This is a genomic window from Mycobacterium sp. (assembly GCF_035603715.1).
Taxonomy (GTDB): Bacteria; Actinomycetota; Actinomycetes; order Mycobacteriales; family Mycobacteriaceae; genus Mycobacterium.
Genome location: NZ_DATNJW010000263.1, coordinates 1 through 50498 on the forward strand (window position 1 = coordinate 1; position 50498 = coordinate 50498).

Annotated in this window: 26 protein-coding genes and 2 pseudogenes; 15 read left to right on the plus strand and 13 right to left on the minus strand. The window is 64.3% G+C overall.

Features of this window, described 5'->3' with window-relative positions; genetic code table 11:
- Positions 1-515 (plus strand): annotated as a pseudogene (locus tag VN856_RS11130) (aldehyde dehydrogenase); the annotation flags it as partial.
- Positions 516-558: 43 nt separating this feature from the next.
- On the opposite strand, the gene VN856_RS11135 reads toward VN856_RS11130, so the two are convergent.
- On the minus strand, positions 559-2292 hold the full coding sequence (locus VN856_RS11135) for an MFS transporter (RefSeq protein WP_325688918.1): 1734 nt from the start codon (positions 2290-2292) through the stop codon (positions 559-561).
- A 343-nt stretch (positions 2293-2635) separates the two neighbouring features.
- On the opposite strand from VN856_RS11135, the gene VN856_RS11140 reads away from it, so the two are divergent.
- Complete coding sequence (locus tag VN856_RS11140) at positions 2636-5473, plus strand: ATP-binding cassette domain-containing protein (protein WP_325688964.1); 2838 nt, start codon at positions 2636-2638, stop codon at positions 5471-5473.
- 13 nt (positions 5474-5486) lie between these two features.
- On the opposite strand, the gene eno is transcribed toward VN856_RS11140, so the two are convergent.
- Together eno and trhA are read right to left on the minus strand one after the other, a co-directional pair.
- Positions 5487-6770, minus strand: coding sequence for a phosphopyruvate hydratase (gene eno / locus VN856_RS11145; RefSeq protein WP_325688919.1), 1284 nt, complete (start codon positions 6768-6770; stop codon positions 5487-5489).
- 27 nt (positions 6771-6797) lie between these two features.
- Positions 6798-7538, minus strand: coding sequence for a PAQR family membrane homeostasis protein TrhA (gene trhA, locus VN856_RS11150; protein ID WP_414686927.1), 741 nt, complete (start codon positions 7536-7538; stop codon positions 6798-6800).
- Positions 7539-7738: 200 nt separating this feature from the next.
- Here trhA and VN856_RS11155 point away from each other — a divergent pair, with 200 nt between their 5' ends.
- Complete coding sequence (locus VN856_RS11155; protein ID WP_325688966.1) at positions 7739-9100, plus strand: sensor histidine kinase; 1362 nt, start codon at positions 7739-7741, stop codon at positions 9098-9100.
- Here the strand turns inward: VN856_RS11155 and VN856_RS11160 are convergent.
- The 3 genes from VN856_RS11160 to VN856_RS11170 all read right to left on the minus strand — a co-directional run bounded on the left by VN856_RS11160 (position 9082) and on the right by VN856_RS11170 (position 11532).
- Positions 9082-9750, minus strand: a complete 669-nt coding sequence (locus tag VN856_RS11160) for a response regulator transcription factor (protein ID WP_325688923.1) — start codon at positions 9748-9750, stop codon at positions 9082-9084. The two genes, VN856_RS11155 and VN856_RS11160, sit on opposite strands and share 19 nt — an antisense overlap.
- Positions 9747-10574: a hypothetical protein gene (locus VN856_RS11165; RefSeq protein ID WP_325688925.1), complete on the minus strand. Its 828-nt coding sequence runs from the start codon at positions 10572-10574 to the stop codon at positions 9747-9749. Before VN856_RS11165 ends, VN856_RS11160 begins: the two co-directional genes overlap by 4 nt.
- 145 nt (positions 10575-10719) lie before the next feature.
- Positions 10720-11532, minus strand: coding sequence for a GTP cyclohydrolase, FolE2/MptA family (locus VN856_RS11170; RefSeq protein ID WP_325688927.1), 813 nt, complete (start codon positions 11530-11532; stop codon positions 10720-10722).
- A 330-nt stretch (positions 11533-11862) separates the two neighbouring features.
- Between VN856_RS11170 and VN856_RS11175 the strand changes: the two genes are divergently transcribed.
- The 3 genes from VN856_RS11175 (at position 11863) to VN856_RS11185 (ending at position 16929) form a co-directional block, all read left to right on the plus strand.
- The gene (locus VN856_RS11175; RefSeq protein ID WP_325688929.1) at positions 11863-12981 is read left to right on the plus strand and encodes a ferredoxin reductase; all 1119 of its coding nucleotides are present in this window, start codon (positions 11863-11865) and stop codon (positions 12979-12981) included.
- 9 nt (positions 12982-12990) lie between these two features.
- Positions 12991-14229, plus strand: a complete 1239-nt coding sequence (locus tag VN856_RS11180) for a fatty acid desaturase (protein WP_325688931.1) — start codon at positions 12991-12993, stop codon at positions 14227-14229.
- Between the two features lie 78 nt (positions 14230-14307).
- The gene (locus VN856_RS11185) at positions 14308-16929 is read left to right on the plus strand and encodes a helix-turn-helix transcriptional regulator (RefSeq protein ID WP_325688933.1); all 2622 of its coding nucleotides are present in this window, start codon (positions 14308-14310) and stop codon (positions 16927-16929) included.
- 51 nt (positions 16930-16980) lie between these two features.
- On the opposite strand, the gene VN856_RS11190 is transcribed toward VN856_RS11185, so the two are convergent.
- Positions 16981-17691, minus strand: a complete 711-nt coding sequence (locus tag VN856_RS11190) for a hypothetical protein (protein ID WP_325688935.1) — start codon at positions 17689-17691, stop codon at positions 16981-16983.
- A gap of 335 nt (positions 17692-18026) precedes the next feature.
- On the opposite strand from VN856_RS11190, the gene VN856_RS11195 reads away from it, so the two are divergent.
- The 7 genes from VN856_RS11195 to VN856_RS11225 all read left to right on the plus strand — a co-directional run bounded on the left by VN856_RS11195 (position 18027) and on the right by VN856_RS11225 (position 38378).
- On the plus strand, positions 18027-19046 hold the full coding sequence (locus VN856_RS11195) for a class I SAM-dependent methyltransferase (protein WP_325688937.1): 1020 nt from the start codon (positions 18027-18029) through the stop codon (positions 19044-19046).
- A 19-nt stretch (positions 19047-19065) separates the two neighbouring features.
- Entirely contained in the window at positions 19066-26556 is a 7491-nt protein-coding gene (locus tag VN856_RS11200) for an SDR family NAD(P)-dependent oxidoreductase (RefSeq protein ID WP_325688939.1), read from the plus strand.
- Positions 26556-33944, plus strand: coding sequence for a non-ribosomal peptide synthetase (locus tag VN856_RS11205; protein WP_325688942.1), 7389 nt, complete (start codon positions 26556-26558; stop codon positions 33942-33944). Before VN856_RS11200 ends, VN856_RS11205 begins: the two co-directional genes overlap by 1 nt.
- Entirely contained in the window at positions 33941-35104 is a 1164-nt protein-coding gene (locus VN856_RS11210) for an FAD-dependent monooxygenase (RefSeq protein ID WP_325688944.1), read from the plus strand. The genes VN856_RS11205 and VN856_RS11210 overlap by 4 nt, the downstream gene beginning before the upstream one ends.
- Entirely contained in the window at positions 35104-36036 is a 933-nt protein-coding gene (locus VN856_RS11215; RefSeq protein WP_325688946.1) for an SDR family NAD(P)-dependent oxidoreductase, read from the plus strand. Before VN856_RS11210 ends, VN856_RS11215 begins: the two co-directional genes overlap by 1 nt.
- A gap of 98 nt (positions 36037-36134) precedes the next feature.
- Entirely contained in the window at positions 36135-37505 is a 1371-nt protein-coding gene (locus VN856_RS11220) for a cytochrome P450 (protein WP_325688948.1), read from the plus strand.
- 15 nt (positions 37506-37520) lie between these two features.
- Positions 37521-38378 carry a phthiotriol/phenolphthiotriol dimycocerosates methyltransferase gene (locus VN856_RS11225; protein WP_325688950.1) on the plus strand — a complete coding sequence of 286 codons (858 nt, stop codon included), beginning with the start codon at positions 37521-37523 and terminating at the stop codon, positions 38376-38378.
- Here VN856_RS11225 and VN856_RS28885 read toward each other — a convergent pair.
- A complete protein-coding gene (locus tag VN856_RS28885) occupies positions 38375-38902 on the minus strand; it encodes a pyridoxamine 5'-phosphate oxidase family protein (RefSeq protein WP_414686928.1) in 528 nt (175 codons plus the stop codon). The genes VN856_RS11225 and VN856_RS28885 overlap by 4 nt on opposite strands.
- Positions 38889-39266, minus strand: coding sequence for a hypothetical protein (locus VN856_RS11230; protein WP_325688952.1), 378 nt, complete (start codon positions 39264-39266; stop codon positions 38889-38891). Before VN856_RS11230 ends, VN856_RS28885 begins: the two co-directional genes overlap by 14 nt.
- Before the next feature lie 338 nt (positions 39267-39604).
- On the opposite strand from VN856_RS11230, the gene VN856_RS11235 reads away from it, so the two are divergent.
- Positions 39605-40309, plus strand: coding sequence for an ABC transporter ATP-binding protein (locus VN856_RS11235; protein ID WP_325688954.1), 705 nt, complete (start codon positions 39605-39607; stop codon positions 40307-40309).
- Positions 40309-42870 carry an ABC transporter permease gene (locus VN856_RS11240; protein WP_325688956.1) on the plus strand — a complete coding sequence of 854 codons (2562 nt, stop codon included), beginning with the start codon at positions 40309-40311 and terminating at the stop codon, positions 42868-42870. Before VN856_RS11235 ends, VN856_RS11240 begins: the two co-directional genes overlap by 1 nt.
- Here the strand turns inward: VN856_RS11240 and VN856_RS11245 are convergent.
- The 4 genes and pseudogenes from VN856_RS11245 to VN856_RS11260 form a co-directional block, all read right to left on the minus strand.
- Positions 42838-44190, minus strand: coding sequence for an acyltransferase (locus VN856_RS11245; RefSeq protein WP_325688958.1), 1353 nt, complete (start codon positions 44188-44190; stop codon positions 42838-42840). The two genes, VN856_RS11240 and VN856_RS11245, sit on opposite strands and share 33 nt — an antisense overlap.
- Positions 44191-44197: 7 nt before the next feature.
- Entirely contained in the window at positions 44198-45538 is a 1341-nt protein-coding gene (locus VN856_RS11250; protein WP_325688960.1) for a cytochrome P450, read from the minus strand.
- Between the two features lie 152 nt (positions 45539-45690).
- Positions 45691-48864 (minus strand): AAA family ATPase, encoded by a 3174-nt coding sequence (locus tag VN856_RS11255; RefSeq protein WP_325688962.1) that lies wholly within the window; start codon positions 48862-48864, stop codon positions 45691-45693.
- Between the two features lie 5 nt (positions 48865-48869).
- Positions 48870-50498: pseudogene (locus VN856_RS11260) on the minus strand (cyclase); the annotation flags it as partial.

Below are 50498 nucleotides of genomic sequence, written 5' to 3' on the forward strand. Positions count from 1 at the left end.
TCGTCGGTGTCCTCGGCGTCGTGCGACTTCCCGGCAAGACAGTCGAGCAGTTCCTGCACAACGCCGTCGAGTTCGCCAACGACGTGCTGCCCGGCAACCTTGGCGCAGTTATCACTATCGATCCAAAGACCCGCAAGCAGAACGCGCAGGCTTTCGATGACGCGATCGCGCGTCTCCGCTACGGGGCCATCGGCATCAACGCATGGACGGGGATGGCGTTTGCATTGGCGACCTGGGGGGCGTTTCCCGGTAATACCGCGCAAGACATCGGCAGCGGCACCGGAATGGTGCACAACACCTTTATGCTCCCGAGACCTCAGAAAGCCGTCGTCGAGATCCCGTTTCGTCCCGCGCCGCGCTCGTTGTTCAACGGAGAACTGACCCTCTCGCCCAAGCCAGTTTTCTTCACCACCAACAAGACAGCCGAAACCACCGTCAAGCGGCTCGTAAGATTCCTCGTCCACCGCAACCCCATCGCACTACCGCGGATTTTCCTGTCTGCATTGCGCGGATGAACTACACGGCTCCCGAATCGGCGTTTATTTCGCTTAGAAGCGACTAGACCCGTCCGTCTGCCCACGGCGCGGGAAGAATCCCATCCACGCTAACGACGCGGCTCTTGGCGCGCGGTGATGCGTTCGTCCTCGATGATCCGCCGAGCACACCTGCTGGGCCCGCCAGCGCGAAGTACCAGTGCTCCTCCGCGCAGCCGTCTACGGTGCACTGCAATGCTCTGGCCAGGGCGTGATGGTCGGAGGCCAGCCAGCGAGTGCTGTGTTGGCGGTCGAATTCGGCCCATGAGGGCACGGTGAACTCCTCGATCACAAGTTGGGGATCCTCGCCGCTGCGGTACAACCGCCAGCGATAGCCGCCGGTACGCGAGCGCGACCTGCCGACTTTGAGCATCGCCGCGGCGAACTGGTGGATTCGGTCGTCGCTGACATGGTAGGAGGTCGAAATCAGGACCGGCCCGTCGCTGGGATCGGGCTGAAACACCAACGTCGGCGTGGGCCAAGCGGTCGAAGTCGTCAGGTCGAGCGTTCCGGTTTCGGGACGCAGCGGAAGCACGGCCACGCTGGCCGCCGTCAGCAGAAGCAGGGCGGCTGCCGCCAAGAGCGAGTGCGCAAGCCCGAAGTGGGCGGCAATCAGACCCCACAGATAAGACCCGAGCGCTTGGGAACCGCTGAAGACCAGCAAATACACCGCCATGCCACGGGCCCGCACCCATTGTGGCAGCGACAGCTGGATGGAGGCGTTGAGTGTAGTCAGGGTGGCGATCCACGCCATGCCGCACACCAGCAGCAGCGGGATCGCCGGGCCGAACGGGCCGATCGCTACCACGATTAGACCCAATGCATAGGCACCGGCCGAACCTGCCAACACGGCATTGGTTGCGAATAATCTGCGGAGGTGCGCGATGAGGGCCACCCCGATGACGGCGCCGACGCCAAGGGCGGCGAGCACCAGGCCGTAACCGCAGGAGTTCATCTGCCAGTGCTGCGCGGCCGTGACGGGCAGCAGCGCCCACAACGCCGAGGCGGGAAACGCGAACAGCGCCGAGCGCAGGAGGATCCGGCGGGTGACGGGCCCGTGGCGGACCCATCGCAGTGCGGCCAGGATCGAGAGCCCGATGCTTTCGCGCTCGGCCAGCGGCGCGCAGCCGGGTCGCTTCCAGGACCGCAACGCGACGATGATCGCGGCGAACGACACCGCGTTCAGCGCGAACACCGCGGCCGGCCCGGCCTGCAGCACCACCATCCCGGCCAGGGCGGGTCCGATTGCGCGGGCCACGTTGACTGTGACGCTGCCCAGCGACGCCGCGGCGGGTATCTGTTCACGCGGAACGAGTTCGGGCTGGATCGCCTGCCACGCTGGGGCGGTCAGCGCTGAGCCACACCCGATGGCCACGGTGAACAGCAGTAACAAGGTCGGGGTCAGAACCCCGGTGAATGCCAGTGCGGCAAGTACCGCGGCGACGAGCACCGCATAGGTTTGAATGACGATGAGCAGCCGTCGCCGATCGAACAGATCGGCAAACACGCCGCCGAAGAGCCCCAAGACTAATGTCGGTGTGAGCGAAGCGGTTTGGACCAGTGCGATGATGGTTGCACTGCTGTGGTGCTCAACCAGAAACCATTGGGCGCCGACGGTCTGCATCCACGTGCCGATGTTGGATACCAGCTGCGCGATGAATAAGTTGCGGTAAATCGCAATCTTCAGCGGTGCCCATGCCGAGGTCTCCTCGGGTGTTGCTGATTTCACAACGTCGGTGCTCACGGTCACAGCCGTCATGCGCCGTTACTCCCTCAAATCTCTGATCATCGACGTGTACTAATAGCTCACCGGGTTACAACAAGGTCGGTTCACGAATACTTCCTATTCGTTCAGGTATGACGTGCACGGGCTGTAGAAGGTTCCGGCGCTGTCGGGAGGCTTCTTTCATCGCGTCTACGCGAGCAAATGACCTTCTCAGCGACTCCTCAGTGACCGATTTCTACGCTGGCGCTCCCATGTGTAGGAGCGTGCGCCTCGCATGTCGAGGAAGCGGGTTGATAGCCCGGTTAGGGGTCACCACATGACGATTGGGTTGGGTCATCAGGCTGATGTCGACGCCTGTCACACGCCGTCGGTCGGGATGTCTAGTCAGGCTCGATCGCTACGGCCGCACGAATTGGCTCACGCATCGGTGATGGGCGCCCTGTGCGCGGCGGTTGCGATCGTTGCGGTCGTGCTCCCGCACGCCGGGTGGCTCGGGTTGCTCGGCAGCGTGCCGATGGGGCTGTTGGCCTATCGGTACCGGGTCGGCGTTGTGATCGCCGCGACGGTGGCGGCCGGTGTGATCGGGTTCTTGGTAGTCGGTTTGAGCGGCTTCAGCGCTGTCGCGCTCTGCGCCTTCGTCGGCGGCCTGGCTGGAATCGTGAAACGGCATCGTCGTGGCCTGTCCACCGTGATCTGCGCATCGACCAGTGTCGGTGCCGTCATCGGTGCCGTGATGGTCGTCGCACTTACTGTTCTGACGCAGCTTCGGCAGCTGATGTTCCACGCGATCACCGCCGCCGTGTACGGAGTCGCGACAATCTTGGTGAGGGTGCCACACCTGCAGGGCGTCGCCCGTTGGTTCGCGAGTTTCGTTGCCGGAGCGCTGAACTACTGGCAGTGGTTCGTGCTCGGGTTCGCCGTCGTCGCGATGATGGGCGCCTCGATGATCGGTTGGTGGGTGCTTTCCCGCGTACTGGAACGGCTGGGCGGCATTCCCGATGTGCACAAGCTGGACGCGTCGCCCGATACCGGGCCGATCCAGCCGGTCCCGGTGCGGCTTGACGAGGTGCGTCTGCGTTATCCGCGCACCGACCATGACGCACTGCGCGCGGTCAGCCTGAGTGTGCTGCCAGCCGAACACGTTGCGGTCACTGGTGCCAACGGCGCCGGCAAGACCACGCTGATGCTGATTTTGGCCGGCCGCGAACCGACCTCGGGCACGGTCGAGCGTCTTGGTGCGGTGGGTCTCGGTCAACTCGGTGGCACCGCCGTCGTCATGCAACACCCGGAAAGCCAGGTGCTGGGCACGCGGGTCGCCGACGACGTGGTGTGGGGACTGCCTCCCGGCAAGACCATCGACGTCGACCGATTACTCAATGAAGTCGGGCTGGTCGGCCTCGCCGAACGCGACACCGGCAGCCTGTCGGGTGGGGAGTTGCAGCGCCTCGCCGTGGCCGCAGCGCTGGCGCGGGAGCCGGCGCTGCTCATTGCCGACGAGGTCACCAGCATGGTCGACCAGCAGGGCCGGGACGCACTGCTGGCCGTGCTGTCCGGTCTCTCCGACCATCACCAAACCGCGCTGGTACACATCACTCACTACAACAACGAGGCTCAATACGCCGACCGCACAATCAATCTCAGCGATTCGCTGGATAACACCGCTATGGTCGAGACCGTGCCCGCGCCGACGGTGACGGTGGGCTACGATTCTCCCGCGCCGGTGCTCAAACTCGCAGGGATAGGCCACGAGTACGCAAGTGGCACCCCTTGGGCACGAACCGCGCTCCGCGACGTCAACTTCGTCGTGCATGAGGGCGACGGGCTTCTGATCCACGGCGGCAACGGCTCCGGTAAGTCGACCCTGGCGTGGATCATGGCCGGGTTGACGGTACCCACCGCCGGCACCTGTCTGCTTGACAAGCGGCTCGCCTCGGAGCAGGTGGGTGCAGTAGCGCTCCAGTTCCAGGCGGCCCGGTTGCAGTTGATGCGCAGCCGTGTCGACCTGGAAGTGGCTTCGGCAGGCGGCTTTTCGCCTGACGACCACGCCCGAGTGATCGCAGCGCTGGCCGATGTCGGGCTGGATGCCGCGCTGGCGACGCGGCCCATTGACCAACTCAGCGGTGGCCAGATGCGGCGCGTGGTGCTGGCCGGATTGCTGTCGCGGTCGCCGCGGGTATTGATACTCGACGAGCCGTTGGCGGGGCTGGATGCCGCCAGCCAGCGCGGGCTTGTGCGGCTGCTCGCGGACCGGCGCCGTGACACCGGTCTGACCGTGGTGGTGATTTCGCACGACTTCGCCGGGCTGGAGGAGCTGTGCCCGCGCACGCTGCACCTGCGCGACGGCGTACTGGAGGCGACGCCCGTCGCGGCCGAGGTTAGTGAGCTGCCGGCGCAGCGCCCGAGCCGCCGCCCACGTCGACCCGTTGTGTTGCTGCGGCCTGTGCCTGGACGCTCCGTCATCCACGACCTGTGGGCCGGCACCAAACTGCTTGTCGCTTTCGGTGTTTCAGTGTTGTTGACGCTCTCCCCGGGGTGGGTGACGATCGGGCTCGTTGCCGCGTTGGTCGCGGCGGGAGTGCGGCTGGCGCGTATTCCCCGCGGTGCGCTCCCATCGTTGCCGCGCTGGCTTCCGGCCGTGCTGCTAATCGTCGGTATCACTGCGACATTGGCCGGTGGTAGTCCGCGGCTCCAGGTGGGCACAGTCACGCTCGGTCTCGGCGGCCTATTGGAATTCCTGCGATTCACCGCGCTGTCGGCGGTGTTGCTCGGGATGGGCGCGCTGGTGTCGTGGACGACGAACGTCGCCGAAATCGCCCCTGCGGTTGCCACTTTGGGGCGCAGACTGCGACGGCTGCACATCCCGGTCGACGACTGGTCTGTCGCACTGGCGCTCGGTTTGCGTACCTTCCCGATGCTGATCGACGAGTTCCGGGTGCTGTATGCCGCTCGCCGGTTGCGACTCCAATCGACACCGCGGACTCGCGGGCCCCGTCTCAGGCAATTGGTAACGGACGCGGTCGACTTGATCGTCGCGGTGATCACGGTGACGCTGCGACGTGCGGACGAGATGGGCGATGCGATCACCGCCCGGGGTGGATCGGGTCAGATCTCAGCAGCCCCGTCGCGGCCGAAAAAGGCTGACTGGCTGGCACTTTCGATCGCTGCCGCGGTATGCGGTGCCGCCGTGGCGTTGCCGCTGCTGTGGGGCGCCTAGCGGCCGACAGTTCTCAGAACCGCACCAGTGCCGGCACGTCGGCGAGCGCGCAGTCCGGGATGCGTTCGGCCGCGCGCAGCAGGAAGTTGAGCTTCTCGATGCGCTCGCCCGACCGCGGCGCGCCGTTCTTCTGGAACGGCGCGCCTAGTCCCACCGCCAGGTCCATCACGACGTCGTCGATGACACCGCCGGACCGGCCCGACGGGATCGCCAGAATGGCGTTCTGTGAGGCGTATTCGAAGCAGTCCAGTGCCTCGGCGATGGTCCCGACTTGGTTGGGCTTCAGAACGAATCCGTCAACGGCCGAGGTCGTTACGGCCCGTTCCAGACGCTGGGGGTTGGTGACGATCAGGTCGTCGCCGAGGATGATCGAGCGGTCGATGGTCTGCACCGCCTTGGTGAAGCCATCCCAGTCATCCCCGTCAAACAGGTCCTCGATGAACACGATCGGAAAGTCCTCCGACAGCGCCCGGGCGTAATCGATCAGGGCTTCGGCGACCACCCGCTCGCCGTTCAATGCGTATGTCTGCGTGCACTCGTCGTAGACCGCGCTGGACGCACAGTCCAAGGCAAACGCCATGACGTCGGTGCAGCCGGCGCGCTCGACGGCCTTGGCCAGTACCTCCATGACGACCCGCGGGTCACTGGACGGAGCGACATACCCGTAAGACGACGCCATCAACGGTGCGTGGCCAAGCCGCTCGCCAAGCAGCTCGCCCAGCACGCCGAACAGACTCACTCCCTTTTCGACCGCCGACTCGATGGAGTCGGCGCGATACGGCACCACAAGGAACTCGTTGAACGGCTGGAAGATATCTCCGTAACGGCCACCGTTGATCATGTTGAAACTGGGTGCCGGCACCGTACTTGGTGGTTTGAGCCCCAGCAATGCAGCGACGTAGGTATAGGTGGGTATGGCCGCAGCCGCGGACGCCGCGCGCAACAGCGCGATCGAAGTGGAGTAGATGGCATTTCCGCCAAGGCGGTGCTTGTCCGGCGTGCCGTCGAGCTCGATCAGGACCCGGTCTAAAGACCGCGGGTCGTCGAGTTCGGCGCCAACGAGTACAGGAGCGATTTCGTCGGTCACTGCCGAGACGGCGCGGTGCACACTCAGCCCGTCGTATTCGGCCCGGTTTCCGTCACGTATTACAACGGCTTCATGCGCTCCGACCGAAATGCCGGTCGGCGACGCGCCGCGGCCGACATGGCCTGTGTCGGTGGTGATTTCGACCTCAACCAACGGACGTGCCTTGCAGTCCAGCACTTGGCGGGCCACGACGGACGCGATCCGCATCAAGGACCTCCTAGCGCCAGACGACTTGTCTCAAAACACCACGAGGCAGACTGCCACGAAGTGGCAAATCGCAGCGACTGCTGTTAATCCGTGAAATAGCTCGTGATAGCCGAAGGTCGAAGGCCACGGGTCGGGCCAGCGTAGTGCGTAAAACACCGCGCCAATGCTGTAAAGCGCACCCCCGACTGCGAGCAGGACGGCCGCTGCCACGCCGGCGTTATGCAGGATCGTCGCTGCGTACCAAATCGCTACCCAACCCAACAGCAGGTAGAGCGCAACGCCCAGCCAGCGCGGGGCGTCGGGCCAGAACAGCGTCAGCGCAACTCCGGCCACCGCGCCGCCCCATACGATCGCTAACACCTGACGCCCAGTCGACGGTGGCATGTCCAGCAAGGCGAACGGCGTATACGTGCCGGCGATGAACACAAAGATCATCGAATGGTCCAGCCGCCTCATCCATTTCCTGGCGGCCGTCGAACCCCACCTGACGCGGTGATACGTGGCGCTTACGGCAAACATCGCCACGATCGCCAGCGTGTAGGCCAACGTCGCGTACGCGGCTCGCGTCGATGTCACTGCCCATGACACCGCGACCAGCGCCGAACCGGCTACCAGCGCCGCGTAGGCGCAGCAAAGATGGATCCATCCGCGCATCCGTGGCTTGCACAGCACACTGGTCTCGGACTCGACGAAACGTCCGGCGCGGCGGAGATCAGAGCTCGGTCGGGACGCCGTGGCCGGGACGGGCGCGTCGATGGGGTGGCTCATCATCCCTCCCTTGCAGTCGCTGTCGACCTGGCAGCGCCACGGTAGGAGCGAGTCGCTGAGAAGTCGCTGAGGAAGGCCATCGGGGCGGCTGGCGTGCGGACGGGATGGTTGATTTCGCTGTTCTCAGCCGGCTTTGAGCACTGGAGAATCAGACTGTGGGGGTGTCTTCCTGGCCGCTGCGGCGAAGTGAGCTCGCGCGGGTGATGCGCCTGCCCAATTTGGGTATCTCGGCTCGCTCAGCCGCCACCTCAGCGGTGGTCGTCCTGGTCGCTTTCGCGTTCGCGGGCGCGGCCTTTGACCTGATCTTGTATCGGACGTTGTTGGCGGGTGTCGACGATGCCACCGCGGGCAGAGCTCGCACCATAGTTGACGCACTGCATTCGGGTTCGCCCGACGCGCTCGACAGTGCGCTTCTTGCCACCACTCAGCGTGTGGTCGCAATCCAGTTGATCGCCCCTGACGGCACGGTGGTGAAGCGGGCCGGGTCCGCACCTGCGACACCTCTGATACCCATCAACGAGTTCGACTTCAACTTGCGACGCGGCATGCCCGACGATGCGGTGGCCGATGACGACATGCGCGTGAGCGGTCAAAAGGTCAACGCCAGGTCCGGTCAGTACACAGTGCTTGTCGGCGGAGGTAGCGAAGCGGTCGAAGCGATTGTGCGGACCGTCGCGCTGCTGGTGGCTGGCACCGCCCCAATCATCGCCGGAGTAGCGGCAACCGCCACCTACCGGCTCGTTCGCCGTTCACTGCAATCGGTAGATGCCATCCGCAGCAGGGTGGCTGAAATCTCAACCTCCGATTTGGCCGAGCGAGTACCCGTGCCAACGAGTCGTGACGAAATCTCAGCCCTCGCAGTCACTATGAACGAAATGCTGGCACGGCTCGAGGCCGGCCACCAAGCGCAACAGCGATTCCTCAGCGACGCCTCGCACGAACTGCGCAGCCCACTGGCCACCATCATCTCCGGATTGGAGGTCGCCGAGGCGCATCCGGAATTGCTTGATGCGGAATTGGCCGTCGACACCCTGCTTCCCGAGGCGCACCGCATGCGGGTGCTGATCGAGGATCTGCTCTTGCTGGCCCGTGCCGATGAACAAAGCGTGGTGATGCGCAAGGAAGAGGTGGCCCTCGACGAACTCGCTGAGGTCGAAGCCGCTCGTGTTCGACGCGAAGCGGGATGCACGGTCCACGCCGATATCTGCCCATCGCGTCTCACCGCCGACCCGGCCGGGATGTCGCGGATGATCCGCAATCTGGTGGACAATGCGGTGCGCCATGCGAATTCGCTTATCGTTATCGAAGTCAGCAGCCGGGACAGAACAGCTATTCTCAGCATTGGTGACGACGGTCCTGGCATTGCCCCGGCCGAACGAACGCGGGTATTCGAACGCTTCGTGCGTCTGGATTCGGATCGCTCCCGCAGCAGCGGGGGAGCCGGCTTGGGCTTAGCGATCGTTGCCGAGGTAGTAGCCGCCCATGGCGGCACAGTCAGCATCGACGATCGACCTGGTGGCGGGACCAAGGTGACCGTGGCATTGCCTCAACACAGCAACCGATAACCGACACCGCGGATTGTCTCGATGGTGTTGGTATCGAACGGAACGTCAATCTTCCGCCGCAGATATCCGACATAGACCTCGACAACATTGTCGGGACCCTGATAGTGCGCATCCCACACGTTCCGCAATATCTCGGCTTTTGTCACCACCATGTCCTTGTTGCGCATCAGGAATTCGAGCAGCCCAAACTCGCGCGGAGTCAGTGTGATTGGGATCGAACCACGTTCAACCTTGTGTCGTGCAGGATCGAGAGACAGTGATCCGGCGGTCAACACCACCGGTCGCTCCGGCGCACCACGACGGACCAAGGCATGGATCCGTGCCACGAGCACGCGGAACGAAAACGGTTTAGTCAGATAGTCATCCGCTCCGAGATCGAACGCATCGGTCTCGTCGTACTCACCGTCCTTGGCAGTCAGCATGAGCACCGGTGTCCATACGTCCTGTGCGCGCATTCGTCGCAGGACCTCATATCCACTATGGCCGGGCAGCATGATGTCGAGGACCACCACGTCGAAGTTGTTCTCGATCGCCTCGTATAAGCCGTCGACGCCATTACCGACGGACACGACGACGAAGCCTTCGGCCTTCAGGCCCCTGGTGAGAGTCGTCGATAACCGCGGCTCATCCTCGACGAGCAGAACTCTCATGCCGGTGCCTCCGCCGGATGACGTCCCGGGCGCTGTGGCAGCACGACGATCAGCACGACAATGACGGCCGCGATGACTGCCGAGGCCAGCGGCCGGCTCAGGGCGAGGCCGCCGTCGGCGACGGGCTTGTCGACGAAGTCGCCCACGGTTGCGCCCAACGGCCGCGTCAGGATGAAAGCGACCCAAAACAAGGTGACGCGCGACATCTCGGTCCAGTAATACAGGGCTATGACGATCGCGAGCGCCGCGGCGAACACCAGCGCGCCCCGCTCGTATCCAATTCCGCGTGTGTCAGCGAGCCAGTCGCCGAGCGCGGTGCCCAACGTCTGCGAAAACGTGATGGTTGCCCAGTAGAACGCCTCGACTTTCGGCGTAGAAACAGTGCTGACAGCCACTGTTCCCTCGGACCAACGCCAGAGTCCCAGCGTCGCCAGCAGGCAACCTAGAAGCAGAAGCGATCCGCCGGTGTAGCCGATTCCCAACGATCGGTCGGCGAAATCCGCCAGAGTCGTGCCGAAGGTCGTCGAAGCCACGATCGTCGCCCAATACAGCGTCGCGTGGAAACGCTTGGCGAGGATCTGCCCGGCGACCAGCACCACTAACGCGATGCCGAAAAGTGCGACTCCAGCCACGTAACCCCAGTTCAGGGTCATCGTGACGGTGTCGCCGCCCGTCTCGCCCAAGGTTGTGGCCAAAATCTTGATGACCCAGAAGCCCAAGGTCACCGCCGGCACCTTGGTCAACGCCTGTTTCGGGCCTTCATCGGCTAACAAGTTTGCGGCCTCACGTGAAATCGGTGGGAATCGAGAGCTGTGCTCGACCATCGTGCGCGTGCTTACGGCATTGCTTACGCTAGCCGCGCTTAGGAAACGCTGAGAATTACGCCTAGTTGGATTTACGGCGGATCAACACGAGAAAGCGGATCAAGACGAAAAACCTTGGCTGACTTTCATTTCCGCCAACGTTTCGTCAGGCGATGACGATGCAGCGAAGAGGGTATTCGAAGATGCTCTCGTAGTTCACGATCTGACACGTGACCCTCGTAGCACTCGGGAACTGGGCCCTGGTCTTATCGGCGATTATCCGGAGCGCATCCTCTGCGAACACCGCGTGGTGGTGGATGGCGGTGACCGTGTCGGCTTCGCTGCGTCGCTTATGCAGTTCCCGCACCGGCCCGCTGGCCGCGCACTCTCCCACGGTGAGCAGGTCGGTCACGGAACGACCGGCCACGGTCGTCAAATCCCCGGTCACGGTGATTTCCAGGTCGCACACCTGATTGTGCGACGGATGCTCGCCGACGTTGTCCATGTCGTCACGGTCGAAGGCGATCGCGCTCTGCGCTTGGGGACAGGCCAGACAAACCTTGAAGGCCGCGCCCCAGGTCACCTCGGTCTGCTCTGCCGCTTCGATCCGGCAGATCTCCTCGATCGGCTTGAAGCCGCCGTCGTGCGACAACACGAGCGTGGCCCGCGCGTCCACCGACCAGGACGCGGCGGCGGGTACAGCGCCGCGCAGCCGTTCGAGGATGCCCTGTGCGTAGTCGAGCACGGTCGGCTGTGGACCCGGCCGATCGATGCATTCGATCAGCCTGGACATGTGCGCGCCACGTTGGTGGGCATATAACCCGACCGAGATGTCCATGACGACCATCGCCGCACCGTCATGCTCGTCGATCGTCAAGATCCGCTTGACCCCGACGTGTCCAACCGAATGCACTGGAATAGAGATGTTCGGCGCTTCCGAATGCAGGTCCGGCAGCACACCAATATCCCTGTGGGCCATGCTCTTCCACCCTCTCCGGCTCGTAAACGTCAACAAAACTGTGAGTAACCAGACGTAGTACCGAGTTCGAGACGCACCCCCGGCGCTGAGGGTGCGTCGACTGAACATGTCACGAGCGTGATGGGGGATCGGTTCACCGTCAGACGGAGCGGTTGCCCTTTCGGACCGTCAGGCACGCAGCGCGGGCCTTGCCGAGGCCACCTTTGCTGTAGCCGGCAGAACGGATGTTTGCAGATCTATGGACGGGGTAATCGGTGCACAGATGTTCACCCAAATCGAATATCCCGTGTACCTAAACCGAGGCAATGGAGCCGCAGTATGGATTTGAAGATGCGAAGCCTGACGCGATGGAGTGCTGCTCCCGCGAAGGACGTCGAAACCGCAGTATCACCGAAGGTCAACGTGTTGCGCGGGCTGGTGGCTCGCGCGACGACACCGCTACTGCCCGATGACTACCTCAAGTTGCTCAACCCGTTGTGGTCCGCGCGGGAACTGCGCGGGGTCGTGGTCGATGTCCATAAAGAGACTGAAGACTCGGCGACGGTGACGATCAAGCCGGGATGGGGATTTTCCGGGGACTATCAGCCCGGCCAGTATCTGGGGATCGGACTTCGGGTCGACGGCCGCTGGCACTGGCGGTCGTACTCGCTCACGTCGATTCCGCGGCGCGACAAAAAACTGATCTCGATCACCGTGAAAGCAACTCCCGAGGGGTTCCTGTCGTCGCATCTGGTCAACGGCGTCGAGGCCGGCACCGTGGTTCGGCTGGCAACTCCGAAGGGTGATTTCGCACTTCCCGACCCGGCGCCGGCCAAGTTGTTGTTCGTGACAGCAGGCAGCGGCATCACCCCCGTCATCGCGATGCTGCGCTCGCTCAAGCAGCGTGGTGAGAGTCCCGACATCATCCACATCCATTCGGCGCCCGCCGCCGACGAGGTGATATTTCATGACGAGTTGCGTGCGCTGGAGCGCGCCGAATCCGGCTACCGGTTGCATCTGCAGCTGACCGCGGACATGGGCCACATCGACTTCGCCGAAATTGACGGAGTCGTTCCGGATTGGAGGGAGCGCTCCGCGTGGGCGTGCGGGCCGGCGGCCATGCTCGATACGGTCGAAAAGGTGTGGACGGACGCGGGCATCGCGGACGGCCTGCACATGGAGCGGTTCACCATCGCCCGCACCGACAAAGGCGGCGAAGGCGGCACGGTCACCTTCGCCATCTCCGATAAGTCCATCGAACTCGACGGCGCCACGTCACTTTTGGAAGGTGGCGAGAAGCTCGGCATCCAGATGCCGTTCGGCTGCCGAATGGGCATCTGTCAATCCTGTGTACTGCCGCTGGAATCCGGCAATGTGCGGGACTTCCGGTCCGGCACCGAGCACGGCGCGGGCGACCGAATCCAGACCTGCATTTCCGCCGCTTCCGGCGACTGCACCATCAACATCTAGGAGGGCCGCATGGCAATCACAGACATCAAACAGTACGCACACCTCACCGAGGCCGACGTCGATGAATTGGCCCGCGAACTGGACGCGATCAGAACCGACATCGAAGAGTCCAGGGGTGAACGGGACGCCCGCTACGTGCGCAGGACCATCCAGTTGCAGCGCGCGTTGGCGGCGGGGGGCCGAGTCGCCTTGATGGCGAGCAGAAACAAGGTCGCCTGGGTCGCCGGTACCGCAATGCTCGCCGCGGCGAAGATTATCGAGAACATGGAACTCGGACATAACATCACCCACGGCCAGTGGGACTGGATGAATGATCCGGAGATTCACTCGACCGAATGGGAGTGGGACACCACCTCTCCGAGCGTGCAGTGGAAGAAATCGCACAACTTTGTGCATCACAAATACACCAACATCGTCGGGATGGACGACGACGTGGGCTACGGACTGCTTCGCGTCACCCGAGACCAACGCTGGGACAAGTGGAATATCGGCAACCCGGTCTACAACCTGCTGCTCGGAACACTTTTCGAGTGGGGAGTTGCGTTGCACGGGGTGGAATTGTCGAAGGTCCGCAGGGGAGAGAAATCCAAGGACGAGGTCCGCAGGGACCTGCGCGTGATCGGCAAGAAGGTCGGCAAACAGGTCGGCAAAGACTACCTGGTCTTCCCGGCCCTGTCGGGCCGGAACTGGAAGCACACCTTGGGTGCCAACGTGACGGCTAACCTCATCCGCAACTACTGGTCGTACATGGTCATCTTCTGCGGGCACTTCCCCGACGGCGCCGAGAAATTCACTGCCGAGGAATTCGAGGCGGAGACGCACCCGGAGTGGTACCTACGGCAGATGCTCGGGTCGGCGAACTTCAAGGCCGGGCCCATGATGGCTTTTATGAGCGGAAACCTGTGCTACCAGATCGAGCACCACCTGTTTCCCGATCTGCCCAGCAACCGGTACGCCGAAATATCGGAGCGCATCACAGCGCTCTGCGACAAGTACGACCTTCCTTACACGACCGGATCCCTTGGGCACCAATATATGCAGACATTCTGGACGATTCTGAAGCTCTCGCTCCCGAACAAGTTGCTTCAAGCCAGCGCCGACGATTCACCAGAAACCCACTCGGAGCTGAAGTTCCGAATTCGTGGTGGTGTTCGGGATAGCTTCGGTATCGATCCCGACACGGGCAGACGTCGCGGACTGCGGACAGCGTTACGCGAGCTGCGGGACGGGGACGTCGCGAAAGCGTAAGCACCCAGGACATGGCTCTTTTGTATGAAGTCGCCAGTAGGCTCCGCGTCCCTGTGCCTGCCCTCCTAGTCTTTGGGGATGCAGATGCGGTGGCCGCTAGTTGGCCGCTCGGAGGAGATGCGGGCTATCCAGGCCGCCATCTCGGCTTCGGATGTATCAGGGATTGTTATTTACGGTGCGGCGGGCGTGGGGAAGAGCCGCATCGCCCGTGAGGCCTTGTCGGCTGCTGAGTCCCACGGGTGCGAAGGTCGGTTGGCGGTCGGCACATCCTCGGCACGTGCAATTCCGTTGGGTGTTTTGTCGGCGTGGGCGCCGTCGGGTGTCACCGATACCGTTCAGTTGCTGCGCGGGGTGATCGACCTGCTGACGGCCGCATCCCCGGACGCCGCGGTGGTGGTGGGTGTCGATGACGTGCATCTACTCGACGATTTGTCGTTATTCGTTGTGCACCAGATCGTGCAGCGCGGCGCGGCAAAAGTGGTTCTCACCGTTCGCGACGGCGAACCCATTCCCGCCGCGGTACAGGAGATATGGAAGGGCGGCCGGTTCGGTCGACTCGACCTGCAACCCCTGTCCGTCGACGAAACCAGCACGCTGCTGTCGGCGACCCTCGGCGGATCCGTGGATCCGGACGCCGCTCAGCGGCTATGGAACCTAACCCGCGGCAACGTTTTGTACCTTCGCACCATCGTTGACCAGGAGGTCGCGGACGGCCGGCTCGTGAAACAGCGCGGATTCTGGCGGTGGACGGGTGACCCGATGATGCCTCCCAGCTTGGTCGAGTTGATCGAATCGCGCATCGGAGCCCTGCCGACGTCGGTTAGTGATGTGGTCGACGCGCTAGCCGTCGGGGAGCCGATCGAACTGGCGGCCCTGAGGCGGATCACTGATCCGGCCGCGGTCGAGGAGGCCGAGACCCGCGGGCTGATCACGCTCGAGCCCGCGATTAGCGGTGTGGAGGTGCGGGTAGCGCACCCGCTCTACGGCGAGGTGCGCCGCAGGCGCGCGGCAGCCACCAAACTGCGGCGGCTACGCGGACTGGTTGCCGCCGAACTCGCCGCCGCCGACGACCACGACGACATACAGGTCGTGGTGCGCCGCGCCACCTTGAGTATCGACTCCGATCTCACACCCGACGCCGACTTGCTCGTCAGCGCAGCACAGGGCGCCGTCTGGCTGGCGGATCTGCCGCTCGCCGCTCGACTCGCGGAAGCGGCAGCCCGCGCCGGCGGCGGGCCGGAACCGAATTTTGTTCGAGCGCATGCACTTTCGTGGCTGGGGCGTGGTGAGGAGGCCGACACGGTGCTCGCCGCGGCCGACAGCGACGCGTTGACGGACGAGGGCCACGCCAGATTGGCGTTTCTACGGGCCAGCAACATGCTCTGGGCGCTCGGCGACCCGGCGCGCGCGAAAGAAATCATCGACGAGGCGTCACGCACCACCCCTGCGCACGCGCGCAGCTATATCGACGCGTTCCTGACGGTGTATTGGTTTGCGATGGACCGGCCCGAGGAGGCGCGGCAAATGTCGGAAAGCCTCGCACTGGACGACCTACCGGCAGTCGTTGGCGCGGAGATAGCGTGGGTGCTCGCCACGATAGCCGCAGACGCTGGTCGTACCGCCGAAGCAGTGGCCGTCGCAGATGCGGGCTACGCCACTGCGACTCGCTCGTTTGATGCTCCACACATGAGGTTCAATATCGCTGATGCGCACATCAGCGCGCTGCTGTTGTCTGGGCGGATCGGTGACGCCGTTGAAGTGGCCGAACGGGTGCGCCGGCAGGCTGCCGATCTTCCGGGCGCCGCCCAGTTACTCGGCCGCGCCGTGGCTGGTCGGGCTGCGCTTGGGGCCGGCCGCCTGGATACCGCATGTGCGATGTTGGAACAGGGGGCGGAGGGATTGTCCGCCTCGCACGCGATCGGGTGGGGGTACCGCTATCACATCCCGCGCATGACCGCATTCGCCATGCGCGGTGCAACGGGCGAGGCGGCCGCCATGCTCGGCGTGCTGGACAAGCTGCTGCGTCCGTTCCGGTCACTCGACTACGAATGCAGCTTGGCCCGGGCGTGGGTCATCGCTAGTCAGGGCGCCGTCAGCGAGGCGATCACCGTTGTGCTGTCGGCGGCTGAAAGGGCCGCAGCCGCCGGGCAATTCGCGGCCGAAGTTCTCTGCCTGCAGACCGCCACCCAGTTCGGTGATCGCACCGGTGCACCCAGGTTGCGTGAGCTCGAGTCGATCGTCGAAGGGCCACGTGTGGGCCTGGCTGCCCGGTTCGCCGTCGCACTGCGCGACGGCCACGCTGCTGAATTGTCCTCGGTGTCAGAGGAATTCGAACGAATGGGTGATCTTGTCGCGGCGTTAGATGCGGCTGCCCACGCCGCCCTCACGTATCGCAGCCAAGACCTGCGGGGATCGGCGTTGACGTGCTCGGCGCGTGGCGATGCGCTGGCCGAACAGTGCGGCGGCGCTAGCACTCCGGCGTTACGCCAGGCCGCGAGGCCCTTGCCGCTGACCGACCGAGAAGTAGAGATCGTGATGATGATCGGTGAGGGGTTGTCCAACCGTGCGATGGCCGAGCGACTGACCGTTTCCGTGCGCACCGTCGAGAGCCACATCTACCGAGCGATGGCGAAGACGGGAACCACCAGCCGCGACGAACTCGCCGCGCTGATACCCCGCCGCGACGCTCCAATGACGTGACCATCTCGCCTGCGCCACAGCCTTTCCGGAAGGCCTGCCGCGCCTGAGGATTCAGGGCATCAGACCGGTCAGAATCTCACCCAGATCCGGGATCGTGCTGGTGCTCAGCGCGGTGCCGATGTCGGCCAGTCCGGAGGGATCGACCACTGTTCCGATGTCGGCTGTAGCGGCGGGATCGAATGCTGTGCCGATGTCGGCTAACGGGTTGAGGTCCAGCGCCGCCGATAAGGCGCTGGTGTCCATCGCCCCGGTCGCAGCCGCTGTCAAGGCGCTTGCCGGCTCGATGCCCAGAGCAGTCAAAAATTCCTCCCAGTAGCCCTGAAGAATCCCGACGAAACCTCCTACAAAGATTCCACCGAAAAGAATTATGGGACCGAAGAATTGTTCCCATTGTGGCCAGGAGGTGTCGAACAACGCCCCCAGTAGGGCCCACAAGTTGGTCAAGCCGGTGCTGTCCGCTGCGTCGGCGAGCGTCCCGCTGAAATCACCCAAGCTCGGCAGCACGCCGCTGAGTTCGCTGCTCAGCACTCCACCTTCGGGCGCCAGGACGTCAGTGACCGAGGCCAAAGCCGACCCGCCGGCTCCAGTCAAGGCGCTGAACCCCGCATCGATGGGATTGACCAGATCCACGATGGCCTCGGCAGCGGCAAGTTCGACCGGGCGCTGCTCGATGTGTGGTGCGGTCGTCGGGGTGACATAGATCAGGCCGGCGCCGAGGACGGCAACACCGGCGGTGGCATAGGGACGAAGTGCCAGCTGCATGATCATCTCCTTCGACGACGGCCAACGACTTCTCACCGATGGCTATCTCCGAAAGGAATCCTCGCCCGCGTGAGGCGCGACCAGCGCGGTAGTGCGCCACTGCAATCCCGGCCGTTGTCGGCTCGGGCTACTTAAGCCACGGTTTTGAAGTCTCTAGACGTGCGGCGTCCTGCGTTCAGTAGTCCGGTCCGAAATCCGCGCGAGAAGCAGTGCCGTGCTACTGCGCTCGTCCGACAGAGTGCGCGCGACGATTCACGCAGCAGAACACGACCCGATCCCCGCTGGCTGTTCTTCGGCCAGCAGCGGCACGGTCGGCAGAGGGCTAGGAGGGCAGCATGGGGTTGGACGCTGTCGAAATGCATCAGGCGCTTCGGGAACTGGGACACTCCCCACGACGCCGGGCTTCCGCCGCTGCGCGGGTCGAAATCCAAACGAAGCGATCGACGTTGACTCTCGGTCCGCACGACAACGCGGAATTGGACGCGTTCGAACAGAACTACGGCGACAATCCGCTGGCTGACCGCGACTCGGATCTCTATCGCCGGGAATTCGTGAAGAGTTTCGCCGAGAAGTGGGACGAATTGATCAATTGGGATGCTCGGACCAAGTCCGAGGGGTCCTTCTTCGTCGACGTCCTGCGCGCGAGGGGTAAGCAGAGCATCCTCGACACGGCCACCGGCACCGGCTTCCATTCCGTTCGTCTGACGCAGGCAGGTTTCGATGTCACCAGTGTCGACGGCTCGGCGGCCATGCTCGCCAAGGCGTTTGAGAACGGCCGGAAGCGCGGACTCATCCTCAAGACCGTCCAGTCCGATTGGCGCGAGCTGAACCGGAACATCCATGGCACGTATGACGCCATAATCTGCCTGGGCAACTCGTTCACCCACTTACACGACGAGCAGGGTCGCCGTAAGACTTTGGCCGAGTTCTACGCGGCCCTGCGCCACGACGGAATCCTGATCCTCGACCAACGAAATTATGACGCGATGCTCGACCACGGCTTCACGTCGACGCACAAGTACTACTACTGCGGTGACCAGGTCACGGCGGAGCCGGAGCATCTGGATGACGGCTTGGCACGCTTCAAATACACCTTCACCGACGGCTGCAAATACACGCTAAACATGTTCCCGTTGCGGAAGAACTACGTGCAGCGATTGCTACGTGAAGCAGGTTTCGAGCGCGTATGCACATACGGCGACTTCCAAAAGACGTACCGGGAAAACGAGTCGGAATTCTTCGTCCACGTTGCGGAGAAGTCCGTGCCGATCGCCTTAGATGCGGCCGTACCGGATTGCCTCGACCGGTCGCGACCATGCGGGACGTACGAAAGTGTGCAGACAAATGGCCACTGAAGGCCGATTTGGCGCTGTCGTGACTCCACCCAACGAGCCGATAGCCATTCTAGGAATGGGTTGCCGCTTTCCGGGCGGTGTCGACTCACCGGATGACCTGTGGCAATTGCTATCCGAGGAGCGCGACACGACCTCGGACTTTCCCACCGACCGCGGCTGGAATCTCCACGCGCTGTTCGGGCCCGACCCCGACGCGCCGGGGGCCACCTACGTCCGCGCGGGGTCGTTCGTCGACAACGTCGGTGATTTCGACGCGGCGTTCTTCGGGATCAGTCCGCGTGAGGCCCAAGCCATGGACCCGCAGCAACGACTGTTGTTAGAGGCGACTTGGGAGGCGCTCGAACGGGCAGGGATCGACCCGATTTCGTTGCACGGCAGTGATACCGGCGTGTTCATCGGTATGGCCGCTCAGGAGTATGGCCCGCGCGGATATAACGAGAAGGAGGGATTTGTCGGCTATATGGCGACCGGGGTTCCTACTTGCATCGCGTCGGGTCGGGTGGCCTACACGCTTGGGCTGCAGGGCCCCGCGTTGACGGTGGAGACCGGTTGCTCCTCATCTCTGGTTTCTGTGCATCTCGCCGTGCGATCGTTGCGGTCGGGTGAATGTGAATTGGCAGTGGCGGGCGGCGTATCCGTGGCTTGTTCACCCAGCGTCTACATCGGCCTGGGCCGACAGGGCGCCCTATCCGCTGACGGCCGATGCAAGCCATTCGCCGCGGCAGCGGACGGGTTTGGCGCTGCCGAGGGCGCCGGTGTGCTGGTGCTGGCCACACTGTCGCGCGCGCGCAGCGCCGGTTACCCGGTGCTTGCGCTGATCCGGGGTAGCGCACTGGGACAGGACGGGGCCACCGATGTGCTGTCCGTCCCGAGCGGCCCGGCGCAGCAGCGGGTGATTCGCCAGGCTCTCTTGGATGCGGGTCTGAGCGCGGGCGAAGTCGACGTGGTCGAAGCGCATGGCACGGGCACGAGGATCGGTGATCCGATCGAGGCGGATGCGTTGCGGGCAACGTATGGCAAAGCTCACTCGGTGGCGCACCCACTACTGATCGGCTCGGTCAAATCGAACATCGGCCACACCCAGTACGCCGCGGGCGCCGCCGGTGTGATCAAGATCGTGCAGTCGATTCGACAAGGGGTGGTACCGGCGACGTTGCACCTGGATTCGCCTACACCCCAGGTGGACTGGTCGTCCGGAACGATCGAGGTAGTCGATAGCGCACGTCCCTGGCCCGAGCCACCCGACCAGAACGACCGACCGCGGCGTGCGGGCGTGTCGTCGTTCGGCCTCAGCGGAACAAACGCCCACGTGATACTCGAGCAAGCGCCGCCGGAGTCTTCGCCCGGGGCGCTTCGAAAGCGTCTACCGGTAACGCCGTGGGTGTTGTCCGCCAAATCGACGTCGGCACTGGCCGAGCAGGCGGCCCGGTTGGGGCGGTTCGTTGAACAGCACTCCGATTTGAACCCAGATGATGTGGCGTACTCATTGGTCACCACTCGGGCGTTGTTCGACCACCGCGCGGTTGTGGTCGGAACCGAACGTGACGAGTTATTGAGTGGATTGGCTGCGATCTCCTCCGGCATGCCCGCACCGAATGTGTTAAGCGGTAAGGCCGCCGCCACGGGCCGCACCGTCTTCGTTTTTCCCGGCCAGGGATCGCAATGGATGGGGATGGCGGTCGAACTGCTGGAGTCCGCGCCGGCGTTCGCCCATCAAATGCGGCTATGCGATGCGGCTTTCGCCGAGTTTGTCGATTGGTCGCTGATCGAGTGCGTGCGCGGCGGCGATGCTGGTGCCGAAAGCCTCGAACGGGTTGATGTGGTGCAGCCTGTGCTGTTTGCGGTCATGGTGTCGTTAGCCGCGCAATGGCGAGCATTGGGTGTCCATCCCGACGCCGTCCTCGGCCATTCGCAGGGCGAGATCGCGGCGGCCTACGTCTCCGGCGCCCTGTCGCTGCGAGACGCCGCGAAGGTAGTTACGTTGCGGAGCAAAGCGATCCGCGCAGTCACGGGAACCGGTGGCATGGTTTCGATCCCGCGTTCCGTTGAACGGGTTCACGCGCTCATCACACCGTGGGCTCGATCGATTTCCATCGCCGCGCACAATGGTCCGTCTTCGACCGTCGTGACCGGGGATGCGGCGGCGTTAGACGAGTTGATGGCCGTGTGCGAACTCGACGAGGTGGCAGCCACGCGGATTCCCGTCGACTACGCCTCGCATTCTGACCATGTGGAGGCGTTGCGAGAGACATTGCGCGAGTCGCTTTGTGGGCTGCAGCCACGAACCGGCGATATCGAGTTCATCTCCTCGGTCAGCGGTGCCGCGCTGGACACGAAGATCCTCGATGGCGACTACTGGTTCGCCAATCTGCGGCAACCGGTGCTATTCGAACCGGCTGTCCGGTGGGCGTACGAACACGGCTACCGCACGTTCGTCGAATCCAGTCCGCATCCGATGTTGACTGCCGGCATCCAGGAGTCGCTGGAGGACGACGGCGATGAGCCCACTGTGGTTGGGACACTTCGACGCAACGAAGGCGGCATGCGGCGATTCTTGCTGTCGGCCGCCGAGGCCCACGTATACGGGAAATCGCCGAACTGGGTGAGCATGTTCGACGACACGGGCGCCCGTCGCATCGACTTACCGACCTACGCCTTCCAACGCAGGCGCTATTGGATGGATCCCGAGCCCCGGTTCGTCGACGCAAGCAGTCTCGGCCTCAGCTCCGCCGAGCATCCCCTGCTCGGTGCTGTCGTGGCCCGGGCAGCTTCAGATGAGACCATTTTCACTGGCCGTCTGTCGCTCGCGTCCCATCCGTGGCTGGCCGACCACAAAGTGCACGGGATCGTACTGGTGCCGGGTGCGGCGATGGTAGAACTCGTGCTGTACGCCGCTGACCGTGTCGGGTGCCCGCGGATAGACCAACTTGTCCTGCAAACCCCGCTCATCGTTGAACCCGCCGGTGTCGCAGTTCAAGTCATCGTCGGCGCACCTGATGAGTCTGGCGAGTGTCCGGTGCAGATCTACTCGCGGATCGACGACGATAGTGCGGACCGAGCGTGGACGCACCATGCCGAAGGCGCGCTTTCCCCGAGCCCCGGTGCCGCGCCCCAACTTGGGTCCGATCAATGGCCACCGGAGGGCGCGGAACCGATCGACGTTTCCGAGGCCTACCCCCAGCTGGCCGCGCGCGGGTACGAATACGGTCCCGCATTCCACGGCCTGCGCTCGGTCTGGCGCCGTGGCGCCGAGGTGTTCGTCGAGGCGGAGCTGCCCGAGCAGGCCAAGGCGGACGCGAGCCGGTTCTGCCTGCATCCGGTGCTACTTGACGCGATCCTGCACGGCATCGGCGCCGGCGGCATCCTGGCAGAATCGGAGCTGACCAGGTTGCCGTTCGAATGGCAAGGCGTATCGCTTCGTGCCTTTGGCGCAACCCGGCTTCGCGCCCGGATCAGCTTCATCGCCGCCGACACGGTCGCCATCACACTCATGGACGGCCGCGGGGCGTTAGTTGGTCGTGTCGATTCCCTCGCCCTGCTCGGGGTTTCACCAGGCCAGTTGCGCATGAGCGCTGACGCCAATCACGCAGTGTACGCACTGGATTGGGTCGCTCTGGCGCAATGCGATGACATCAGTGGCAGTGCGAGTGGCCCCACCGAGAAGGTGACCGTATTGCGCTGCCCGTCAACGATTGCGGACAGCGCGGCGTTCACCGATGGCACGCGCCGAACGCTGACGCATGTGCTGGACCGGGTACAGGCGTGGCTGTCGAGCGATAGTCCTGACGACGACGAACGGCTGGTGGTGCTCACCCGCGGGGCGATCGCCGTCGACACATCCGACGACGTCACCGATCTTGGTCAGGCTGCGGTGTGGGGATTGTTGCGCAGCGCGCAGACTGAAAACCCGGGCCGTATCTTGCTGGCCGACGTCGACGACTGGGTCAACGTGGATGCGGTGGTCGCCGAAATAACCGGCCGCGACGAATCGCAACTCGCGCTACGTTATGGCGTGTGCTTTGCCCCTCGGCTGGCGCGGACCGGGCGAATCGACGGCGCCGAACTGGTCGACGCGACCACCTGGCGGCTTGCCACCCTTGGCAACGGCACGCTGGACCCACGGAACTTCGCGCTGCGTCCCTGTCCCGAATCCGATCGCCCCCTGGGGCCCGGCCAGGTGCGTTTGAGTCTGCGCTGCAGCGGCGTAAATTTCCATGATGTCCTGACCGCCCTGGGTCACCCCTCGGACTACGACGTGGGCGTCGAAGGGTCCGGCGTCGTTCTCGAGGTTGCCGACGATGTACTCGAGTTCGCGCCCGGCGACTGTGTAATGGGCCAGTTCTTCGGCGCCGGACCGGTTGTCGTCGTGGATCACTGGAGGATCGTGCGCATACCAGTGGGGTGGTCCTTGCCGCAGGCAGCGACCGTGCCCGCGGTCTTCCTCACCGCCTATTTCGCGCTGGCGCACGTCGCGCGCGTCCGCGCGGGCGAGCGGGTGCTGGTGCATGCCGCTACCGGCGGTGTCGGCATGGCGGCGGTGCAGCTAGCCAGGCACTGGGGCCTTGACGTGTTCGCAACGGCCAGCCCCGGGAAATGGGAAACCCTGCGCGGCATGGGATTCGATGACGATCACATCGCTAACTCGCGCACGCTCGAATTCGAGCAGAAGTTTGCGGCGGTAACCGACGGCGCGGGTATGGACGTGGTTCTCGATTGCCTGATAGACGAATTCGTCGATGCATCACTACGACTCTTGCCGCGCGGCGGACGATTCGTCGAGATGGGCAAAGCAGACATCCGCGACCCCGCGGAGGTGACCGCGCGGCATCCGGGCGTTCAATATCGAGCGTTCGACCTCGTCGAGGACGTCCCTCCGCAATTGTTGAGCGAGATGCTCGGCGAACTGGTGAAGCTGGCCGAGACGGGTGAACTGCGTCCGCTTCCGTTACGTTCGTGGGACATTAGACAGGCATCGGACGCCTATCGGTTCCTGAGCCGTGCCCGCCACGTTGGCAAGCTGGTGCTCACTGTGCCCACCCCGTTCGACCCCGCGGGCACGGTGCTGATCACCGGTGGCACAGGCGTCCTCGGGATGATGCTTGCCCGGCATTTGGTGACTCGTCACGGTGCACGAAATCTGTTGCTGGTCAGCCGAAGAGCCCACGCGGCCGAGGGTGTCGCCGCGATCGAAGCGGAGCTCACCGACCTGGGTGCGTCCGTGCGCATCGAATCGTGTGACGCGGCGGACCGGAAGTCGTTGCAAGCAACCTTGGCCGCGATACCAATCGAGCATCGGTTGACCGCCGTCATCCACGCTGCCGGAGTGCTCGACGACGCGGTGTTCGCGGCCCAGACCCGACATCACCTGGACGCGGTGCTGCGTCCGAAAGTCGATGCGGCCTGGAACCTGCACGAACTCACCGCTTCTGCGGACCTGTCTGCGTTCGTGATGTTTTCGTCGGCAGCCGGCGTTGTCGGCTCCCCGGGTCAGGCTAACTACGCTGCTGCCAATGCATTTCTCGACGGGCTCGCACAGCACCGCCGACAGCAGGGGCTGCCGGGCGTTTCGATGGCGTGGGGATGGTGGGCGCGAGCGACCGGGATGACGGGCCATCTCGACGAACGCGATCGCGATCGCATGAGCCGTAGTGGGTTTGTCCCGATGTCGTCGGCGGAAGGCCTCGCGCTTTTCGATGCGGCGCTTCGGCAACCGCGCTCGTTCGTCGTCCCGGCACGGTTCAATCTCGCCACCATCCGTTCGTCTTCGGCGGTCGGAGGCCTGCCACCGATATTCCGTGGGCTCGTCCGTCCGACACGCCGCACAGCCGAGCCTGCGGCCGCAATCGGGGCCTCTTCCGATCTTCGACGTCGGCTCGCGGCGATGAGCACGTCCGAACGGGAACACGAACTGCTCGGCATTGTTCGCTCGAACGCGGCCGCGGTGCTCGGGCATGACAGCGGCGACGCGGTGGCCGCGGACCAGGAGTTTAAGGAGCTCGGTTTTGATTCGCTGGGTGCGGTCGAGTTTCGGAATCGGTTGAAATCAGCGACCGGTTTGAAGCTGCCCACCAACGCCGTCTTCGACCATCCAACATCGATAGCGTTGGCCCGGTATCTGGCCCGGACGCTCGAAGTCGACGGGGAGCCCAGTTCTGGGGGAGACGAAACCGGCCGGGTCGAACAGGAATACCGGCCCTTAACGGGCTGTCAACGCGACATCGTCGCGGTCGGCGCCCGTTATTCGGATCTCCCAATCGCACAGGTGGTCACCCACGCGCGCCTGGATGGCACGGTGAACCTGGAGCGGATGCGGGAGTGCGTGCGGCGAACATATCTGCGGAATGACGCGCTGCGTTTGCGTTTTGAATTCCGCGACGGCGAGTTCGTGCAGCACCTCGGGACTGAGTTGCCCGAGCTCGAGTTTGTCGATTTCACGAATGACGCCGATCCGGCGGCAGCATGCGGGCGCTGGATCGACGAGGCAAGTGGGCGCGTGCTTCCGCTCCAGGGCCCGCTGACACGCGCCGCGATCCTGGTTGATCGGTCTGATTCGTTTCTGGTGTATGCGTGTTTCCATCACGCCGTGGCCGACGCATGGGGCATCAATGTCGCGCTGAGCCAGCTGTTGAATGAGTACTTATCGGAGGCCGACACCAGCAGCGACAACGATTTCGAAATGCCAAGATATCTGGACTTCGTTGCGGCAGAGCGCGAATACCGCGCTTCGGCTGACTGGGCGGCCGATCGTGACTACTTCGTTGAGAAGTACCGCGAGGTCGAGCCAGCATTGTTTGCCCGCCGCGGGTCATTGCGCAGCCGGCGTCGGCGACGTCACACCTTGCGAATGAATCCTGAAGCTGTTAAACGTCTGCGAGACACCGATCGCTCGATCTTCGCGTTCACCGCGGCCGCTATCGGCGAGTACCTGCGCCGGATACACCGCGGCGGGGACATCATCATTGGGGTCCCGTTCCTCAACCGATCATCCGAAGCCGAACTCCGCACGGTCGGCTGCATGGCGAACATACTGCCGCTGCGAATTCCCGCTGATGGCGAGTTGTCGACGGCCGAACTCGCCGACCGAATCAGCAAGGAAGTGTGGGAGGCGCAGGCGCGACAGCGTTTTGCCTATGGAGACATCGCCACAGCTTTGCAGAACGGCGCTGAGATGACGTTGTTCGACGTCACTTACTCATACTTCACGATTCCCGACACCGAACACGCGGAGTGGATCTGGAAGGACGCCAGCTTGCTCGCGTCAGGGTATTCACTCGATGTGGTCAACATCGTCGTTCGCGACCACGAGCGGGACGGATCGCTCGAGGTGGATCTGTTCTACGCCGACGACGTCTTCGACGCGAACTATCGGTTCGCGGACGCGCTACGTCATGTATTGACGTTGATCAAGGGCGCATTGGATGCGCCCGAGATGTCACTCGGTGACATCGACATGCTGTCGGCCGCGGATCACACCGAGCTGGATGCGTTCGCCCTAGGGGGAACCGACTGATGCTTGATGTCGATATCGCGCAGAACATCCGGATCGACCGTGTGGCCGCCGACGCGCCCGGCGAGCGGCCTGCGGTGTTGTCGGAGGACGGAACGCTCTGCTACGCAGAGTTCGACAGCGCCGTGAATCACATCGCCGAAGTGTTGCGCGCCAAGGGGGTCGAGCGTGACGAGTGTGTCGGGGTGATCGTGCCGCGCTCGCCTCAAATGGTCGTTGCGATACACGGGATATTGCGCGCAGGCGCCGCCTACGTGCCGATCGATCCGGGGTATCCGGAGGCACGTGTTCACACGATCATCGAAGACAGCGGCGCCCGGATCATCGTGGCCGGAACCGAATTCGCCGAAATTGCGGATGACCTCGGTGTCGATCGGGTCGAGCCGAGCATAGTCGCGGCGGATCCGGTCGAGCCACTCGCCTCACCCGAGGACCTGGCTTACGTCATCTACACGTCGGGATCGACCGGCCGGCCCAAGGGCGTAATGGTCGAGCACCGGTCGGTGGTCAACCGGCTGCACTGGATGCAACGCCGGTATCCAATCGGCTCGGATGACGTGATCCTGCAGAAGACTTCGGTGACGTTCGACGTCTCGGTGTGGGAATTGCTGTGGTGGGCTATGACCGGCGCGAGTGTGGCGCTGCTCGAGCCGGGCGGCGAGCGCGATCCGCGCAAGATCATCGCCGCGGTCGGGCGGCACCGGGTGACGGTCATGCATTTCGTGCCGACGATGCTCTGCGCATTTTTGGATGAACTTGAGGACCAACCCGATTCGGTGGACCGACTCAAGTCGTTGCACACCGTGTTCTGCAGTGGGGAGGCACTCACGCCGGCACTGGTCGAGCGGTTCAACCGAGTATTCGCGACCACCGCCGTCCCGCGGCTGGTTAATCTCTACGGGCCCACCGAGGCGACGGTGGACGTGAGCTACTTCGATTGTCCCCAGGCCGGGCCCGTCGATGGGGTCCCGATCGGAAAACCGATCGACAATACCAGACTGCTGGTGCTCGATGAGCGCGGAAACCGTTGTCCGGTAGGCGTGCCCGGCGAACTGAACATCGCCGGGGTTGGGCTGGCCCGCGGCTACCGGGGGCGTGATGATCTGACCGCGGCCGTCTTCGTCGCCGACGAGCGCGTACCGGGTGGTCGGCGTTACCGGACGGGAGACCTCGCCCGCTGGCGAGCGGACGGCAACCTGGAGTTTCTGGGACGCGCCGATGACGAAGTCAAGGTCCGCGGTAACCGGGTGAGCCCCGGCGAGGTCCAGGCCGTCGCGGAGTCGTGCCCGGGTGTGCGATCGGCGGTAGTGATAGCCGAGCCGTCGGAAATTCACGGGAACCACCTGATCGGTTATTTCATCGGAGAATCCGTCTCGCCCGAACGCCTCAGGGAGCACCTGGCTCAGCTCCTGCCCGCCTATATGATCCCCACCAGCTTCGTGCAGTTGAACGCGTTCCCGCTTACCACGAGTGGCAAGGTGGATCGTCGGGCGTTACCCCGGCCCGGTGCCCCCGATCGATCGGCCACCGCCCCGCGCACTCCGGCCGAGGCGGTGCTGGCCGATGTCTTCGCCTCGGTGCTCAAAGTTGAAACCGTTGGGATTTACGACAATTTCTTCAGCGTCGGCGGCGACTCGATCCTGGCGCTCGCGGTGCGCAGCGAGGCCGAGAAGCGAGGCATCGCTTTCGATGTCGACGAGCTGTTCGTCCGGCCGACAGTCGCCGAACTGGCGGAGACGAGTTCGCGGCCGGCGTCGGAGCCACCGGGTGTCACGGACGCGTTCGCGACGCTTGCACCGAGCGACCGCGCGGCGCTATGCGACGCCGAGGACGCGTTCCCAGCGACCGTGCTGCAACTCGGCATGCTGTTCCACAGCATCGAGCGCGCCGAATCGACGATGTATAAAGACGTCTTCCGCTACCGCCTGGCGATGCCGTGGCGCGAACGAGAGTTCACCGACGCGTTCGATCGACTGGTCGCCCGACATCCCGCGCTGCGGTCCTCGTTCGACCTGAGCCAATATTCAGTGCCGTTGCAGGTGGTCTGGCCACGGGTACCGCGAGCATTCGACGCCGTGACCGGGGCCGACGATCTCCTTGTCTGGGATTACCTGACGGCCCGCCACGCACACACCTACGACCTGGACCGCGCTCCGCTGTACGGCCTGCGCGCGTTCGTTCGGGACGACGGGGTGGATCTGGTCTTCGCGTTCCATCACGCGATTCTGGATGGTTGGAGCGTGGCGAACCTGATACGCGAGTTGTTGCAGGACTATCTATTCCGCCTCGGTCTCGACGTGCCGGCAGTCGACGCCGAGGTGCGTTCGGCGACCATTCTCGCCGAGCATGCTCGGCTGGAGAGGGCGGCGCTCGACGACCCCGTAGCGCAAGAGTTCTGGCGTAGCGTCCTGGCCGGATCGCACCTGACGTCCCTGGGATCCTGCGTCGTCCATGAAGCACGCGCGCCTGTCGATTCGGTAGCGGCGGTGCCGATCCCGCAGTGGCTGCAGGATGCCGTTGGGCAATTCGCGAAGTCTCGTGGGCTGCCGATGAAATCACTGCTGCTAGCCGCGCATTGCGTTACCCTGCAACGACTCTCGGGCGAGGAGGACGTCACGACCGGGTTGGTCACCCACGGGCGCCCCGGTCGAGCCGGCGCCGAAGAGGCCGCGGGGCTGTTTCTCAACATGATTCCGATCCGAGTCGACCACACACCGGCGACCTGGCTCGGCACCGTCGAACAGGTGGACCGATTCGAGCGCGCGAGCCACCGCTATCGGCGTTACCCGTTGCAGGCCATGCAATCCGACGCGGGCCGCCCCTTGTTGAACACCGCGTTCAATTACGTTAACTACCATCCCTTCGCCGAGCTGTTCGATATCGCCGCGATCGAACTGCTCGACTTTGAAGCGCACGAGCAAACCAACTTCGCGCTGCTCGCAACCGTCGCTGTCGACCCGCGTACCCGGGGGCTGTTCCTGTTCGTCAACGGCGATCCGCACGCTGTCACGGCCGCGCAGACGAACGAATACGCAAACACCTTCGTTCGTGCGCTGGTGGCAATCGTGCGCTCACCCGAGGAGTTCATTGATCTCGGGACCGACGATGTGCCCGCTCGTGACGTCACTCAACTCGGGTCAGAATCGGCAGCGATCAATCCCGACGTCGGCATGCCCCCGGCCGCGGATCGGCCGGCGGCCGCCGGGCATACTGCTGCTGAGTCGGTGCTGGTCGACGTGTTCGCCTCGGTGCTCGGCCTGGACTCCGTCGGAGTGCACGACAATTTCTTCACCGTCGGCGGAGACTCCATCCTTGCCCTCGTCGTGCGCAGCAAGGCTGAGAAGCGGGGCATCGCTTTCGATCTCGACGATCTGTACGCGCGGCCCACGATCGCCGAACTGGCCGAGGCGAGTCCGCGGCCGGCGGCGAAGCCGCAAGGTGTCACGGATGCGTTCGGGTTGCTTCCGCTCATCGACCGCGCAGCGCTGTGCGACGCCGAGGATGCGTTCCCAGCGACCGTGCTGCAGCTCGGCATGCTGTTCCACAGCATCGAGCGTGCCGAATCGACGATGTATAAGGACGTCTTCCGCTATCGCCTGGCGATGCCGTGGCGCGAACGAGAGTTCACCGCCGCGTTCGATCGCCTGGTGGCACGACATCCCGCGCTGCGTTCCTCGTTCGAACTCAACCAGCATTCCACGCCAGTGCAGGTTGTCCGGCCGGGGGTACCCCGAGCATTCGACATCGTGACCGGAGCCCGTGACGCGGATGTCGAAGGGTATATCGCTTCCCGGCACACGCATCGGTACGACTTCAACAGCGCTCCGCTATACGGCCTGCGCGCGTTCGTTCGGGATGAGGGTGTGGATCTGGTCTTCGCGTTCCATCACGCGATTCTGGACGGTTGGAGTGTGGCGAACCTGATACGCGAGTTGTTGCAGGACTACCTCTTCCGCCTCGGGCTGGATGTGCCGGCAGTCGACGCCGGGGTGCATTCGGCGACCATTCTCGCCGAGCATGCTCGGCTGGAGCGGGCGGCGCTCGAAGATCCTGCTGCGCAGGAGTTCTGGCGTAGCGTGATGAAGGGATCGCGCGCGACGGCGCTGGGATCCTACGTCGCCCATCAACCGCCGGCGACCGCCGATCCGATCGCGACAATCCTGATTCCGCCGTGGCTGCAGGACGCCGCTGGACGATTCGCAAAGTCTCATGGGCTGCCGGTGAAATCGCTGTTGCTGGCCGCACATTGCGTTACCCTGCAGCGACTTTCGGGAGAGGCGGACGTTACGACCGGGCTGGTCACCCACGGGCGCCCCGATCGTGATGGTGCCGAAGTGGCGGCCGGGTTGTTTCTCAACACGATCCCGGTCCGGCTCGACGACACACCGGCGACCTGGGTCGACGCCGTCGAACGCGTGGCCCGATTCGAGCGCGCGAGCCATCGTTATCGGCGTTATCCGTTGCAGGCCATGCAGTCCGATGCGGGCCGTCCCTTGTTCAATGTGGTGTTCAATTTCATCAACTATCATCTGTTCGGCGACCCGACGAGTGCCGGCGGGATCGAACTGCTGGCCTTCGAAGTGCAGGAACAAACAAACTTCGCGATGTGGGTGACCGCCGCGATGGATCCGCGGACTGGCCGGCTGTCCCTCCGCGTGACCGGAAATCCGGCGGTGCTGACCGCTATTCAGGCACGCGAATATGGTAGATCCCTCGTCCGCGTGCTGGCGGCAATCGTGCGGTCACCCGAGCAGGCCATGGATTCTGTTGCCGATGAACTGGCGGCTCGCGACGTCGCACAGCTCGTGTCCGAGCAGGCGGCAGCGACCCCGGACGCGACCGCACTTGTGACTGACACTGCCAGCTGGACATACGCCGAATTGGACCGCGGCGCAGAACGAATCGCGGCCGGGTTGTTGGCCGCGGGCATGCCACCAGGAGCTCGGGTGGGCGTGATGCTGGAACGGTCGCCAGAGCTGATCGCGACCGTGCTCGGCGTTCTGAAGGCCGGGGCGGCGGTTGTCCCGATGGACGTGAGTTACCCCCGCGCTCGCATCGAGTTGATGATCGAGCGTGCCCGGCCGTTCCGCGTTATGTCTGACATCGCGGAAGTCCGGGCACTGATGGAAGTACCTGCGACGATGACGTTGCCCGTAATCGACCCGGAAAGTGCGGCCTACGTGTTGTTCACATCCGGTTCGACGGGCGAACCAAAGGGCGTCACGATGCCGCACCGGGCCCTGCACAACCTCATTGCTTGGCAGAACCGCCGCCCGTCGAGTGGCGCCGCCGGATCCACGCTGCAGTTCTTCCCGCTGTCGTTCGACGTCTCGTTTCAGGAAGTGTTTTCCACGCTATGCGGTGGCGGCACGTTGCGGTTGGTCAGCGACAAGCAGCGCAGAGATCTGAGGGCCCTGGTACGTCTCGTCGCGGATGAGGGGATCGAACGTGTATTTCTGACCTGCGTCGCGTTGCAGGCGTTCGCGGACGCGGCGCTCGTCACCCGAACACGGTTGGAGTCGCTGCGCGTAGTGATCAACGTGGGCGAACAGCTCAGAGTGACACCGGAGATCCGCGAGCTGTGCACGGCGAATCCCGGCCTGGTGTTGGAGAACCACTACGGACCGACTGAGACGCACGAGGTGGCCAGCTACACGATGAGCGGTGCACCGGAAGACTTTCCCACGTTGCCACCCATCGGCACCGCGATAGACGGCGCAACGATCCGTCTGCTCGACGCCAACCTGCGTCCGGTCCCGCACGGAACAAGAGGCGAGATTTATGTCGGGGGCCGCTGCCTCGCAATCGGTTACGAGGCACGGCCCGACCTCACCGCGGAGCGATTCGTCACCGTCGGCGGGGTCGGTGAGAGCCGCGAGAGGATGTATCGCACCGGTGATCTGGGGGTCCAATTACCTTCCGGTGACCTTGTCTACCTCGGGCGAGCGGACGACCAGGTGAAGGTCCGCGGCTTCCGCATCGAGTGCGCGGAAATCGAACTCGCCTTGATGAATCTCAACGACACGGCGATTCAAGCGGTAGCAGTAGTGGCACGAAACCTCGATTCGGTGGATTCCGTGCTGGTGGCCTACCTCGTCGGGGACAGTGAAGGGGCGGACCTCGCCGCGATCCGAGCCCACCTGCGCGCGGTGCTGCCCGCATACATGATTCCGGCGCACTTCCAATGGCTCGACGAATTCCCGCTCACGCCGAGCGGCAAGCGCGACGACAAGGCCCTACGTGAGTTGCCGTTGGCCGCTGCCGTTGCGCCGTCGGCCGGCGCCACACCCTTTAGCCCGTACGAGCGAGCGGTCGCTGACATCATGGCGGAGTTCGCAGTTAGCGCAGGATTTGCCGCCGATACCAACTTCTTCGACGCGGGAGGCACATCGATCGGCGCGATGCGTGTGGTGATGGCGATCGCGCGGAGATGGGACGTCGAGATTCCGCTGGATGCGTTCGTCGCCGCGCCCACCGCCGCTCACATCGCCAGCCTGATCGCGGCCGGTGGCTCGGTGCGGGCGTTCGATCCCGTTGTTGCGCTGCGGACCTCGGGCGATCGCCCACCACTGTTCCTCGTCCACCCGATCGGTGGAAATGTGCTGTGCTATCTCAATCTCGTCAAGCACCTCCCGGTTGATCAACCGGTGTACGCGTTGCAGGCGGCCGGTGCCGAGCCCGGCGCGACGCCGCTGCACACGATGAGCGATCTGGCCGTGTCCTATATCGCGGCGATTCGTCGGGTGCGCCCGCACGGGCCATTCCACATCGGTGGATGGTCGTTCGGTGGCTACGTCGCTGTCGAGATAGCGCGGCAGCTGGCTGACGAGGAACTGGCGCGTCTGATCCTTCTCGATACGACCGCGCTCGGCGACGGGCCTCATCCCGTGGTGCCGGAAAGTGAACTGATCACTTGGTTTTTCGGAGAGCTGCTGTTGGAGGCGCACGGTATGGAGGCGGCACGGCTGACATTCGAGTTCAACGGAACGGGTCGCGACGCCTCGTTCGATTCGACCCTCCGCAACGCGATCGAGGCGGGAATCGTTCCCGCCGAGAGTTCGCCACAGTTGATTCGACGGCTCTACGAGATATTCCGCGCCAACTACGAGGCGACGCTGAACTATCGCCACGAGCCGTTGGATCGCGATATCACATTGCTGAGGTCAGCCGAAGATCTCCCGGCGGAGTTGGCGGGCCCGCACCGCTTGGTGGGGAGCATGTTCGCCAGTCCCACCAACGGTTGGGAGATACTGACGCCGCGCAGCCTGAGGGTGATCGAGGTTGCGGGTGACCACTTGTCGATGATGTCGGAGCCACACGTTGCGGACGTCGCGGCCAAACTGTCTACCGAACTCGCTGCGGTCGCGCTCGTTGGCGAGGGTCGGCGATGAACGCGCCGACGGTCGCGGTGGTCGGTGCGGGAATCGGCGGTCTGACTGCCGCCGTCGCCCTGCGGGCCAAGGGGATCGACGTCGAAATCTACGAGGCCGCACCCCGGCCGCGGATCACCGGCACGGCGCTGGGGCTCGCCAGCAACGCCACGAAAGTGCTGCGCGCGTTGGGGATCGACCTGCCGGCTGACGCCTGCTGTCGCACGCTTGAACACTTCGAGCTGCGCACCGCCCGCGGTGCGCTGATCCGGGGGCTGCCGGGCGCGGCCATCACCGCGCAGCTAGGCCATCCCTTTGTAAGCATCCATCGCAACGAGCTGATTAGTACGCTGCGCACCGCCGCCGGCGACACCCCCATCCACTATGGCGCCGAGGTGGTCGACGTTGGAATCGAACGATATGGGGCACGCGCCACACTCGTTGACGGTGCCGACGTGCGCGCCGGGGTCTTGATCGGCGCCGACGGCATAGGATCAGTCGTCCGGTCGACGGTCGCCGGTGATCAGCCGCCGAGCGAGTACGGGTATGTCTGTTGGCTTGCTACCGTGCGGTTTACGCACCACCGGATGGCGCCTGGCTATACCGGGCATTATTGGGGTAGGGGACAGCGGTTCGGGCTCATCGACATCGGCGCCGGGATGGCCTACTGGTGGGGAACGAAGAACATGCCCGCCGCCCTGGCACGCGACTGGGACGGAGACAAGGCGGACATCCTCGCCGCGTTCGACGGTTGGGCTCCCGAGGTGGTCGAGGCGATTGAGCGGACACCGGCGGAAGCCATCGTCAGTGTGCCCGGTCAAGATCGGCCCATCCTCAAGCAGTGGGGCATGGGCCCGATCACCCTGCTGGGCGATGCGGCGCATCCCATGCTCACCAGCAGATCGCAAGGCGCCAGCTCCGCCGTTGAGGACGGTTATGTGTTGGCGGAGGCGATTGGCCGCCTGCCCGATCCGGTCCAGGCCCTGCGTGCCTACGAGAACCGGCGCCGAGCCCGCGCCGGAATGTTAGTGCGAAGCTCACGGCGGCTTAACCGGGTAGAGCAGCTGCAGAATCCGGTCGCTTGTGCGGTGCGTAACCTCGGGATGCGTTGTGCGACCACGCGATCACTGATCCGCCACACCACCCGTCCGATGCGATTCGACCTGGGGTGGACGGCGTGATGCGGGGTTCGGTGACGGTGACGCCGGCGCGCTCGAAGTCGGTTCTTGTTACGGGCGCGTCGAGCGGGCTCGGTAAAGCCGCCGCTATCCACCTCGGCGAACTCGGTTATCGGGTGTTCGCGGGTGTGCGTACCGAGTCGAGCGCCGCTCAACTCTCCGGGGTGCCGCCGTCGGCGGGGCAGCTGATTCCGGTGCTGCTCGATGTCACCGACGCAGCGTCGATCGCGTACGCCGGCGAACTCGTTGAACAGGGTTGTAGCGGGACCGGACTGTGGGCCGCCGTGAACAATGCGGGGATCGCGATCAGCTCGCCGATGGAATGCGTTCCGGTCGACGTTTTGCGCGCTCAGCTAGAGACAAATGTCGTTGGCACAGTTGCTGTCACGCAGCGCGTGCTGCCCTTACTGCGCGCATCAGGTGGGAGGATTGTCAACGTCACTTCCGGCATCGTCAACATGGCCGCACCGTATTTAGGAGCATATGCGGCCGCACAGTGCGCCAAGGAGGGGTTAAGCGACGCGTTGCGACGCGAACTGCGCCCACTCGGGGTTAGCGTCTCGATCATCCAGCCCGGCGCGATCTCCACACCGATCTGGGACAAGATGCACCGATCCGCCAACGATATCTTTGCAGGGGCCCCCGCCGAGGTTGTCGAAACCTACCGCGAGCGATTCATCGAAATTCTCAACACAAGCACGGGTTTCGGGCAGACAGCCAAGACGACAGCCGCGGACTTCGCCGATGCCGTGGCCGCGGCGTTGGCCGCAAGGCGCCCGAAGGCCCGATATCGGGTCGGCGTCGATTCCTGGGGGAGCGCCCTGGCGCGCCGCGTGGTGTCGGATCGGATGATGGACGCCCTGATCACTACCGTTTACAAGGCCTCGGCGTGGGCTGTGCCCCCGCACCCATCTGCCCGCGAAATGACGCCATAGTGACCGGCCAGCGCGCGGAACGTCTCCGTCGGGGGGCGAAAAGACGTGTCCTCAGGGGGGGAGCGGTAATCGCTCGCGGGCAGTTGAACCGCAAGCCCGTGCGGCGTGAACTTTGCCCGGTACCGGAAGGTAGTGACCTGCAACCGATTCCGGGTGACACGGGTCTGCCAATTATCGGTCACGCCCTGGCAGCGGCGACGCTGCCCGTCGAATTCCTGGAACGGCAGCTGCAAACTTACGGTGCGGTCTCGTGGATGCGTGGATTTGGGACGCCGTTCGTCCTCGCGCTGGGTCCGGAAGCCGCCCAGGAAGTGTTCGCCAACAATGACCACGTCTTCTCGCAGAAGGGTCAGGAATTCTTCTCGGGCCGCTTTTTCGGTCGGGGGCTGATGTTTTTGGACTTCGAAGAACACCACTTCCATCGTCGAATCATGCAGGAGGCGTTCACTCGCGAACGTCTGAACGGCTATCTGCAATCGATGGACACGATCTGTCGCACAGCCGCAGCGGGGCCGTCCGAGGGCGAATTGCTGGTTTACCCCTACCTCAAAAGCACCCTCCTCGACATTGCAACCGTCGCGTTCATGGGTGAGGAGCCGGGACCACAAAGCCGTCGGATGAACAAGGCCTTCAACGATTGTCTGCGCGCCGCTACTGCCGTGGTTCGGGTTCCCGTTCCTGGCTTGCGTTGGTCTGCAGGTTTGCGCAGTCGACGCGCGCTCGAGCAGTATTTCCACTCCAACATCGAAGCGCGGCGAACCTCAGGCGGCGACAACCTGTTCGCAGCACTTTGTCATGCGCGCGACATGGGCGGCCATCAGTTCGCCGACGACGACATCGTCGACCACATGATCTTTCTCATGTCAGCCGCGACCGATACGAGTGCGGCCGCCGCGACGGCGGCCCTGCATCAGCTGGCGCTGCACCCGGAGTGGCAGAACCGGGTACGCGCGGAATCGGCTGAGATCGAGGACGCTGGACTTGATCTGGACGCGCTCGATCGCATGCAGTCGCTAGGCATGGTCATCAACGAGTCGATGCGACTGTCCCCTCCGGTGCCTGTGGTCTGCCGGAAGACACTGGCGGATAGTGCGATTCAGGGGTACTTCGTGCCCACGGACACCATGGTGGTGGTCGCTCCGTTGATCAACCACTACTGGCCCGGTTTGTGGAGCGACCCGCACACCTTCGACCCCGAGCGGTTCAGCGGCGCGCGGCGCGAGGACAGATCTCACCGTCTTGCCTTCATGCCGTTCGGCGCGGGCGCGCACAAGTGCATCGGTATGCACTTCGCGACAATCGTGGTCAAGGTCCTGCTGCATCATTTGCTGCGTGACCATCGCATCGAGATGCGGTCCGGCTACAGGCTGGAATGGGACATGACCGCGTTGCCGGCTCCGATCGACGACTTCCCGGTGCTGATCCGCCGCACCAACGATTCGTACACGGACGTGACAGCAGCAACGTGAATTGGAGGTTTTCCCATGGACTTTACTTATTTCTTCTCATTCAACCGGTTGGTCTCGAGGCATTTTTACCGCATCCAGACCCGGTTGTTCGCTTCAGATGACGTGGTATTCCTCAACATTGGTTACGAGGAAGATCCGCCGATGGCACTGCCGCTCGCAGAGTGCGACGAGCCCAACCGGTTCTACATCCAGCTCTATCATCGGATGGTGACCCAGGCCGATATTACGGAAAAGCAAGTGCTGGAGGTCGGTTGCGGCCACGGCGGCGGAGCCTCTTACCTCACGCGAACCCTGCATCCGGCCTCCTACACCGGGCTGGACCTGAACCGGGCCGCCATCACTTTTTGCCGGAAGAGGCACAACGTGCCTGGTCTGGACTTCGTGCACGGTAACGCAGAGAAGTTACCCTTCCCCGACCAATCTTTTGATGCGGTAATCAATCTCGAGTCCTCGGCTGCCTACCCTCACTTTTCCCGTTTCCTCGCCGAAGTGGCCCGCGTGCTGCGCCCGGGAGGCCATTTCCTCTACGCGGATCTTCGCCCCCGCGACGGCATAGCCGAGTGGGAGGCGGCGCTGGCCAACACCCCGATGCGGAGGCTCTCGCAGGAGGTCATCAACGCGCAGGTGCTACGGGGACTAGATAAGAACAGGCGCCGCACACTGGACCTGGTCAACCGCTTGCCGTCCGGCCTGCGGCGCATCGGCCGCGAGTACTCCGGCACGGAGGGCACGGCGTTCTACCGTGCGATCCAACGCGAAAAGTATCTGTACCGGATGTATTGCTTGACGAAAGATTCAGACGGCGTTCCGTGCCCGGGGAGTGACGTCCAACGGAGTGGTGTGCGCGGTGTGGAATCGGAGGGCGTGCCCTAGCGCGACAGAAACCGGTCATCTCGCTGACGGCGAGAGGATACTTCGCCGTTCCCAGTCTGTTTGGGCGCGGTCAGAAGTTCCGCGTTCTCCGGTCGGACCTCGAGCACGCACTCCTTTCCCTTCTCGCCGGACGTGACGAAGCGACGCACCAGCGGGAGAAGTCGAATGTGGGCGAGCGCATTTAAGAACCCTCGTCGGCTCAGGATGTACTTCCGGTAGTCGCGGACTAGATACCATCGACATATCCGAGAGTCGGTACGCACTATCGCGCCGCCGTGGATCCTCAGGATTCCCGACTCGTTCGGCTCGCTCTCAACGCCGAACAAGATCGTGACCCGTGGGTTGGCCTTGACGTTCAGAGCTGCCAGTGTTCGGTCCGTCGTGCCGAGGTAAATTTTCCCGTTCCCACATACGAAGTAGAGCGGGTTCACGTGAGGTCGTCCGGAGCGAGAGACCGTCGCAACGCGCGCCACCATCGCGTGACGGAGGATGCCGACTATCGCCGGATCGTCAGGATTCATCATCCACTTCCCTCAAGCGCGCGTAGTCCCAAGCAACGCTTCGCGTCGGCTGGACTTCGAAGCAGAAGAAGTCGTCCGTCAGGCCCTGCACCACACCCGGCGGGCGGACATGTCCGCGCAGGTAAATCGCCCGCAGGTCAAAGAACTGGACACCATCATCGATGAGCAGCACCACTTCCTGTTGGGCAGTGGGACGATTCGCGGCGCCCGAGGGCATGCAGACCAAGTAGCGATCTTCCTCGCAGAGAACGGTGACTGGTTCAACTCGTGGGCCCTCTTCGCCGGCGAAAGCCACGCACGCGCGCGGCACGCGCTCCAAGAGATCGTGGACCTCCGTGAGATCGACGTTCAGCGTAATTCGCCTCACCTAGACACCTTCAAAGGTCATCCTCGTTGCGACCGAGTGCTCGCTGCATCATCATCATCATCTCCTTCGATGACGGCCGACGATTTCTCACCGATAGCTATCTCCGAAAGGAATCCTCGCTGGCCTGAGGCGCGACCAGCGCGGTAGTGCGCCACTGCAATCCCGGCCGTCCTCGGCTCGGACTACTTAAGCGGGAATGCAGTGGCCCACTACTGCGCCTCCTCATCTCACCGCGAGTGACGATCAATCGGCCACAACGCCAAGGGAAGAGGCGCGAAGTGTCCGAATTAGCTGAGTCTGAGCGTGTCCTCCGCGAGGTGGGGCGTCCCGACGATTCCATGACGCCGGTACTGCAGCTCAAGGACGTCGGCAAGACGTACCGCAGGGGCGACGAGCAGGTGCATGTGCTTGTCGACTTCGACTTCACTTTGAACGCAGGCGAATTCGTGGTCGTGACCGGACCATCGGGAGCGGGCAAATCGACCCTCCTGCATGTTGCGGGTGGTCTGGACGCACCGGACAACGGCACGGTCGCCGTCGCCGGCCAGGACATCTGGGCGCAGAGCACCGGCAGGCGCGCCGCGTTCCGACGGCGCAACCTCGGATTCGTCTTCCAGTTCTTCAACTTGGTGCCGATGCTGACCGCGGTGGAGAACGTGTCGCTGCCACTAGTGCTGGACGGTGTGCCGAGCCGATCAGCAGACGCCCGCGCCGAGGCGCTACTGCAACGGGTCGGGCTAGGCGACCGCGCGCGGCACCGGCCGGCCGAACTCTCGGGCGGACAAATGCAAAGGGTGGCGGTGGCGCGCGCGCTGGTGGCCCGGCCATCCATCATTCTCGCCGACGAGCCAACCGGAAACCTGGACAGCCATTCTTCGACCGAGGTCTTGGATCTCCTGCGCTCGCTGTCGGACGAAGAAGGCGCGGCGGTCGTCCTGGTGACACACGACCAGGCGGCGGCCCGCTACGGCACCCGCGAGCTGCATCTGGTCGACGGGCACGCATACGGCGCCGATACCGCCGCGCCCGTCGCGGAGCGATGATGAAATCGCTGCGCCCCGGATGGACGTCATTCCGGCGCATCCACCTCGCCGCATTGATCGCCGACTGGCGGCGGACGCTGCTCAGCGCCATCGGCGTCGCGCTCGGAGTCACGGTGGTCCTCGGAGTCCTGATACTCAAATCCGAGCTCGCGCGCCCGTTCGACTCATTCGGCCCGTCGCTCACCCATGCCGCCGGCAGAGGGGTGGTCGAGGTGACCCCGAACGTCAGCGGCCGGTTGCCGATCGCGACAGTCAACCGGCTGCGCGCCGAGGTGGCAGGGGCGGAGGCGGTCATCCCGGTCGTTGCCGGCTTGGCGCCGGTGGACATTGCGGGCGGCGGTAGCCAGGGGTTCTTTCTGCTCGGCGGGTCGTGCCAGATCGAGCTGCTGGTCGGCTCGTTCAACTGCGAGCAGCGCGCCCGCGACGTCAAACCCGCAGACGGTCCCGGTGTGCCGCTGGAGGTGCCCACGGCGATTGCCCAGCGGCATGGCCTACAGCTCGGCGAGGAGCTGCGCATCCCCGGCCTGCCGCCAGGATCGGCGCATTTGGGTTGGACGTTCCCGGAGTTCGACCGCGTCGAGGGCATCAACGGCGGCTACGTGTTGCTGGCCCCATCCATCGATATCGCCGCGAGCATGCTCGGCTCACCCGGCTACGCAACCGCGGCGTTCGTGCTGCCGCGACGAGGTGCTGACATCACAGCCGATATCGACCGCGTCACCGCCGGCATTGCCACGGCGGGCGCGCCACGGCCCCATCAACCCGCCATGTTCGAGAACGCCACCCAGAGTTTCAACCTGACTGTTCTGGCCGGCATCCTGATCGGGTTCCTCGTCGCCGTCAACACCATCCTGTTGGCCATCGAGGACCGGCGAGCGGTGATGGGGACCATCGGCGCGATCGGCGCACGGCCGGTCGGCTTGTTCGGTGGCATGCTCGGCGAGGGCGCCGTGGTGGGTGTTCTCGGAGGACTGTTGGGGGTGCCGACGGGTTTCCTGCTCGGAACGTATCTGGTGGACCGGTTCGGGCACTCGATGCTGGAGGGCTCGGGCGGCACGATCGCAGCGCACTTCACCCCGAGTCTGATTGTGATCGGAGCGGCCGCGGGGATCGTCTGCGGAGTTCTCGCGATGACCGGGCCGGCCGTCCGGTTGGTGCGCGAGGGACCGTTAGCGTCGATGGCCAGCGTCGGTGGGATACAGCGCGCCAGGACAATCCCGATGTGGCCGTTGTTCGCCGGAGCGGGCGCGCTGGTGGCCTCCGTCGTCGTGCTGAAGATCTTCGAGCGCGGGTCACTGCCGCTGAACGTGGGCATCTACGGCATGACAGTGGGGTTATGCGGCGTTGTGTTGGTGACGGCGTGGCTGGCCCCGCGCGGCGCGGGGCTGGCGATCAGGCTGCTGACGATCGCGCATCCGGCCGTCGGGCGTTTGCTGGGAGCCGACGTGCGGCGCTATTCCGTGTTGTTCGCACTCTCCGCCGCGCTACTGGCGCAGGGCGCCAGCTCGGCCATCAGCTCACACGGCATGCAGCTGCTCAGCACCAGGCAGATCGCGGACGAGCAGGCCGACCACCTGCCCGGCTCCTTGTTGATCGCCGCGCAGTCGGTGCTCGACCAGCGGGATAGCCAGATCGCCGATACCACATTCGACCTGGTGACCCGAGCCGCCGACGGGCGCAGCGTGACGTCGCGCTGGCGATCGACGATCGGGTCGGGGACGCTGTCGCGGTTGGTCGTCGGCGTCACGCCGGGAGACTGGTACAGCACGGCGCTGTATCAGCCGACCGATTCCCGTGACAAGTTCTGGCCGGGCCTGCGGGATGGCGAGGTCGGCCTGAGCGAGATTGCGGCCGGCCGGCTCGGCGTCGCGCAGGGCGGCACCGTCGAACTGCCGACCGTTGCAGGGCCGAAGCGATACCGGGTCGCTGGAGTCTTTCATCCACGGATGGTGAACGACGCCGCCGTGGGCGACATGGTGCTGGTCTCAGACAGATTGGCGCGTGCGGATTGGGCCGCCGTGCGCGACCAGATCGCGGTGGCCTACCCGTCCGCCGCCGTCGCGACCGCCCACCGCAGCGATTTCGTCAACCTCGGCGCCGGATTGCGGGTGTACGACAACCAGCAGTGGCGCTCGGAGGCCGCCAACGGGATCACCCGATTCCTAAGGCCGTTCACGATCTCGGGCTACGTCGTGATGGCAGCCGCCGGCTTGAGCCTGCTGAACGTGTTCGTGCTCGGACTTGTACAGCGCAAGCGTGAGCGGGCCGCATTGCGGGCGATCGGGATGACCTCGGGGCAGGAACAGGCGGTGATCATCGCTAACGCGGGCCTGCTCGGCGTGCTGGTCGGGGGCGTTGCGGTGCTTGGGGGCGTGGGCCTCACGTATCTCTGGTCGCTGGGCTCACCGGTGTTCTACGGCATCAAAATCGAATGGGGTGTATCGCCTGTGCCGCTCGGAACCGGTGTGGCGGCCGTCTTCGTGCTCGTCCTCATCGCCGCCATGTACCCGCTGCTACATGCGCGGCGGCTAGAGGCGGTCGAGGTGCTGCGAACCAGTTGACAGTTGGCCGTGGACCTCATGGTGCAGTCGCGGAATGTCGTCGTTCGCGTGCCGGAAGCGGTGTAGGTGTTCCCGAATCGCGGGGCTCGACATGGCCTCGAAGTCGTTACGCGGCAATGTCATTTGAAAGAGCAGTCCGCCATCGGACCCTTCCACCAGGACGCCGACTCCGGCAAAGGGAATGTTCATCACCGGCGCGCAGAAGACCGTGAAGGCGCCTTCGAACTGGATCCGATAAACGCCGAATCCGGTCCAGTTCGTGATAAGCGGGTTCCACTGGACCGGATTGAAGCTGGCCGCTACACAGCGGGCGCCCCGCCATGTACCGGCTGCGTCCAGAAACTTCTGGTTGATGCGCATGTCGCAGTGCTCGCCGGCAAAGGTATCCACGTGATGGCGGATGCGTTCGGCAATCGAACGTGCACCCTCTCCGCGTCGTAGGTCGACGTTTAACGCTGTGACGATATTTCCGACCAGCATCGGATCCAGGCCACACTGATTCCGCACATTCACGGCGATCGCGAGCGTGCGACGATCCACGGCGGGATCCGCGCTCATGAGCGCCTCGGAAACATGCGCGCACACAACGTCGTTCGCAGACAATCGCATCCGGCTTCCGTAATACTCGCGCATGCGGGCGATTTCGTCTTCCCCGTAATACAGACTCAGAGTCCGCTGCTTTCGCGCATCCCTTGCCATGTAGAGCGCGCTTCGTGCAATCTCTGCGAGCGAAAGGCAACGTACCCCGGGCTCCCGAGCGCCATCGGCAGGGAGATGTGCGTCGAGGTAGGCAGCGCGGTCTTCCACGATCAACGGGTCAGCCAGTGGCTTGTCGGCCGCGGCGGCGGCCCACGCATTCATGAAATGCATAGCCGTTTGCATGTCACCGATCGCGTGATGCCATGAGAAACCGATGGCGGTCGCGTTGTCCGCAAGATGCGTGACACGTACCTTGCACAGCGGGCCGAATCCCCAACGCGCCGTGGCGCCGTTCACGGGATCGATGAGCCAGCCTCCGCGGTCCTCCTGCACCGAATGGATCGCCTCACGGATTGTGCTTCCTGACGACACAGATGTGAAGGGCACACCCTGTCCCTTGCATCGGATTCGCATCTTGCCGCGGGCCAAGGCGATTCGCCCGGCGAACATCGGAAGGCTGGTGAGAGCGTGTGCGAATGCGCCGGCGAGCGCCTCCCTATCGAGACGTCGCTCAAAGAAGAAGACCAGGTGCACCGCCACGTTCGAGAGGGCGACGTCACCGACGTTGCAACGGATTTCGAACCGGTGTGGGTGCGACGGGCTGATCAGCTGGGTTGACATAGTGTGGCTACTTTCGGCGGCTGACGACTACGCGGCCGCCGAGTCTTGGGGCATAGGCGACTCCCCGGAAATGCGACTTCTCGTCGGCGGCGGCATCGGTGTGGATCCGGAAACTCTGCAGTACCGTCCGCAGCACGACGTCCATTTCGGCGATCGCGAAATCAGACCCGATGCAGCGGCGTGCTCCGCTTCCGAACGCCAGCCATGCGGGTGCCGGATGATTGGTGTCCAGAAAGCGGGTCGGGTCGAAACGCTCGGGATGAGGAAAGACTTCCGGATTCTCGTGCAGATCGGCAAGACTCACAAACACGTTGCGACTGTGCGGGATTCGCCACGCGCCCAGATCGAAGTGCGGTGCATTGACCCGTCTGCCGGGATAATCGATGATGGTGCGAATCCGCAGCAACTCCAATATCGTCGCGCGACGGAAGTCGCTTCCTCCCGCATCAACCTCTCCGGCCAGTTCGGCCAGCACGTCTGGGTGGCGCCGCAACCGTTCAAACGCCCAGGTAAGTGCGGATGCTGTGGTTTCGTGACCGGCGCCGATGAGGGTCACAAGTTCGTCGCAGATTTCCGCCCGCGACATCCCGCTTCCATCGGCATGCCTGCTGCGCAGCAACAGTGCCAGGATGTCGGTCCGCTCGCCGAGTGCCGGATCGGCCTCGGCCCTGTCGATCAGCGTCAATACGATGCGGTCGAAGTCCTCCCGGATCTTGTCCAGCTTGTTCCACGGGCTGTAGCGACGAGTCCGGAATTTCGGCGCCGGCATCAACTTCGCCAGGACCGATCCGCGTTTTGTGAAACGTGTGACGATCTCACGCAGTTCCTCTAGCTCGCCGCCGTCAGCGCCGAAGATGGTCCGCAAGATCACGTTCAAGGTGATCCTGTGCATCGGTTCGAGAATCCGGAACTCTTTATTTTCAGGCCAATTTGCGCTTTCACGCAGTGTCTCGTCGGCAATAATCGCCTCGTGATTCTTCAGACTCCGACCGTGGAGAGCCGGTGCGAGGAGCCGGCGCCGATCGTGATGACGACTGCCCTCAAGGGCAAATATCGACCCGGGGCCAAAAAAGCTGCTCAGATTCAGTTGATAATTGGTCAGTCGTTCCGCGTCCGCGGTGCACACCGACTTCACCAGAGCCGGGTCGGAAATGGCGACGCATTGGCCAAAGAATGGGACGTTGAACTCGAAGATGCGTCCATGTCGCTTGATCCAATACCGCATCGCTCCGCGGCGAAATAGGGTTAATCCAACGCCCTGAACGAGCTTGGGTAAGCGAACCCGCGGCGGGTTCAACCTGGTCGGCGTCGATGTTTCGTACGCGTCGGCCATGGCTGGACAGGTCATGCGGTCCCCTAAACTCCGATGTTTCTTGGAATCTCGTGCTCGGCGAGTGCTCGTATACCGAGCCAGGTGTCAAGGGAATCGTCGCTGGCGTGCCGTAGAAGGACGGCAGTACCGCACCACTGCAATCTCGCCCGGTCTGGGCGGGGGATTTCTCAGATGCGATCGATCATCGCGTTCGCCCAGTCGATGTGTCCTTCGAAGCCAAGCGATTCCGCCATCGCGCGATAGCGATTCACCAAGTCGCGGTGGGCAACGTCGTCGCCGCGGGCCCGGGCCAGCAGCGCGCGTAGCCGCAGCAGCGTGATCTCGATAATCGCCGAGCCGTGGTCCGGCAGGTTTGCCAGCCAGTCGGTCGCCTCTTGGGCTTCCGCCAAATCGCCCTCGGCGCCACGCTCCAGTAGCGCCTCCACCAGAATGCGGGTGCCGAAAACGTCATACCCGACCTGTCCCGCCTGGTGCAGCACGTCGAGGGCATTGCGCATCACCGGAATGGCAGCGTCACTTTCGCCGCGCCTGGCCCTCTCCTGTGCGGCCAACAACTCGGTGAGCGGCACCAGGTTCGGCATACGCTCTGGCTGCCACGCGCGGGCCTGCATCGTCAGCTCCAGCCCGCGGTGACGGTCGGTCGCTTCGTCCCGATACAGCAGCGCGACACCCAGCGTGTACTCGGCGAAGATGAGTGCGATATCGCTGCTGGCCCTTCGGGCGGTCTGCACCGCCTCCTCGAGTGCGCGCATCGCGGAGTCATCGGCCCGAAGCACGCCGTACGGTATTGCCCCGTAGGTCCAGGTGACGACAACGCCGAGGGTTGCCGGGTCGCTGTTTCGGGCCATCGCGACGGCGTCGTGGAGGTCCTGCCGCCACCCGGGACGGCCCAGCCACCACCGAGCGACGCAGCGAAATGCCAACCCGATCGCCAGCGGTGATCCCACGCCGAAGCCGGCGCCCTTGGCGGGGTCTCCGGCGGCCAGGTCGACGACAGTCTGTGACCACCGCAGGATCTCGCCGAACTCGCCGCTCTCGAACCAGTTGGAGAACGCTACGAACGCCAACCCTACGGTCAAGTTGGGATCGCCGATCGACTCGAGCAGCGCCATCTGTTCGGATGCCAGCCGCGACCCCTCGCGCGCGCGCCCGGCGAACATGAGCTCGGTGGCGGGCCCGCTCATGGCGATGGCCAGCGAGACCTTGTCCCCGGCCGCGCTGCACAACTCTCGGAGCTCCGTGAATCGGCCCCGGCTTTCGTGGATTGCTCGGGCTTGCCAGTCGGTCGCGCACAGCATGGTGCGGGGGGCGATGCGCATCGATAATTGGCCGGGGTCGTCGCCCGGTAGTGCGTCGGCGATTTGCCGTGCCCGCTCCCAGCTGACCCGGGCGGCGCCGATATCGCGGTCGGCTGACCGTGCGGCGGAGCGCATGTGCCAGCCATACGCCGCGTGCAGCTCGCCCGCGGCCTGCAGATGTTCAGCGATCAGTGCCGCGTTGTCCTCCACCGACTCCGGCTCAGACTCTTCGATCGCTGCTGCCAGGCGCCGGTGCCATTCGGCCCGATCGGATTTCAGCTGCGATTCGTAGGCCACCGCGCGGATCAGCGCGTGTCGGAAGGCGTACTCGGCGCTCGGGGTGAACCGCACCTGATCGATCAGCTCAGCACTGAGCAGCTCATCGAACACCGCATCTATCCCCAGCGCGGCGAGCAAATCCGTCCCGAAGCGTGCTCCGACCACCGCCGCCGCGTTCAACGTCCGCTTGGCCGGGGCCTGCAGCCGGTCGATGCGCGCCTCGATGGCTGCCTGCACCGTGGCCGGCACGCTCACCTCGGCGACATCCGTGCGACAGACGTAGTCGCCGCGCTCACCGGCCAGCACCCCGCGCTGCACTAACTCGCGCACCATCTCTTCGGCGAAAAACGGGTTGCCGGCGGCCCGCTCGGCGATGATCGCCGCCAGCTCGCCGACCGAGGGATCCGACCCCAGCAGCTCAACCAGGAGCGCCACAGTGTCCGAATCAGCCAGTGGGGCAAGCGCTATCGCCTGCGCGCCGGCCACCCGAGTCAGATCTCCTTTGTATTCGGGGCGAGACGTGATCAGCACCATCGACGGAGTGCGCGGAATGACTGTGAGGAACTCGGCCAGCATCGACTCACTCACCGCATCGATCCAGTGCGCATCCTCGATTACGTAGAGCGCCGGTTCGGTGCGCGCCAGTGACGCGGCGTTGATCATCGCGGTCAACCGGCGTCGCCGCGCGTCCGGGTCGATCTGGGGCAGCGGCACATCGGGGTCGGCGATGCCGAGCAGATCATCAAACAGCAGCAGATCCTGCGGGTCGGCATCGGGCACACGAGCTCGCACCCGCATCCTGGCGGCTTCGCGGTTGAGGTCCGCCACGCCGGTGCCCGCGCGCAGCAGCTGGGCCACGACGTGGAAGGGAATGTCGCCGGCATGTGACTCGCAGAAGGCCCAAAAGACGTCGACCCCGCGACTGGCCGCCAGCGCCGCGGCCTCCCGGGCCGCCCGGCTTTTGCCGATGCCCGGCGGTCCCACCACGTTCACCACACCACCGCGGCCACCGAACGCGCGCTCCACCATGGCATCGAGCGCCGCGATCTCCCAGCCCCGACCGACCAGGCCGACCTCGGCGCGACCGGACTGACCATCGCGCGGGCCGATCGCCACCAACCGGCGTACCGACACCGGTTCGTCGGCCCCCTTGATGCGCACCCACTCCGGTTCACCCAGTGTCACGGTGTGCTCGACCAGCCGCGCGGTCGACTCCGACAGCATCACCCCGCCGGGGGGCGCCACCGACTCCATCCGCTGGGCAAACCCGACCGATTCGCCGGTCGCGGCGTAGCCCAGCGATCCCGAACCGATCTCACCGGCAATCACCCGACCCGAATTCAGGCCCACCCGCACGCGAAGGTCGACACCGTCGCGGCGCTGTACTTCGGCCGCCAACCGGTTCGCCTCGTCCTGGATGGCCAATGCAGCCAGGCAGCCCCGAAAAGCATGATCCTCCAACGCGATCGGGGCACCGAAGATTCCCATCACCCCATCTCCGGTGGACTCCACCGTCCCGCCGCCGTAGCGCTGAACCACCGTCGCCGAGCGCTCCACCAACTCGGTCATGACCTCGCGATACCGCTCCATCTCCAGCGCGGCAGCGAGGTCCATTGAGCGCACCACATCGGCGAAGAGCACCGTCACCTGCTTGTACTGCGCCGTATCGCTCGAAGCCGTAGTCGGGGCACCGCATTCGTCGCAGAACTTGGCCTTTTCGCGCAAGCCGGTGCCGCACGACCCACACGTCATACCCATCGTCATCGGCACTAGTCCTCGCCTGCGATCATGGCCGCAGCCCACGCGATGTGTCCTTGGAAGCCAAGCGATTTGGCCATCGCGCGGTAGCAGCTCACCAACTCGCGGTACGCGACGTCGTCGCCACGGGCACGGGCCAGCAGCGCGCGCAGCCGCAGCAGCCAGATGTCGCGGATAGCCAACTCGTGATCGGCTGGCGCGGTGGCCAATTGCTCGATCGTGGCCTCGGCTGCGGCGACGTCCGCGTCGGTCCCACACTCCAGCAGGGTTTCCACCAGAACGCCGGTGGCAGGAATGGCGTAGCCCCACGCCAGCAGCTGTCCCTCGTGAACCCGATGATCGACGGCGGCGAGCATGACCGATATCGCCTCATCGCGATCTCCGCGCCGAGCCCTCTCATGTGCCAAGGACGCATTGACGAACGGTAACTCGGACAGAAACTGTCCCCGGCTCAGAAATGCTTCGCTTGTCTCGGCCAGCAGCTTCTGTCCGCTGGAGCGCTCCGCACCCGTGGAGCGGTGCACCAGCGCGATGCCCAGAGTCGCCCGCGCCAAAACCAACGCCAGATCGTCAGCTGATCGCTCGGCAATCCGTACCGCATCTTCGATCTCGCGCATCGCCGGATCATCGGCCGCAAGCACGCCAAATGCTATTCCCGGGAAGTAGACATATGTGATCGCGGTGGCGTAAGACAACGGGTCGGCGCTTCGGGCCATGGCCAAGCCGTGGCGCAGGTCATCGGGCCATCCGGGACGACCCAGGAAGTACCCGGCGATAGCCCGTGATGTCAAGGCGAGCGCCAACGGTGACCCGACGATGAAGTTCCCTTTCGACGGATCGTCGTCAGCCATGTCGATGGCCCGCTGGGAGCACCGCAATGCGCCTGACCACTCGCCGGCTTGACCCTCCGCATAGATCACCGGGAAAGACAACCCCACCGTTAACGTTGGATCGCCGATCGACTCGATCAGGGCCCAGGCTTCCGCTGCCAGCCGCGACGCCTCACGGATCCGGCCCCGCAACGCGTGATCAAACACCAGTCCCGCCATGCCGGTGGCCAGCGACGCCTGATCCCCAGCGGCCGCGCACAACTCCCGCAATTCCTCAAAGCGATCGCCGGCCACGCTGACTTGAACTCGCCAGGCGATGCCGCACAGCATGGTGCGGGGTGCGATGCGCATTGCTGTCCGGTCGGGGTCGTCGTCGGGCACGGCGTCGGCGATGCGGCGTGCGCGCTCCCAACCTCGTTGCGCCGCGGCGATGTCTCGGTGGGTCGCCCATGTCGCGGCGCGAACATGCCACATGTACGCGGTGTGCAGGTCGCCGGCGGCCTCGACGTGTTCGGCAATCAGGGCCGCATTCTCATCAGCCGCGGCCTCATCACCTGCTTCGATTGCGGCTGCGACGAGCCGGTGCCACTGGGCGCGGTCGGATTTGAGTTGTGATTCGTAGGCCACTGCACGGATCAGTGGATGGCAGAAGGCGTATTCGGGGTGCGGGATGAAGCCCACCTGATCGATCAGCTCCGCGCTCAATAACTCATCGATTGCCCCTTCGCCGCCCAGGGCGATCAGCAGCTCTTTGTCGAAGCGGGCACCGATCACCGACGCCGCGCTCAACGTCCGCTTGGCCGGGGTGCT

Bases quoted from the DNA above. Each gene is read 5' to 3' on its own strand.
- VN856_RS11135 (WP_325688918.1), bottom strand. From the start codon at position 2,292: ATGACGGCTGTGACCGTGAGCACCGACGTTGTGAAATCAGCAACACCC.
- VN856_RS11140 (WP_325688964.1), top strand. From the start codon at position 2,636: ATGTCTAGTCAGGCTCGATCGCTACGGCCGCACGAATTGGCTCACGCA.
- trhA (WP_414686927.1), bottom strand. From the start codon at position 7,538: ATGATGAGCCACCCCATCGACGCGCCCGTCCCGGCCACGGCGTCCCGA.
- VN856_RS11155 (WP_325688966.1), top strand. From the start codon at position 7,739: ATGCGCCTGCCCAATTTGGGTATCTCGGCTCGCTCAGCCGCCACCTCA.
- VN856_RS11160 (WP_325688923.1), bottom strand. From the start codon at position 9,750: ATGAGAGTTCTGCTCGTCGAGGATGAGCCGCGGTTATCGACGACTCTC.
- VN856_RS11165 (WP_325688925.1), bottom strand. From the start codon at position 10,574: ATGGTCGAGCACAGCTCTCGATTCCCACCGATTTCACGTGAGGCCGCA.
- VN856_RS11170 (WP_325688927.1), bottom strand. From the start codon at position 11,532: ATGGCCCACAGGGATATTGGTGTGCTGCCGGACCTGCATTCGGAAGCG.
- VN856_RS11175 (WP_325688929.1), top strand. From the start codon at position 11,863: ATGCGAAGCCTGACGCGATGGAGTGCTGCTCCCGCGAAGGACGTCGAA.
- VN856_RS11180 (WP_325688931.1), top strand. From the start codon at position 12,991: ATGGCAATCACAGACATCAAACAGTACGCACACCTCACCGAGGCCGAC.
- VN856_RS11185 (WP_325688933.1), top strand. From the start codon at position 14,308: ATGCAGATGCGGTGGCCGCTAGTTGGCCGCTCGGAGGAGATGCGGGCT.
- VN856_RS11190 (WP_325688935.1), bottom strand. From the start codon at position 17,691: ATGCAGCTGGCACTTCGTCCCTATGCCACCGCCGGTGTTGCCGTCCTC.
- VN856_RS11195 (WP_325688937.1), top strand. From the start codon at position 18,027: ATGGGGTTGGACGCTGTCGAAATGCATCAGGCGCTTCGGGAACTGGGA.
- VN856_RS11205 (WP_325688942.1), top strand. From the start codon at position 26,556: ATGCTTGATGTCGATATCGCGCAGAACATCCGGATCGACCGTGTGGCC.
- VN856_RS11210 (WP_325688944.1), top strand. From the start codon at position 33,941: ATGAACGCGCCGACGGTCGCGGTGGTCGGTGCGGGAATCGGCGGTCTG.
- VN856_RS11215 (WP_325688946.1), top strand. From the start codon at position 35,104: ATGCGGGGTTCGGTGACGGTGACGCCGGCGCGCTCGAAGTCGGTTCTT.
- VN856_RS11225 (WP_325688950.1), top strand. From the start codon at position 37,521: ATGGACTTTACTTATTTCTTCTCATTCAACCGGTTGGTCTCGAGGCAT.
- VN856_RS28885 (WP_414686928.1), bottom strand. From the start codon at position 38,902: ATGATGAATCCTGACGATCCGGCGATAGTCGGCATCCTCCGTCACGCG.
- VN856_RS11235 (WP_325688954.1), top strand. From the start codon at position 39,605: ATGACGCCGGTACTGCAGCTCAAGGACGTCGGCAAGACGTACCGCAGG.
- VN856_RS11240 (WP_325688956.1), top strand. From the start codon at position 40,309: ATGAAATCGCTGCGCCCCGGATGGACGTCATTCCGGCGCATCCACCTC.
- VN856_RS11245 (WP_325688958.1), bottom strand. From the start codon at position 44,190: ATGTCAACCCAGCTGATCAGCCCGTCGCACCCACACCGGTTCGAAATC.
- VN856_RS11250 (WP_325688960.1), bottom strand. From the start codon at position 45,538: ATGACCTGTCCAGCCATGGCCGACGCGTACGAAACATCGACGCCGACC.
- VN856_RS11255 (WP_325688962.1), bottom strand. From the start codon at position 48,864: ATGACGATGGGTATGACGTGTGGGTCGTGCGGCACCGGCTTGCGCGAA.